General features: G+C 57.5%; 61 protein-coding genes and 9 pseudogenes (2 of these 70 only partly in view). 30 read left to right on the top strand and 40 right to left on the bottom strand.

Translation table 11 applies throughout. From position 1 onward, the window contains the following. From MUBE_RS07135 to MUBE_RS07125, 3 genes and pseudogenes are all read left to right on the top strand, one after another. Positions 1-947, top strand: the 3' portion of a protein-coding gene (locus MUBE_RS07135) for a protoporphyrinogen oxidase (protein ID WP_116540002.1). The gene continues 412 nt to the left of window position 1, outside the view; only the last 947 of its 1,359 coding nucleotides appear in the window; its start codon lies beyond the left edge, outside the window; the stop codon is at positions 945-947. A gap of 5 nt (positions 948-952) precedes the next feature. Further along, positions 953-1,648: a hydrogen peroxide-dependent heme synthase gene (gene hemQ, locus MUBE_RS07130; RefSeq protein ID WP_116540001.1), complete on the top strand. Its 696-nt coding sequence runs from the start codon at positions 953-955 to the stop codon at positions 1,646-1,648. 41 nt (positions 1,649-1,689) lie between these two features. Then, a pseudogene (locus MUBE_RS07125) lies at positions 1,690-2,378 on the top strand (class I SAM-dependent methyltransferase). Between the two features lie 65 nt (positions 2,379-2,443). Here the strand turns inward: MUBE_RS07125 and msrB are convergent. Genes msrB through MUBE_RS07105 form a run of 4 tightly spaced genes read right to left on the bottom strand, consistent with a single transcriptional unit; the run spans position 2,444 to position 6,602 of the window. Beyond that, a complete protein-coding gene (gene msrB / locus MUBE_RS07120) occupies positions 2,444-2,854 on the bottom strand; it encodes a peptide-methionine (R)-S-oxide reductase MsrB (protein WP_116540000.1) in 411 nt (136 codons plus the stop codon). After that, entirely contained in the window at positions 2,851-4,161 is a 1,311-nt protein-coding gene (aftC, locus tag MUBE_RS07115; RefSeq protein WP_116539999.1) for an arabinofuranan 3-O-arabinosyltransferase, read from the bottom strand. Before aftC ends, msrB begins: the two co-directional genes overlap by 4 nt. A gap of 43 nt (positions 4,162-4,204) precedes the next feature. Beyond that, on the bottom strand, positions 4,205-5,764 hold the full coding sequence (locus MUBE_RS07110; RefSeq protein WP_165849754.1) for an alpha/beta hydrolase: 1,560 nt from the start codon (positions 5,762-5,764) through the stop codon (positions 4,205-4,207). Between the two features lie 31 nt (positions 5,765-5,795). Next, positions 5,796-6,602, bottom strand: coding sequence for a pyrimidine reductase family protein (locus MUBE_RS07105; RefSeq protein WP_116540021.1), 807 nt, complete (start codon positions 6,600-6,602; stop codon positions 5,796-5,798). Here MUBE_RS07105 and zapE point away from each other — a divergent pair. Further along, the gene (gene zapE, locus MUBE_RS07100) at positions 6,601-7,737 is read left to right on the top strand and encodes a cell division protein ZapE (RefSeq protein ID WP_116540020.1); all 1,137 of its coding nucleotides are present in this window, start codon (positions 6,601-6,603) and stop codon (positions 7,735-7,737) included. The genes MUBE_RS07105 and zapE overlap by 2 nt on opposite strands. A 119-nt stretch (positions 7,738-7,856) precedes the next feature. Here zapE and MUBE_RS07095 read toward each other — a convergent pair whose 3' ends face one another. The 4 genes from MUBE_RS07095 to MUBE_RS20130 all read right to left on the bottom strand — a co-directional run bounded on the left by MUBE_RS07095 (position 7,857) and on the right by MUBE_RS20130 (position 9,071). Then, positions 7,857-8,366 (bottom strand): hypothetical protein, encoded by a 510-nt coding sequence (locus MUBE_RS07095; RefSeq protein ID WP_116539997.1) that lies wholly within the window; start codon positions 8,364-8,366, stop codon positions 7,857-7,859. A gap of 156 nt (positions 8,367-8,522) precedes the next feature. Continuing rightward, complete coding sequence (locus MUBE_RS15150; RefSeq protein WP_133297073.1) at positions 8,523-8,717, bottom strand: hypothetical protein; 195 nt, start codon at positions 8,715-8,717, stop codon at positions 8,523-8,525. Positions 8,718-8,724: 7 nt separating this feature from the next. Then, a complete protein-coding gene (locus MUBE_RS07090) occupies positions 8,725-8,913 on the bottom strand; it encodes a hypothetical protein (RefSeq protein WP_116539996.1) in 189 nt (62 codons plus the stop codon). 5 nt (positions 8,914-8,918) lie between these two features. Further along, the gene (locus MUBE_RS20130; protein ID WP_424399057.1) at positions 8,919-9,071 is read right to left on the bottom strand and encodes a hypothetical protein; all 153 of its coding nucleotides are present in this window, start codon (positions 9,069-9,071) and stop codon (positions 8,919-8,921) included. A 161-nt stretch (positions 9,072-9,232) separates the two neighbouring features. Between MUBE_RS20130 and MUBE_RS07085 the strand changes: the two genes are divergently transcribed. Then, on the top strand, positions 9,233-9,448 hold the full coding sequence (locus MUBE_RS07085) for a hypothetical protein (RefSeq protein WP_116539995.1): 216 nt from the start codon (positions 9,233-9,235) through the stop codon (positions 9,446-9,448). A 731-nt stretch (positions 9,449-10,179) separates the two neighbouring features. On the opposite strand, the gene MUBE_RS15145 is transcribed toward MUBE_RS07085, so the two are convergent. Further along, a complete protein-coding gene (locus MUBE_RS15145; RefSeq protein WP_133297072.1) occupies positions 10,180-10,494 on the bottom strand; it encodes a hypothetical protein in 315 nt (104 codons plus the stop codon). A 158-nt stretch (positions 10,495-10,652) separates the two neighbouring features. Then, positions 10,653-10,778, bottom strand: a complete 126-nt coding sequence (locus tag MUBE_RS18950) for a hypothetical protein (RefSeq protein WP_279386686.1) — start codon at positions 10,776-10,778, stop codon at positions 10,653-10,655. A gap of 339 nt (positions 10,779-11,117) precedes the next feature. On the opposite strand from MUBE_RS18950, the pseudogene MUBE_RS07075 reads away from it, so the two are divergent. After that, positions 11,118-12,180: pseudogene (locus tag MUBE_RS07075) on the top strand (transposase). Between the two features lie 224 nt (positions 12,181-12,404). On the opposite strand, the gene MUBE_RS20125 reads toward MUBE_RS07075, so the two are convergent. From MUBE_RS20125 to MUBE_RS07050, 6 genes and pseudogenes are all read right to left on the bottom strand, one after another. After that, a complete protein-coding gene (locus tag MUBE_RS20125; protein ID WP_424399055.1) occupies positions 12,405-12,668 on the bottom strand; it encodes a hypothetical protein in 264 nt (87 codons plus the stop codon). Between the two features lie 231 nt (positions 12,669-12,899). Then, positions 12,900-13,040 (bottom strand): hypothetical protein, encoded by a 141-nt coding sequence (locus MUBE_RS20120; RefSeq protein WP_424399054.1) that lies wholly within the window; start codon positions 13,038-13,040, stop codon positions 12,900-12,902. 9 nt (positions 13,041-13,049) lie between these two features. After that, positions 13,050-14,150, bottom strand: a pseudogene (locus MUBE_RS07065) (YbdK family carboxylate-amine ligase). Next, positions 14,131-14,853: a superoxide dismutase[Cu-Zn] gene (gene sodC, locus MUBE_RS07060; RefSeq protein WP_116539993.1), complete on the bottom strand. Its 723-nt coding sequence runs from the start codon at positions 14,851-14,853 to the stop codon at positions 14,131-14,133. Before sodC ends, MUBE_RS07065 begins: the two are co-directional and overlap by 20 nt. Positions 14,854-14,919: 66 nt before the next feature. Next, a complete protein-coding gene (locus MUBE_RS07055) occupies positions 14,920-15,402 on the bottom strand; it encodes a LytR C-terminal domain-containing protein (protein ID WP_116540019.1) in 483 nt (160 codons plus the stop codon). A 51-nt stretch (positions 15,403-15,453) separates the two neighbouring features. Beyond that, positions 15,454-15,762: a nucleoid-associated protein NapA gene (locus tag MUBE_RS07050; protein ID WP_116540018.1), complete on the bottom strand. Its 309-nt coding sequence runs from the start codon at positions 15,760-15,762 to the stop codon at positions 15,454-15,456. A 245-nt stretch (positions 15,763-16,007) separates the two neighbouring features. Here MUBE_RS07050 and MUBE_RS07045 point away from each other — a divergent pair, with 245 nt between their 5' ends. The 4 genes and pseudogenes from MUBE_RS07045 (at position 16,008) to MUBE_RS07030 (ending at position 18,893) form a co-directional block, all read left to right on the top strand. Then, the gene (locus tag MUBE_RS07045) at positions 16,008-16,601 is read left to right on the top strand and encodes a peptide deformylase (RefSeq protein ID WP_116539992.1); all 594 of its coding nucleotides are present in this window, start codon (positions 16,008-16,010) and stop codon (positions 16,599-16,601) included. A 428-nt stretch (positions 16,602-17,029) separates the two neighbouring features. Beyond that, a complete protein-coding gene (locus tag MUBE_RS07040) occupies positions 17,030-17,392 on the top strand; it encodes a GNAT family N-acetyltransferase, cg3035/Rv0428c family (protein ID WP_424399056.1) in 363 nt (120 codons plus the stop codon). A gap of 24 nt (positions 17,393-17,416) precedes the next feature. Further along, positions 17,417-18,220, top strand: a pseudogene (locus MUBE_RS07035) (exodeoxyribonuclease III). Positions 18,221-18,449: 229 nt separating this feature from the next. Beyond that, positions 18,450-18,893 carry a hypothetical protein gene (locus MUBE_RS07030; protein WP_116540017.1) on the top strand — a complete coding sequence of 148 codons (444 nt, stop codon included), beginning with the start codon at positions 18,450-18,452 and terminating at the stop codon, positions 18,891-18,893. 141 nt (positions 18,894-19,034) lie between these two features. Here the strand turns inward: MUBE_RS07030 and MUBE_RS07025 are convergent, their stop codons facing one another. Continuing rightward, positions 19,035-19,262: a hypothetical protein gene (locus MUBE_RS07025; protein ID WP_116539990.1), complete on the bottom strand. Its 228-nt coding sequence runs from the start codon at positions 19,260-19,262 to the stop codon at positions 19,035-19,037. Positions 19,263-19,273: 11 nt separating this feature from the next. Between MUBE_RS07025 and MUBE_RS07020 the strand changes: the two genes are divergently transcribed. Both MUBE_RS07020 and MUBE_RS07015 read left to right on the top strand, forming a co-directional pair. Continuing rightward, entirely contained in the window at positions 19,274-19,447 is a 174-nt protein-coding gene (locus MUBE_RS07020; protein WP_165849749.1) for a hypothetical protein, read from the top strand. 3 nt (positions 19,448-19,450) lie between these two features. After that, positions 19,451-19,651, top strand: coding sequence for a hypothetical protein (locus tag MUBE_RS07015; RefSeq protein WP_116539988.1), 201 nt, complete (start codon positions 19,451-19,453; stop codon positions 19,649-19,651). A 180-nt stretch (positions 19,652-19,831) separates the two neighbouring features. Here MUBE_RS07015 and MUBE_RS07010 read toward each other — a convergent pair whose 3' ends face one another. Further along, on the bottom strand, positions 19,832-20,026 hold the full coding sequence (locus MUBE_RS07010; protein WP_116539987.1) for a hypothetical protein: 195 nt from the start codon (positions 20,024-20,026) through the stop codon (positions 19,832-19,834). Between the two features lie 499 nt (positions 20,027-20,525). Between MUBE_RS07010 and MUBE_RS07005 the strand changes: the two genes are divergently transcribed. Next, positions 20,526-20,771 carry a hypothetical protein gene (locus MUBE_RS07005; RefSeq protein ID WP_133297071.1) on the top strand — a complete coding sequence of 82 codons (246 nt, stop codon included), beginning with the start codon at positions 20,526-20,528 and terminating at the stop codon, positions 20,769-20,771. A 109-nt stretch (positions 20,772-20,880) separates the two neighbouring features. On the opposite strand, the gene MUBE_RS07000 is transcribed toward MUBE_RS07005, so the two are convergent. Both MUBE_RS07000 and MUBE_RS06995 read right to left on the bottom strand, forming a co-directional pair. Next, on the bottom strand, positions 20,881-21,159 hold the full coding sequence (locus tag MUBE_RS07000) for a hypothetical protein (RefSeq protein ID WP_133297070.1): 279 nt from the start codon (positions 21,157-21,159) through the stop codon (positions 20,881-20,883). A gap of 28 nt (positions 21,160-21,187) precedes the next feature. Next, the gene (locus tag MUBE_RS06995; RefSeq protein ID WP_116539984.1) at positions 21,188-21,541 is read right to left on the bottom strand and encodes a hypothetical protein; all 354 of its coding nucleotides are present in this window, start codon (positions 21,539-21,541) and stop codon (positions 21,188-21,190) included. Positions 21,542-21,591: 50 nt separating this feature from the next. Here MUBE_RS06995 and MUBE_RS06990 point away from each other — a divergent pair, with 50 nt between their 5' ends. After that, positions 21,592-21,867, top strand: coding sequence for a hypothetical protein (locus MUBE_RS06990; protein WP_116539983.1), 276 nt, complete (start codon positions 21,592-21,594; stop codon positions 21,865-21,867). 167 nt (positions 21,868-22,034) lie between these two features. Here MUBE_RS06990 and MUBE_RS06985 read toward each other — a convergent pair whose 3' ends face one another. Beyond that, positions 22,035-22,265 (bottom strand): hypothetical protein, encoded by a 231-nt coding sequence (locus MUBE_RS06985; protein ID WP_133297069.1) that lies wholly within the window; start codon positions 22,263-22,265, stop codon positions 22,035-22,037. A 203-nt stretch (positions 22,266-22,468) separates the two neighbouring features. On the opposite strand from MUBE_RS06985, the gene MUBE_RS06980 reads away from it, so the two are divergent. The 6 genes and pseudogenes from MUBE_RS06980 (at position 22,469) to MUBE_RS17655 (ending at position 28,122) form a co-directional block, all read left to right on the top strand. Continuing rightward, complete coding sequence (locus MUBE_RS06980; protein ID WP_116539981.1) at positions 22,469-22,681, top strand: hypothetical protein; 213 nt, start codon at positions 22,469-22,471, stop codon at positions 22,679-22,681. A 233-nt stretch (positions 22,682-22,914) separates the two neighbouring features. Further along, positions 22,915-23,193, top strand: coding sequence for a hypothetical protein (locus MUBE_RS06975; protein ID WP_243632916.1), 279 nt, complete (start codon positions 22,915-22,917; stop codon positions 23,191-23,193). Positions 23,194-23,719: 526 nt separating this feature from the next. Then, positions 23,720-24,058 (top strand): hypothetical protein, encoded by a 339-nt coding sequence (locus MUBE_RS06970; RefSeq protein WP_116539980.1) that lies wholly within the window; start codon positions 23,720-23,722, stop codon positions 24,056-24,058. 914 nt (positions 24,059-24,972) lie between these two features. After that, positions 24,973-26,628 carry a phosphomethylpyrimidine synthase ThiC gene (gene thiC, locus MUBE_RS06965; protein WP_116539979.1) on the top strand — a complete coding sequence of 552 codons (1,656 nt, stop codon included), beginning with the start codon at positions 24,973-24,975 and terminating at the stop codon, positions 26,626-26,628. Next, entirely contained in the window at positions 26,625-27,464 is an 840-nt protein-coding gene (gene thiD, locus MUBE_RS06960; protein WP_116539978.1) for a bifunctional hydroxymethylpyrimidine kinase/phosphomethylpyrimidine kinase, read from the top strand. The genes thiC and thiD overlap by 4 nt, the downstream gene beginning before the upstream one ends. After that, positions 27,461-28,122 (top strand): annotated as a pseudogene (locus MUBE_RS17655) (alpha/beta family hydrolase). The gene thiD and the pseudogene MUBE_RS17655 overlap by 4 nt, the downstream one beginning before the upstream one ends. Positions 28,123-29,292: 1,170 nt before the next feature. Here MUBE_RS17655 and MUBE_RS15695 read toward each other — a convergent pair. The 10 genes and pseudogenes from MUBE_RS15695 to thiO all read right to left on the bottom strand — a co-directional run bounded on the left by MUBE_RS15695 (position 29,293) and on the right by thiO (position 35,682). After that, the gene (locus tag MUBE_RS15695) at positions 29,293-29,445 is read right to left on the bottom strand and encodes a hypothetical protein (RefSeq protein ID WP_165849748.1); all 153 of its coding nucleotides are present in this window, start codon (positions 29,443-29,445) and stop codon (positions 29,293-29,295) included. Between the two features lie 46 nt (positions 29,446-29,491). After that, positions 29,492-29,791, bottom strand: coding sequence for a M28 family peptidase (locus MUBE_RS06945; RefSeq protein WP_116539976.1), 300 nt, complete (start codon positions 29,789-29,791; stop codon positions 29,492-29,494). Positions 29,792-29,856: 65 nt separating this feature from the next. Beyond that, a complete protein-coding gene (locus MUBE_RS15140; RefSeq protein WP_133297068.1) occupies positions 29,857-30,111 on the bottom strand; it encodes a hypothetical protein in 255 nt (84 codons plus the stop codon). Positions 30,112-30,236: 125 nt separating this feature from the next. After that, positions 30,237-30,401 (bottom strand): hypothetical protein, encoded by a 165-nt coding sequence (locus tag MUBE_RS15690; protein ID WP_165849747.1) that lies wholly within the window; start codon positions 30,399-30,401, stop codon positions 30,237-30,239. A gap of 57 nt (positions 30,402-30,458) precedes the next feature. Beyond that, complete coding sequence (locus MUBE_RS06940) at positions 30,459-31,964, bottom strand: M28 family metallopeptidase (RefSeq protein ID WP_116539975.1); 1,506 nt, start codon at positions 31,962-31,964, stop codon at positions 30,459-30,461. Between the two features lie 153 nt (positions 31,965-32,117). Next, the gene (locus MUBE_RS20115; RefSeq protein ID WP_243632920.1) at positions 32,118-32,456 is read right to left on the bottom strand and encodes a hypothetical protein; all 339 of its coding nucleotides are present in this window, start codon (positions 32,454-32,456) and stop codon (positions 32,118-32,120) included. 31 nt (positions 32,457-32,487) lie between these two features. After that, a pseudogene (locus MUBE_RS20110) lies at positions 32,488-32,559 on the bottom strand (hypothetical protein); the annotation flags it as partial. Positions 32,560-33,676: 1,117 nt separating this feature from the next. Next, entirely contained in the window at positions 33,677-34,435 is a 759-nt protein-coding gene (gene thiG, locus MUBE_RS06925; protein WP_116539973.1) for a thiazole synthase, read from the bottom strand. Beyond that, positions 34,428-34,652 carry a sulfur carrier protein ThiS gene (thiS, locus tag MUBE_RS06920; RefSeq protein ID WP_116539972.1) on the bottom strand — a complete coding sequence of 75 codons (225 nt, stop codon included), beginning with the start codon at positions 34,650-34,652 and terminating at the stop codon, positions 34,428-34,430. The genes thiG and thiS overlap by 8 nt, the downstream gene beginning before the upstream one ends. Before the next feature lie 7 nt (positions 34,653-34,659). Beyond that, positions 34,660-35,682, bottom strand: coding sequence for a glycine oxidase ThiO (thiO, locus tag MUBE_RS06915; protein WP_116539971.1), 1,023 nt, complete (start codon positions 35,680-35,682; stop codon positions 34,660-34,662). A gap of 168 nt (positions 35,683-35,850) precedes the next feature. Between thiO and thiE the strand changes: the two genes are divergently transcribed. Then, positions 35,851-36,558 carry a thiamine phosphate synthase gene (thiE, locus tag MUBE_RS06910; protein WP_424399053.1) on the top strand — a complete coding sequence of 236 codons (708 nt, stop codon included), beginning with the start codon at positions 35,851-35,853 and terminating at the stop codon, positions 36,556-36,558. Here thiE and MUBE_RS06905 read toward each other — a convergent pair. Beyond that, positions 36,530-37,162 (bottom strand): NUDIX hydrolase, encoded by a 633-nt coding sequence (locus MUBE_RS06905; protein ID WP_207801673.1) that lies wholly within the window; start codon positions 37,160-37,162, stop codon positions 36,530-36,532. The two genes, thiE and MUBE_RS06905, sit on opposite strands and share 29 nt — an antisense overlap. 193 nt (positions 37,163-37,355) lie before the next feature. Here MUBE_RS06905 and glnX point away from each other — a divergent pair, with 193 nt between their 5' ends. From glnX to MUBE_RS17645, 4 genes are all read left to right on the top strand, one after another. Next, the gene (glnX, locus tag MUBE_RS06900) at positions 37,356-38,675 is read left to right on the top strand and encodes a protein kinase G-activating protein GlnX (protein ID WP_116539970.1); all 1,320 of its coding nucleotides are present in this window, start codon (positions 37,356-37,358) and stop codon (positions 38,673-38,675) included. Beyond that, the gene (locus MUBE_RS06895) at positions 38,672-39,652 is read left to right on the top strand and encodes a glutamate ABC transporter substrate-binding protein (RefSeq protein WP_116539969.1); all 981 of its coding nucleotides are present in this window, start codon (positions 38,672-38,674) and stop codon (positions 39,650-39,652) included. The genes glnX and MUBE_RS06895 overlap by 4 nt, the downstream gene beginning before the upstream one ends. Beyond that, positions 39,652-41,937 (top strand): serine/threonine-protein kinase PknG, encoded by a 2,286-nt coding sequence (locus MUBE_RS06890; RefSeq protein WP_116539968.1) that lies wholly within the window; start codon positions 39,652-39,654, stop codon positions 41,935-41,937. Before MUBE_RS06895 ends, MUBE_RS06890 begins: the two co-directional genes overlap by 1 nt. Positions 41,938-42,280: 343 nt before the next feature. Beyond that, positions 42,281-42,424 (top strand): hypothetical protein, encoded by a 144-nt coding sequence (locus MUBE_RS17645; RefSeq protein ID WP_243632914.1) that lies wholly within the window; start codon positions 42,281-42,283, stop codon positions 42,422-42,424. A gap of 83 nt (positions 42,425-42,507) precedes the next feature. On the opposite strand, the gene MUBE_RS17640 is transcribed toward MUBE_RS17645, so the two are convergent. The 4 genes and pseudogenes from MUBE_RS17640 to fgd all read right to left on the bottom strand — a co-directional run bounded on the left by MUBE_RS17640 (position 42,508) and on the right by fgd (position 47,177). Continuing rightward, a complete protein-coding gene (locus MUBE_RS17640; RefSeq protein WP_243632913.1) occupies positions 42,508-42,774 on the bottom strand; it encodes a hypothetical protein in 267 nt (88 codons plus the stop codon). A 295-nt stretch (positions 42,775-43,069) separates the two neighbouring features. Continuing rightward, positions 43,070-43,915 (bottom strand): annotated as a pseudogene (locus MUBE_RS20105) (acetate kinase). 179 nt (positions 43,916-44,094) lie between these two features. Then, positions 44,095-46,156: pseudogene (gene pta / locus MUBE_RS18945) on the bottom strand (phosphate acetyltransferase). 10 nt (positions 46,157-46,166) lie between these two features. Next, positions 46,167-47,177, bottom strand: a complete 1,011-nt coding sequence (gene fgd / locus MUBE_RS06860) for a glucose-6-phosphate dehydrogenase (coenzyme-F420) (RefSeq protein WP_116539964.1) — start codon at positions 47,175-47,177, stop codon at positions 46,167-46,169. Between the two features lie 85 nt (positions 47,178-47,262). Between fgd and MUBE_RS06855 the strand changes: the two genes are divergently transcribed. Next, positions 47,263-48,018 carry an MBL fold metallo-hydrolase gene (locus MUBE_RS06855; RefSeq protein WP_116539963.1) on the top strand — a complete coding sequence of 252 codons (756 nt, stop codon included), beginning with the start codon at positions 47,263-47,265 and terminating at the stop codon, positions 48,016-48,018. A gap of 81 nt (positions 48,019-48,099) precedes the next feature. Here the strand turns inward: MUBE_RS06855 and MUBE_RS06850 are convergent, their stop codons facing one another. Beyond that, entirely contained in the window at positions 48,100-48,417 is a 318-nt protein-coding gene (locus MUBE_RS06850; protein WP_243632918.1) for a DUF3054 family protein, read from the bottom strand. Positions 48,418-50,479: 2,062 nt separating this feature from the next. On the opposite strand from MUBE_RS06850, the pseudogene MUBE_RS20100 reads away from it, so the two are divergent. Next, a pseudogene (locus MUBE_RS20100) lies at positions 50,480-51,325 on the top strand (NAD(P)/FAD-dependent oxidoreductase); the annotation flags it as partial. A 698-nt stretch (positions 51,326-52,023) separates the two neighbouring features. Here the strand turns inward: MUBE_RS20100 and MUBE_RS06840 are convergent. After that, the gene (locus MUBE_RS06840) at positions 52,024-53,244 is read right to left on the bottom strand and encodes an O-succinylhomoserine sulfhydrylase (protein ID WP_116540013.1); all 1,221 of its coding nucleotides are present in this window, start codon (positions 53,242-53,244) and stop codon (positions 52,024-52,026) included. Positions 53,245-53,300: 56 nt separating this feature from the next. Next, a complete protein-coding gene (locus tag MUBE_RS06835) occupies positions 53,301-53,744 on the bottom strand; it encodes a rhodanese-like domain-containing protein (RefSeq protein ID WP_116539962.1) in 444 nt (147 codons plus the stop codon). Positions 53,745-54,872: 1,128 nt separating this feature from the next. Here MUBE_RS06835 and MUBE_RS17615 point away from each other — a divergent pair. After that, a complete protein-coding gene (locus MUBE_RS17615; RefSeq protein WP_243632909.1) occupies positions 54,873-55,070 on the top strand; it encodes a hypothetical protein in 198 nt (65 codons plus the stop codon). Positions 55,071-55,101: 31 nt separating this feature from the next. Here the strand turns inward: MUBE_RS17615 and MUBE_RS17610 are convergent, their stop codons facing one another. Beyond that, complete coding sequence (locus tag MUBE_RS17610) at positions 55,102-55,710, bottom strand: hypothetical protein (RefSeq protein WP_243632908.1); 609 nt, start codon at positions 55,708-55,710, stop codon at positions 55,102-55,104. 463 nt (positions 55,711-56,173) lie between these two features. Between MUBE_RS17610 and MUBE_RS06825 the strand changes: the two genes are divergently transcribed. Together MUBE_RS06825 and MUBE_RS06820 are read left to right on the top strand one after the other, a co-directional pair. Further along, complete coding sequence (locus MUBE_RS06825; RefSeq protein WP_165849744.1) at positions 56,174-56,314, top strand: PE domain-containing protein; 141 nt, start codon at positions 56,174-56,176, stop codon at positions 56,312-56,314. Between the two features lie 322 nt (positions 56,315-56,636). Further along, positions 56,637-56,857, top strand: the 5' portion of a protein-coding gene (locus MUBE_RS06820) for a hypothetical protein (RefSeq protein ID WP_116539960.1). The gene runs 106 nt beyond the window's last position; the window shows 221 of its 327 coding nt (coding positions 1-221); it begins with the start codon at positions 56,637-56,639; its stop codon lies off the right edge, out of view.

Here is a 56,857-nt window from a genome sequence, read left to right as displayed (position 1 = left end):
GTTGGGAACCCGGAAGCGATCCTGTAGTGGCCGAACTGGTGGCTGACCGGTTTGGCGAGCAGGCCGTGGCTCGGTTGGTGGACCCGCTGCTGGGCGGGGTTTACGCTGGCTCGGCAGCGACAATCGGACTGCGCGCGGGCGCCCCTGGTGCGGCAGTTGCCCTCGACCGGGGCGCTGCCAGTTTGACCGACGCGGTTCGACAGGGCTTGGCGCCTTTTGTGGCCGGGCCGGTATTTGGTGCGCTTGACGGTGGTTACCAGGTGTTGATCGATGAACTTGTCCGCCGCAGCAGGCTACAGTGGGTAGTTGCGACCGTGGTCGGGCTCGATCGTGGGAAGCGCGGTTGGACGCTGGTAGACGACACCGGTGCTCGCTGGTCCGTCGACGCGGTTATCTTGGCTGTTCCGGCTCTACAGCTTGTGCGTCTAGTGCAGCAGATTGCCCCGCGGACCGCCGCCGCCGCAAGCCGGATCGTGAGTGCCTCGTCAGCAGTGGTGGCGCTGGCAGTGCCCCGCGACACCGCATTTCCTCAGAACTCCGGTGTCTTGGTGGCTAGTGGCGAGCGGCTGCGCGCCAAGGCAATAACATTATACTCGCGTAAATGGGGATATCAAGGAGACACGCAGCTGGTGCGTCTGTCGTTCGGGAAGTTCGGTGATCAGGTGGCTGCGACTGCTACCGATGATCAGTTGTTGACCTGGGCGGTGGAGGACCTAGCCACTGTGTTTGGTGTGTCTGTCGAGCCAGTCGATGCCCGAGTCCAGCGCTGGATTAACGCAATGCCGCAGTACGGGCCTGGTCATGCGGAGCTGACCGCCGAGGTGCGTGCCGGCTTGCCCCCGACGCTGGTCGTGGCCGGCAGCTATTTGGACGGTATTGGTGTGCCTGCATGTATCGGCGCGGCCGGACGCGCGATCGAGGCCTTAGGTACGGAAGTGGCACGATAGGTTTCATGGCCAAACTCGACTATGACGCCCTGAACTCGATGCTGCGCTACCTTATGTTCTCGGTGTTCGCGGTACGGCCCGGTGTTCTCGGTAATCGGCGCGACGCAGTGATCGACGATGCCCGCATGTTTTTCAAGCAGCAAGAGGAACGCGGCGTCGTGGTGCGCGGTCTCTATGACGTAGCCGGACTGCGCGCTGACGCCGACTTCATGATCTGGACACACGCCGAACGTGTCGAAGCGTTGCAAGCGACCTACACCGATTTCCGGCGTAGCATCGCGCTCGGACAGGCCTGTTCGCCGTTATGGAGCAGTGTGGCGCTGCATCGACCGGCCGAGTTCAATAAGAGCCATATCCCGGCTTTTCTGGCCGGTGAAGAGCCCGGCGCTTATATCTGCGTGTATCCGTTTGTGCGGTCCTACGATTGGTACCTACTACCTGACGAGGAACGTCGCCACATGCTTGCTGAGCACGGTATGGCCGCTCGCGGCTATAAAGATGTTCGGGCTAACACGGTACCGGCGTTTGCACTTGGCGACTACGAATGGATCCTCGCTTTCGAGGCCCCGGAGTTGGACCGCATTGTCGACCTGATACGTGAATTACGTGCTACCGAAGCTCGACGGCATACACGCGCGGAAACACCGTTCTTCACCGGGCCTCGGGTGTCAGTCGAGCAGCTAGTGAATTCGCTACCGTGACGATCTAGTTCGACCAGACCGATCCTATACAGTTCGAGAAGATGTACTGCGATGTCCGGTTATCGCACGGCTTGCCCGCCGCCACGCCGTGGGGCATCGGTGGTCCAGCAACTGATCATGGTGGGCGTGATTAAAGGTGAGGTGCTCGGTCCGGGAACTGACCTCGGTTACCACGCGATCTACTACGCGTCGGCGGGGTACTTGGCTACCGGCGTCGACGGGTCGACAGGCACCGCCGACCACGCTCGGGACAACGCGCGCAAAGCCGAGATGTCGGTAGACTTCAAAGTGGCTGATGCGACAAAATGGATGGCCGATTTGACACCGTAGTCGACTGTCGTCGTCTATCACCTTCAGCATCGAGCTCGAACTGCAGAAGTCCTATGTGCAGGCGCTGCGGTAGGTAACCAAGCTGGGTGTACGTCTATACATGTATACATGCTCGAGTTCGATGCACACGATGTCAAAGGCTTTTTCATGTCGAGGTCATTATCCCAGAACGATTTCCGCCAGGTGCTTTCCGTCGGTGGTTGGGAGATCATCTACCTGGGAACCACGACCTACCAGTTCACCCCAGCGTCAAGGCTTTTGATGATGGCCAAGCGAAACCTGGATATGGTCGGATCAGGTGCGGTTCGTGCTGGACCGGTTTCGGCTCGTGAAACCGTGGCTCACCGACGGCAGGCTAAACACCTGGCTCAGGGAGGTGCACGCCAGCCGGGTGAACTAAATTGCCGAAGCTGTGTTTAGCGTGTGAAAGCACGAGTGCAAACCGTGCCAATTGTAAGCTTGGCGCTAGATGCCGTCCGGTACCAGGTGTAGTGAGATCGAGTTTATGCAGTAGCGCTGATCCGTCGGTGTGAGATAGCCTTCTCCAGAGAATACGTGGCCCAGGTGGCTGTGGCAATTTGTGCACAGCACCTCAGTGCGGGTCATCCCTAGCGAGTTATCGGAGCGCAGGATCACGGCATCCGGGCTGGACGGGCTGAAGAACGACGGCCAGCCGCAGTGTGACTCGAATTTCTCTGTGCTGCGGAACAACTCAGAGCCGCAGGCTCGACACTGGTAGATGCCCTGGGTCTTGGTGTCGGTGTACTCACCGGTGAATGGCCGCTCGGTGCCGCCGCGCCGAAGTATGTTGAACTCCTGTCGTGTGAGTTTTTTACGCCACTCGTCATCAGACAGCTCAAGTTTCGGACGAGTCATGTTTTCATGCTAACGTGTTCCCGTTCTGCCGTCAGCCACGCTGGATCAATGCCGGCATCCAGCCGATCTTCAGCTTTGGCATCCAGATACCGGAAGTAGAGCACAGTGAATACCACGATCAGCAGCAGTGACCAGCCGTAGGTGATCTTCAGGTATTCCAATGCGCGGCCATAGCGCATCCAATTAAACAATAGCCAGCGGTCCAGCGTCAAAAAGCCGTAGATCCCCAGCCACGCTGGCCAATTGCGAATCGGGGAGTTCGGCAGTACCACCGTCATCAGGAACGGGAACAACATCATCGAGTAGTAGCCCTGGGCCAGCGACAATACCAGCCACGACCACAGTAGCAGTACGCCTGCCGAGCAGGTGAACCAGAACAGTGGATCGCGGGTGCAGTAGTAGCGTTTTAGTAGCCACAAGCTGCCGATGGCCAACGCCGTGAACAGGATCCGCAAGAATATGATTAGCCAGGTGGGCAGGCCAAAGTAGACGCCATTGCCCTCGATTGAGCTGTTGAAGTAGTCACGGGTGCCCAGGATATAGGGCACTGTGCGAGTGAAGAAATCCATAGGGTGGCTCACCAACGGCAGCGCGGCAAGGTTGATGACCACGGGTAGCGTGATCGCAGGCACCAGGGCCTGCCACTGACGATTCAGCAGTGGCAGCAACAACAGGGGGCCGAGCAGCGGTTTGAGCACTAGTGCCAACCCGATCGCGGCGCCAGCCCACCACTGATGGCTGATTGTGTCGTCCAGCAGCCACCGCAAGAACAGCACCTCCAGCAGAAGAGTGCAGCCGTTGATGTTGGTGAACACCAGTGTGTTGGTCACGGTCTCGGTGCAGAACATGGCCAGCAGTAGGGCGGGCGCGGCCACTGAGGCCAACGTGTACTTGAACAAACGCAGCATCAGATACCAGGCGATCAGGATGGCCACGGTGTTGATCAGGATGAACAGATAGCGCGATGGTGCGAAGGGCAGATATCCAAACGGCGCCATCAGCAACGTGCCGCCGGGCGGGTACAGGTAGTGCGGGTCGACGTAGTCGAAGTGCTCGTTGTAGATGTCCCAGCCATGCCGAAAGTTCAGCACCGCCCGGTAGACAGGTTTGAAATCGTCGGTTATGTTACCGTTGGTAGTGATTACGATGCTTCGGTGCAGCACCGAAAGAATGGCCGCTGGCCACAGCGCTGACCGCACGATCGTTGCCGTGCTCGGTGTGTGAGTGGGGGGACGGAATGCGGTCAGCAACCATTCACGCAAGCCGGTTCGGGTCAAGTCAGCTGCCGTCACCAGCGCACCGTACACCGAAGCAGCTGTTGCTTTTTAAAGCCCCCTAACAGCTGAAGTATCAGGCGGGACAGTAGGTGTCGGTTGCGGGCAGCTTGCCGCTGGTCAGATAGCCGATTATGGGTGGGATTGCACAGGCCGAGTAGATACTTGCGCCGTGGCCGATGCCCTGCCACATCACCCGTTTGCTGGCGGCGTTGGCATTGATGATAGTGGCCACCGTCGCAGCGATCTCTTCAGAGCCCACGATCGGGTCGTTTTGTACACCCAGTACCATGACGTCGACCTTGAGGTTCTTTGGTGGTTGTGGCGTCGTGCTTGTGGGCCAGTGCACACATTTGATCAAGTTGAGCGCGCCGACCATGCCGAACTCGGGATATAACTTCCCCCACGCCACGATCAGTTGACGAACGCGGTCGGGGGTCGGGCGGTTGAGCGTGTCGCTGCAGTCATTAACGAACTGACCATCTGAATTCTGTGCGGCGTCGGCGTGGTGGATCAAGTTGGTCAACGGGTTGGCGTCGCCGCTGCGGGCGGCCGTGAGTGCGTTGGCCAGGTTCGTGGTAGTGTCTACCCGGTCGCCGGAAGGGAAGCCCAAAGAGACGGTGATGGCGTTGGCCACGGAGGCCACCGATGCACCGCCGGGCCCATTACCGGCGCGGGTGGCGGCCAGCAGTGCGGTTACCGTGCCTTTCGGATCGGGTCCCAACGTGCAGTGCATCGCAACGCATTGAGCGGCGAACGCATCGAGCGCGGCCTGCTGGCCCTTGACTTGTTGCTCGGCGGCTGCTTCGGCGTTGATCCCCAATGCAATCGGGGAGTCGAGGATCAATCTGGCGATTCGGTCGGGGCGCGATGCGGCGTAGGCCAATGCCACCTGGGCACCGTTGCCGATCCCGACAAGCGCGAGCGCGGGTACCTCCCAGAGGTTGCGCAGTCGCTCGATATCGGAGGCGGCATGTGAGTTGTCGTAGGCGGAGGCTCCTGGCGCGATGGCGTCGATGCAGTTGGTGGTGGCGGTGTTTGATACGTAGGAGAGGTTAGCCACGGGGTCGTCACCGGACTCAAACTGCGCCTGGTCGTGCATCTCTTGGCGGTCATAGTGGTCGCGGCAGTCAATTGGGCTCGACCGGCCCATGCCGCGTCGGTCGACAGCGACGATGGGGTGGGTGCGGACCACGTCGGCGCCGGCGCGGGATAGCCAGACCGGTAGTTGGGCCGACGAAGGCAGGTCGGAGCCGGTGGTGAGAACAAGGGGTCCGGCGTCGCGTGGCGTTTGACTGGAGTGGGCTCGGACCGCGCCAATGGTCAAGGTCCCAGAACCACCGTTGACCGGGTCGAGGTCGGAGTCGTAGTCCGCACACTCCAATTTGATGCTGGGTGCTGCCGCGATCCCGGCGTCCCTAAATAGCCGTAACGTGCAATCGTGCCATGGCAAGTCGTTTTTGGGTACAGCGATCGGCGGTGGACCGGCGGCCGGCGGGGTTGCAGTGGCCGCGCTTTGTGGTCGGGAACCGGAGTTAGTGGCAAATTGTGGGTCTGCGGCAAGGCCAGGGACACAGCCTACCAGCAATGTGGTCACAACCACGAAAATCGTGGCAGAAGCGATGTGCCTACGCATGCCCACCACAGTAGCCACTCCCGTTGCTGGGTCAGGCTTTGACGTAGCGAGTATACAGGTAGCCGGCATCGTCTGTTAGAACGTGGGCACAGCGCATGCGAGTTAGCAGTTGCCCCTGGCCTGTCACGATGCGTTGGGCCAGGCCTCCCACCAGCAAGGGCGCGATGGTTAGACACAGCTCATCGAGCATGCTGCGCTGGATAAACGAGCCGAGGAGCATCGGCCCGCCTTCGGTTAGGATCCGGCGCAGACCGCGAACCTGCAGGGTCGTCAATGCGGTAGCCTCGTCCACTTTGCTGGGATCATCACCAGAGCAGTCGAGTACGTCGGCAAGATCAATCAACCGCGAGCGCAGCTCCTTGGCGGCTGCCGTGCAAGTGAGCACCAGCGGTGTTACCTCGGTATGGGTGAACACCGCCATATCCCGATCCAACCGACCCAACTTAGTGATGATCGCCAGTCGGGGGACTTCGCTTTGGCCACGGGCCTGCCGCTGCTGGCGCTGGGCAACCGGCAGGTGCGCGCCAGAATAGCCCTCGATCCGTACGGTGCCCGCACCGACGACGATCACATCAGCGAGTTCGCGCAATATGTTGAACACAAATTGGTCGCCCGGCCCCGCCATGGCACCGGTCTTGTCGTCCGCGGTGGCACCGCCGTCCACACTGGTGATGAAGTTCGCCCGCACCCAGACGCCGTCGCGTTCGGGTGGATAGCCGTAGAGCTGGGGAAGTTCGTCGTCGTAGAGGTAGCGCCCGGAGTCGAGCATTTGCAGCGGCGTCTGGGCGGCTTTGTCTGCGGTGGTGCTGGCTGTTGGGCTGGTTTCAAAGTCGGGCATCTGTTTGATTGCAGCACGCCGCTACAGTGCTTGCATGCACGGGTCCACCTCCGCGAACCTGCCTGACGCGCCTGGCCGGATAGCTCACCTGGTGGATCGGCAGCCGACGGTGTCCCCGGAGCGGTTGATCGCCCAGCTAGCACCGCCGCCAACGTTCGCCGAGGTGAGTTTCGCGACCTATCACCCCGACCCGGCGGAACCGACCCAGGCCGCAGCGGTCGAGGCCTGTCAGGAATTCTGCCGGCAGGCCGTAACACGCCGGGCGGGCCGCAAGAAATTGCTGGGCAAACGGATGGTGCTGCCCGGTGTTGGGTTGTACCTGGACGGTGGGTTCGGTGTGGGCAAGACCCACCTGCTAGCGTCGACTTACTACCAGTTACCCGGTCTTGGGTCAGCTGGGGTGCCGGATGCCGCGGGAAGTTCCAGGGCATTCGTGACATTTGGGGAACTGACTCAGCTGGCTGGGGTGTTCGGCTTCGCCGAATGTATTGATCTGCTGGCCAATTACACGGCGGTGTGCATTGATGAGTTTGAGCTGGACGATCCGGGCAACACTACGCTGATTTCACGGATGCTTTCGGCATTGGTTGAGCGCGGCGTATCGGTGGCCGCCACTTCCAATACATTGCCGGAGAAACTCGGTGAGGGCCGCTTTGCTGCCCAGGATTTTTTGCGCGAAATCAGTTCTTTGGCAAGGATTTTCACTACAATTCGGATCGAGGGGTCGGACTATCGGCACCGCGATCTGCCGCCTGCGCCCCAGCCGTTGTCGGAAGCGCAAGTTGCCGCGTGTGCCGCACGCATCCAGGGGGCCACCGTCGACGACTTCGACGCGTTGTGTGCGCACCTGGCCACCATGCATCCGTCGCGGTATCTGACCTTGCTTGAGGGTGTGACTGCAGTGTTCTTGACCGGCGTGCACGGTATCGATGACCAGAATGTTGCACTACGGCTGGTGTCGTTGACTGATCGGCTGTATTACGCTGGTATTCCGGTGGTGACTTCCGGGGAGAAGCTCGACGGTATCTTCAGCGAGGAGATGCTGGCCGGTGGTTACCGAAAGAAGTATTTGCGGGCTACGTCACGGCTGTTGGCACTGAGCGCCGCTGGGATCGACGAAGGCGGTGGACCATAATTGTTTATGTCGTACTCAACGACGGAAGTCGACTTGAAAAGACCTGGCTTAGGTTCACTCTATGAGGTAAAAGCGCAGTCGATACCCCGAGTCCGTTGTGGCTAGGTATGCGTCCAGCGTCAGAGGTTCCATTGTGCCAGGTGCTGACCCGTCTGCTTGTCTAGCAGTATGACGTTGGACACCGGATGGCGATAGACGTCCCAATACACTGCGCCACGAGCGATGGCGCCGTTGGGCGCATTCACCAGCACGTTGTCCAGCGCGTCGGGTGCATCAGAGGCCCGCGGCTTGTAGGCGTCGGCGAACGGGGTTACCCCGTCGAAGCTGAAACTGGTTGCCATGATGAACGGATTGGGCGCCCGAATCACGTGCACCGTCACGTCGGCGCGCTCAACGGTGCTGCCAGGAAAGCTTTTGATCGGGACGCCGCTCCGTGTGTACCCGAATCCTGGCGGTGGGTCGCACGGCGTCACGCTGTTGACGGTAACGTCTGCGATATAGACCCCGGTGTATACACGTAGGGTGTCACCGATTTGGCCGATTGGCGCGTCGTCGGCCCACGCACGGGGCGTAGCAAAGCCGGCAGCAGTGACTAGGAGGGTGGTAACGACGATTAGCCAGCGGTGCATTTTTCCAATCTTTGTTTTCCCGTTAGGGACCTTCGCATGATTGCACACGAACTAAGCCGAAGGGGAGGGATCGGACGACATCGCGTTCGTCTCGCTGGCGAGTGATTCAAGCGCGGTGATCAAGTCGGCATTGATGCGAGCCTTGTCGACGCCGGATTAGTGCAGCGGTACAGCGTCGTCTTCGAGTTCTACCAGTGACAACAGCAGGTGTTCGGTACCGAGGGTAAGAATTGTGACTAGCAGCAGGCCATGTTTGCCGGTAAGGCCGACGGCCGCGTCGGATCTCGTGAAGTCATAGGCGTTGACGATGGAGTCGATGGACATCCCCGACCATCCCAGGCATTCCGTCATTGGAGATCTACCTGAACTTCGGTTCGTCGCCCAGGAACTCGAAAAAGCTCTTGCTGCAAAACGTCGCAACCATGGAAGTACTCGTTTTGATCGCCTCCGTCTGTAGGCTCCAATGCTCACGGTGTTGTGGTGCACCGACGAACCGTGTCATCGTGCGCATCGCGGTCAGAACGTCTGTGCGCAACGGGTCGGCCATCGGCGTCAACTCGAGTTGCCGTCACCACATTGGGTGAATATGCTGTTGCTAGTAAAAGTTTGCAACAGCCTAGCCAGCGCGTCAGGATTCGCTCTTACCTTGTAAGCTAATTCATTGGCGGGCAGCGGTTTGCCCGCGAGTGCGGCGGCGACACCCAGGTCTGCGACCGCGGTGGTCCTCTACGATATCCACGCGACGAGAATCAGATCTTGCATTGCTTCCGCCGAAGTAGCTATCTGTCGGTCGAATGAAGTCATCTGTGTCCCTTAAGGCCGGTGGCAAGCTGGAACTCAACGGAGTCTTGTACGGATAGCCGCGTTTGGAATCCTTTTCCTGCTTCTGGTTCTGTCCTGCTGCTCAAGCGGTTCCCGATGTTGAACGACATGTTGGCGACTATGTCGCAAAGGAGCTATATGACGATGAAGGTATCGAGTATGACGGCTGCTTGGCGGTGAACACGTTGATGATTGGTGTGGTGGTTAACGGGTTGTGGGAGAAACAAGTCGTCAAGCCCGTCGCCGTCATCGCGCCATAGGCGCTTGATGCCAACGTGAAGGTATTCCCAAGCTCAGTGTGAAGACGACGCCGACACCGAGCCTATTTGGGAACTACCGGCACTATGGTCGTGGGGTCGTCGGATGGTTCCGAAGCTCAAAGGGATCGTGATGTTCACTGAGGGCAAGATGTTTGCAGTCCTTGAGTTCGAGATCCCGCTGAATGATTCGGTGCAGCCGGACTTCGTTCTTGATCTCGGGTAGAAGCAGAACGCGTCCATCAAGAGCGGATTGCCTAGCTGAGCGGTAATAGGAGTGCTGTGGCTAGAAGGATCTTCCAGCAGATCGGCAACGCGGACAACGCTTTCGGCGGATTTGGTCATCTGGATGGTGATTTCGTGAGTTTGCGCTATTCATTCCGGAGTCAGGATAGAGCACAAGTCCGTGACTAGCGATTCCTCGATCGCTAGTTCAAACTAGCCCTAGTCTAAACATTGCGGTATGCAACGATATTCAAGCCATTGCAGGACAGCTTCTCAGATCGGCTGATCGTCGAGCCTAAGCCATAGGATCAACGTTGGAAGATCCGCTTGCATGCCTGCGGTGGTGCCATTGTCGCCATGGTGGACGACCGCACGACAAGCTGGAAAGACGGCTGCTTGATTGACCGCGTGCACAATCTTTACTTGGTCAAATTACGGAATCCGGGTGAAGCCACTGGACCCAGAGCAAATCAACGTCCGTTTAACCAATTGCGTGCAGAAGACACTAATCACGGCGACCGTTGTTGCCGGGTCGGTGAGCTGGACGCCGCTGCTGAAGCCGAAGTAGATCGATGGGGTTCGCGCGGGGATCCAATGACAAGACTTCGCCATCGGCTTTCGTTGGAGTCGACAGCGTCAGGGTACTGACGAAGGGCCGACGCCCAGTCTGTTCTCCCTATTGGACTGCCTAGCTCTGGAAAGCAAAGCTCGTCGTAGGCTTGGACCTTGAGCGGCGTTGGGGGTGCGGCCGCCTCCGGCAGGCCTAGCGCGTGGCGTGGGGTGTCTTTAGCTTCTTTTGTTACTTGCTCGATCCAGCCACCCATGTGTGTATCAGTCGCCGGGAAGAAGTCCAGTGCAAAGTGCGAAATGTTTTAGTATTCCGCAGCATTGATGGACAAGCCTTGTTCGTCCTTTGATCGTCAATAGCAGGTCTACCTCCCTTGATCAACTTGGTCAGCGTTGTGCTCCAGTGCGCCGAGGCTTAGGTGACATGCTTGACAATCTCACCCATCGTGGTGATCGGATTCCGAATCATGCTTAAGGCATCGTCGGGTAGCGTCTGCGGGTATGGCTCGGAAGAGACCGCGGCACGCCCCGCCAACTCCACGAAGTCAAGCCATTTAGATATCGTGACCTTTGCGTAGTAGCTCTACATTCGACGGTGGCGAACGGCTCAACATTGCCGCGACTATTATTGCCCTAGCTCGCCAACACAAATTTTCATTAGCGGAATATGACTCGCGGTGATTCCTCCCATGCAGGCAGCGGTCGTGTCGACACTGCTGAAATACGAGTCGTTTCCGTTTATCTCTAACTATTGTATCTGTCCTTATTTCGTTCCCACACAAGGATTTTTACCATGTCTGGGGTCTTAGCCTGGCAAGGTTGTTTAAGGGATTGTCGCAGTTGCGGGTGTGGTGCAGGTCGGTATGACGTTACCGGTGGTGTGAGCTTAGTCTGCGTTTATCTGGCCATTTTCTGCCTCTTTGATGAGTTCGAGTTGGAGGTGACAGCTCAGTGCATGGATTCCGATCGTGCGGTATTGGCCTGTAACGTCACCGCCAAGGACCGCTGGTGTTGCTGCTGTGGAGCGCAAGACGCTGTGTGTGACACTGCGCCCGGCAACTTGCCTATGAGCCGTTTGGGTAGCGGCCCATCATCTTGGCGGTCTCTGTCCGTCGCTATCGGTGTGCCAGCTGCGCTCATGTGTGGTGTCAAGACACATGTAAGGCCGCCGAACCGCTGGACGGGTTGTCCCGCTGAAGGTTGCGCCGGGTACTAGGTCGGCGCGGCTGCTCTATATCATCGAAGGATACCCCAAACAGGCCTTCCAACAGTGGTTGGCTTGCCGGCCACAAAAGTCGAGCTATGGTGCGGAAGTTGTTGCCAGGGAAGGATTTAGCTGGTTCAAAACTGCTATTGCTGAAGAGCTACCCGAGTTGGTGGCGGTGATGGACTCGTTCCATGTGGTCAGTTTGGCCGGCAACGCCTTCGATGAGTGCCGACGTCGCGTGTAGCTGGACATCTGCGGGCATCGGGGCCGCAAGATTGATTCGCTCTACGTCTCGCGGCAGACTCTACATACTGGAGCCGATCTGCTTACCGACAAGTAAGCGAGTCAGTTTCACGCTCTGTTCACCAGCAATGCCCATGTTGAGGTCGAGGTCGTCTGGTCGATCTCTTAGCGAACCGTCGCTGTCTACCACGAACCCAACCAAGCGCAAGGCCGCACAATGATATTGGCGCTGATCAACACGCTCAGCAATAGCGTCCTAAACGCTCTGCAGGAAGAGATCACCCTCGAGTTGACCTGGATAGAAACGAGTAGCCGATATCCTGGCCTGTTTCGATCATCCTGGCACCTACAACGGCCCTACCGAAGCGATCAACGGCCACCTCGAATACCTACACCGCTCCGCCCTCGGCTTGCGCAATCTCACTCACTACATCGCGCCCGATCACTACTGAAAACCGGCGGATTCAGACCTCAACGCCACCCTCAATCATGAAGAACCAGATTCAGAGCAACAGTCGTCAATCCGAGTTCCCTAGAGTTGATCGCTTGTGTTGTCCACGTCCGTGTTTCAAGTTCGAGCGCTATGAAAATTTTCTACCGACGTCATCTAGTTCGGCGAAATATATTCTCCCAAATCCACGTCTCACCGCGTACGTACAGATCTACGCCTAACACAACCAATCGACAAAACTGTACGCTTACTCGGACAACCGAAACTCAACCACCGCCGTAACGGAGTCGATAGCGCTCGTTGAGTGCGTCACAACATTGAGCCGCGGACGACACCACAAACACAGTATAGCGGTCAGGCGAACCCATCGACAGTCCAAACACCAAAGCGTACAACCAATGACCGGCGTCACCAACGTCGCGGTGGGAAAGATCCAGTAGCGCCCCGCGGCTTGACAGTACCGCGCCGCGAGCGGTGGCGACCCGTTCAAATAACGTCGTCGCCAGGTCTTCGATGTTACTGATCTGCACATCGGTGGTTAGGTTGCCCGGCTCATCGGGTCAGGTTCGCACGATTGCTCGCGGGTAGGAATCAACGGGCAACCAGTCGCATACCTAGACTTACTCACCCGTCCGGCACCGCATTCTGTACAGGCCCGCACTAAGATCGGTGCATTCCACAATTTTAACCAGAAAGCCGACATCACAGCGTGTTTTGCCGACGCCGACCTAACGACCATGAAAGATCAGCACCACACAGAACTAGGGATCATCGCTGCGCATGCAACCGGTAACCAACGCGATGTAGCGGGGATCGAAAATACGCAGCAGTAGATCTTCGCTTGACAGCAGCGCCGACTTGAGTGTCACCATCGCCAGCTCGATGGCTTCAGGATCCATCATGACCTGAACTTAAATGTTCAGCTCGCCAACCAACACATCGATGACTGCACGGAGATCGCCTCGATGTTCTTCGGCGACCTGATGCTGTCGCTGATATGAGGCACCTTCGCGGCATATGTCGGACACCGCACCCAGCTCCTCGGCGCAATACAGCGACTTGGCCACCTGCTCTAGCCGGGTCAGAACATCAGCAAGATCTTCAGTCACCAGCCTCTCGTTACTATCAAGCGTTCATGATCCCAACGTCTAACCCATAGCGGACAACACACCACTTGTTTTCCTGGACATGCCGGGGCCGTGGTCGACAGTGCTTCGCCGGCATCTAGCCGACAGTCCATGTCGACAACCAGGCAATGCGTCGACGCAACCAGTGCATCCCAGCTCACGCAGGCTGGAAACACCGTCGAAGATTCACTCTTCCAGAGTGCCTAAATACAGGTAATCTCTTATATCACAAAGAATTTCGTCGACATGGTCGATAATTCCGGTATTCTTCTGGTCGTAGACCAAAGCCTTCGAACTCCGCCCACTTCTGAAAGTAAAACGGCAGCCCAGTGGTGGGCAGCTGCTGAAACATCATCGCCCGATCACTGGCATACCCGATGTCCCCGGCGCTCCACCAAGGTGAGGACACCGACAGACAACGCCAGCAAGTGCAGATCGTAGTTAAGCAGTGCCGTCATGATTGACATGACTTTATTGGCCGACGAGATACCAGCCGTGTACGTGAACCCTCAGATCAGCATCTGCTCGCTCCACCACTGAGTACGCTCGATTAGTTTCAGCATAGCGCGGCGTATCGGTGAGCTTCTGAGTGGATCACTGGGCTAAAGGGTGGCCCACAAAAGTCCGCGGCTATAGGATCGTCACCCAAGACACATTCACAGATACTGCCGACAACTTCGACGGCGTTGCCCAGCAATCCCTTGTGCACGCGTGGGTTTCGCCAATCTCGACGATGACCGCCGTGGCTTCGTTGCTTAAGTACCGGATCTGCGCGGCGACGAGCGCGAACTTCCACTCCACGACAATGGTCGACCGTGGTGAACGGACGAATCCGGCATAGGCGTGCGCCCTGCTGACTGGTGAGCTAACCGGCGCCAATGACACCACACGCTACCCGTTTACCGGCATCACCGGTACTCATCGTCGTCGCGTCGGGACCCGGTGTGCCGTTAACCTGACTGTAGCGCTCAGGCGGAATGTTGCCGAAGTTGTCGGCACCGGCGTGAATGATGATGGCAGTCTTCTGGTCGGCTAGTAGATCATTTATGGTGAACGCATCCGTAGTGGTTACCAGCGCCCCAGTACCGTCTTTACGCACCTGAAGTGAGGTGAGGTGGCCACTGGCAGGTTCGACGGTATGTCCGGCCACCTGAAAATGGCCGCCGGCGGATAAAAAGTCACCGGATGCACCACCGGTTGGTGCGACCGAGTTAGGCTCACACTTTCCCACTTTGTGGATGTGCACTCCGTGGAAGCCGGGCACCAGCTGACCTGTACCGGTCGTCACGATCGTGATCGTGACGAAACGGTTGTTGAACTCAAACTTCGCCGTTGCAACCTGGGTACCATCGGGCGCATTCAGATGAGTGGTCATGCTCTGCATCCCCACCGACTCGGATTCGGCACCCAACACTCCTGACGGCGCGAACAAGCCGGTCCAAACCGGCGGAGTAGTACCGTTCGAAGTGGTTGGGTCTTGATTCGGGCTACACGCGCTCAGCAGCGCAACGCAAGTCACCGCAAACAACAAGGACAATGCTGGCCTGGCGACGGCAGAGACATTGCGGTTACCGGCAAGTTTAGGCATAGCGAGAGCCTAGCTTGACGTTCCCGAAATTTGGCAGCGGGCTGCAAGGGCCCTGAAGTTAGAGCTTCAGCCCGTTACCAGGACGATGACGCCCGGCGGCTGGTTGGTGATTGCAGCGATGCGCGGCTCGACGGGCGTTCCTAATTTCTGACCCACTGCGTCCGCGGTGGCACGTTCTCCTTCGGCGTCCGAGTAGTACACCGTGGTAGCCGAGACATCAGACACCACCAGGTTGCCGACCTCAGTGACTTTAAAACCAGCGGTGGCGAGCTGGTCACGGGTGCGTGCAGCTATGCCTTCTTTCGAAGAGATGTTGTATACACGGACTTCAGCCTGGTTCGTCGCGGGTTTGTTACTTATCGAAGTAGACGCCGTGATGGTGACAGTACTGGTCATACTCGACATCGGCGACGTCGAGTAATCGTCAGAATTTCCAGATGAACCCAGGGCCTGCCACCCGAGTAACAAGAATATAACGCCGAGGAACAGCAGCACCATCACCATGGCTCGCAGGGGAAGCCCCGAAGAGTCGGGGATGCGCCTATTCATCAAGCCCACTTTATCCAGAAATGGGCCAGAGCCTACAAAACCACAGGGTGGTCAGGTTACTTCGAAACCTAGGCGACGCGCCGCACGCGCTTTCTGACGGCTAGCGCGCAATCGCCGCAGTCGCTTCACCAGCATCGGATCAGCAGCCAACGCCTCCGGGCGATCGACCAGAGCATTGAGCAACCGATAGTAGCGCGTCGCCGACATAGAGAACAACTCTTTGATGGCTTCTTCTTTGACACCAGCAAACTTCCACCACTGACGTTCAAACGCCAGGATGTCATGTTCACGACGAGTAAGCCCATCAGCGATCCCAGCATCGTCCTCCGCTTGATGTGCCCACGGCATGGCGCCGTCCATATCGATTTCCCTGGACCCTTCCCGCGGATTCTCAAATTGCTCGATTACTTGACTTACATCAAGGCACGCCTCGTGCGCATATTGAACCATGCCGGCAAGCATCAGCCACGTAACCCAGAACCGCGAGTCGGCCCACTTGCCTCAAGTGCGTTAACCAATCGTCCCCTCGCCGCTGCACGGCTGGGAAGTACCTCCACCTCAGGCTGTTCCGCCCCGCTTGGTCGGCGGGCTTAAGCTAGCCGACCATGACAATCGTACCCATTCGCATTGTGGGCGATCCGGTGCTACACACGTCGACGGCACCGGTGCAGGTCGCCGCCGACGGTTCGCTGCCAGCTGAGTTGAACGGATTGATCTCCACTATGTATGACACGATGGACGCCGCCCACGGGGTCGGCCTAGCTGCTAACCAGATCGGGTACGGACTGCGGGTATTCGTCTACGATTGCGCCGAAGATCGGGGACAGACCGCCCGCCGTCGCGGTGTAGTCATCAACCCGATCTTGGAAACCTCCGAGATACCCGAAACAATGCCCGACCCGGATACCGACGACGAAGGTTGCTTATCGGTTCCCGGCGAGTCATTCCCTACCGGGCGTGCGCAGTGGGCACGTGTCACTGGCCTGGGCGCCGATGGCAGTCCGGTCGCTATCGAAGGCACTGACCTGTTCGCACGGATGCTGCAGCACGAAACCGGACACCTAGATGGCTTGCTGTATCTAGACTGCCTCATTGGCCGACACGCCCGCAGTGCGAAACGGGCCATCAAGTCACACCACTGGGGTGTTCCCGGACTGTCGTGGATGCCAGGCGAGGCGCGCGATCCGTTCGGTCACTAATGGTCTGGTGACCGGATCTCAGAACCCTGGTCACGGTGCGGTACCAGCTTCCTGCCGGTTTGATCCCACCGCTGACCGGCACCGTAGGACCACTTAGAGGTCGATCCGATGGTACCGGTGCGGACCAAGACAGGCACAGGCATCGAACAGACTTGGCTCGACAGCTGGCTGCTACGGGGTCAGGCATGGAGCCGTACTCGATGCCAAATCGACAGTGCCACCGAGTATTTCTGTTCACACAGCTGCCATTCCAGCAATTCTCGGTTAGTACCTCCGCTGCAGCCTGACACCACTACAGCTATCCTTGACTGCTTGCACCAATGCCACCCTGACCAACCAACACACCGAGCGGGTCGTCGTGCAGAACGGGTCCATCCGCACAGTGCACCGGGCCATACACCTTGTCGACCCACCCCGACGATGCCTGACTGCAACTGTTCCACCAGTGCGTGTCCGTTGACGTACTCACCACAATCATCGACGGCGAGCTGATGTTGAGCACCCACCCGGATGCCACGGCCGTGCGGGCAGCCGTGACCAACGCACCCGACGACACCCAGTGGGTGGGCCTTTCAACACTGTGCGGCGCAGACGACCCGAACGTGACCGGCCACGTGGGGCGGCTGTGCAGGGAACTGTTGGCCCGGAGCGCGCGGCGCGACACGACACGTGGTTACCTGTGTGTTGATGAGGACACGACCGCTACCGCCATCGGCGCCTTGTCCAAGCCTTTGGGGTGCCGGGCTCCACCATCGCAGTCACTACTTCACCGCACAGTCATACAGTCATAATGTCTAGCCATGCCCGACAGCACCCTGCGCCTGGCCACCTGGAACATAAATTCGATTAGCGCCCGTCTAGATTATGTCGTCGACTGGTTGGTGCACGCCGACGTCGACGCGCTGGCCATGCAGGAGACCAAGTGCTCCGATAGCCAGTTCCCCACCCTGCTGCTGTACGAACTCGGCTGTCAGACCGCCCACGTCAGCTTTCAACCAGTGGAACGGCGTCGCGATAGCCTCCCGCACCGACCTCGAGGACGTACAGAACGGTTGCTACGGCCAGCCCTACTGGAGTAGCAAGCCAACCGTGGCCGCTACCCTAGAAGCCCGCGCTGTGGGCGCCACGTGCTGCAGCGTACGGGTGTAGAGTCTATATGTGCCTAACGGCCGCGCAATAGACGACCCTCATTACACCTAACAAGCTAGATTGGCTTGCTGCGCGTAACAGGGACGAAGACTGGCTACGCGACGACCTTACTGCACAAATCGCATTGGTCGGTTACTGGAATATCACCCTAACCGACAAAGACGTGTGGAGCACCAAATTCTTTACCGGTTGCACCCACATCTCCGAGCCGGAATGTAAAGCGTTCAATGCCATCGTCGATACGCGATTCACCGACATGGCACGGCCCTTCACCCCGGGACTCGGCGTCTACACCGACTGAAACTACACCCAGCTACGGTTCCCCAAGAAGCAGAGTATACGCATCGACTTTATCCTCACCTCGCCAGCGGTTAGCCAGCCGGGTGACTGACGCGCAGATCGTCCGCGATGAGCGCAAAAGCAAGGCTCACAGTGACCACGCGCTAGTTCTCGGCAATCTAAAGCATTGACTAGCAAACGTACACCGCGGTTCGCCGGGCGCAACGTTGACCGTGCGCAAAGTAACTGTCAGAAATTGGCACCCAACTGCTCGTTGTATGCGCGTTTGCAACATGGCAGGCTTTCGATTGTCCGATGTTGGAGAATAATTTTCGTTGTTGCTGTTAATTTTGCGCTCAGCGAGCATACAACCGTCGCCACGGGGTTTGCAACGAGAGCGACTAAGACCAGGGAGTGATCATGAGCGTCGTCGGCGGGGCAGTCCGCGGCGTGGGTAGAGGTCTCGGTAAAACGGTAAGTCAGGTGGCCACGGCAACCAAAGCCGCCGCGGGCGCAGTGGGTGGCGCTGCGGTGAATGGTGTTGTCGGCGGCGTGGTGGGAGCCGCGGACGGTGTTAGACGCGGAATCAAGACAGGCAGTCACTCGACGCCAGCAGCCGCGTTGGCGTTGGGAGCGCTTGGTGCTGCTGGCCTGGTCGAGTGGCCGGTGCTGTTGGCGGTCGGCGGCAGCGCGTTGTTGCTGCACAAAATAAACCAAAAACCGGACGCTGCTGCGCCGGCGGAGAAAGCGAAATTCGAGCCGGTGCCCCACAAGACCCCGCCACGCAAAGCCACCAGCAAACCGGCTGCCAAGAAAACGACTAGCCGTCGCACGATCACTACCGAACTGCGGAGCACCAATTGATCGGCGCCTCCATCTAGCTCTGAGCAACAATTGAGCATCGGCGCATCGATACGACGACGTTGGCGGTGCGCACTGTAGCGATCGGCTTCTCGATCACTAAAGCCGGTGTTGAGTCTAGCGTCAAAGTCACCTCAAATTCCGCTACGCAAAAAAGCCAGGGGCGCTTTTCGCTAGGTATTTGGCCGGCGTTGTTGACGCGGTGAGAGCCACGCCGGGATCTAAGTGGGTGGCCTGGACAACACTGGCGACGATGAACCGAACCGTGTCGTACTCGACGCAGCGCGGACCCAGTCTAGTGTCACGTCGGCTAGCTTGAGCTACCCGCTTCCACGTATCGTCGTCAGTATCGGCGATCCCACCCGCCGGCACATCCAGTGTCTTTGCCTCGGAGCCCGCTCGAATGCGCGGCCGATAGGTTCGCGGTCATCCAAACCTTCGCCGGGTTGATTAGCGCCGCTATCGGCAACGTGGAGCTGGCCAGCACCGCGTCGTTGGCGGCCACGCCTAAGGCTTGCCGAAAGTGGCGTGAGGCACTCGCCGCCACGCTGGAGTAGGGCTTGGCCGACCAACACTCGGTACTGCTCTTGCGGCCGGAGAGTCCAGATCGGCTGAGCCAGGTCGATGCGATCGTCACCGATCCGCAGGTGTTGTGCACCGACTCGCTACGCGTGGCACAGGTCCGTAGTGTCGACGACGAACTATCCGTAACGTGGAACCGTGCCCAGATAAGGCTGGCTAACGACAGCTGTCCGCGCTGACACCGCGTGTAGAGGACATCAGATCAGTCAGTCAACCAAATTCGGAAGTGGAGGGTGCTGTTCCTCCCACCCTCCATCCGTTGGTCACTACAGTAATTGCCTAAGCGTGGTGTACGGACGTGGATCTGGTTTCTGTCGACGTCAGGAGCTCCGCTCAGCGTTCGACGACATCTAGCCCCCTTAATGACGAAGCAGATAGCTCCATAGCTCCATCAATGAAGCCCTCGCCAGCGCAGCAATCACCCTGCAGAAGGTGGATCTCACGGTGGCGGTGTTGTCCATGGCGGGCACCCAAGAAATGACGTCAGCCAACGTAGTGTCCAGCATGATGTCAACGCCCGGATCAGGCTCAACGCCCTTGGGTGCCGATGGCATACTAACTGATCTCACAGGCGCCTGGCGGATGCTGCACGCACTTCCTGCGGTTCGTTCCGCAAGCCAGCGATAAATCGAAATTTTCATCATTGCAACATCTTTAGGTGAAATCTTGATGTTTCCGGATATCCTCGTCCGATGCCAAGAACCGTCACCGCCGGCGCGGTAGCCAGTGTGTTATCGCGCTATATGCTGACCGCAGGGTCGTTGGCGCAGCCGCCCCACGGCCAGCGCGCGTATACGAGTCGCACGCGATGTCGGTAGAAACAGGTCCGCAAGATTTTACCTCCGAACACCGAACCAGAAGAGCTAGAACAGTGTCCGCTTGGTACCCGCACACTTGGTGAACGCTTAAGCGTAGCGCGCAGCGGAACAAGCCACCCAGGCATACGGCCTGACAACTTCTACGAGCTGTCCGTACCGAGGTGTCGGATCCGTTGCCCCCATACCGAACCTTGGCTCAGCGGCCAACGTGATGCTTGGTTAACCGGTCGATGCAGTGATGGCCCGTTCGGTGCTAACCGGAAACTCCATACTCGCGACCAATCAGTGGCTGCGTTCCGAAAACCGGATCAACTGCTTGCTGGCTGTCCAGACTCCGCCAGCGAGAAAAGCGTTGACTATTCCCGACAGTCAGCCGGCGTATACCGATGTCATCGAAGTCCAGGCTCACAAGACGGCATCCGCCGATACTCGGGTGATCCAGAAGATCGACGAATCCTCACTTAACAACGAGTCGCAGTAAGTGACCAAACAAGCTTAAGCCACTCCGGTCGCCGACCTAGCTGAGCGTAGCTTTATGTTGTTCGCCTGGAACACCTTCGTAGCGTTAACCGCGGTCGGAGTGGTGACCGCTATCGGGGCCGACACTCATAGAGCGCCGCGCCGCCGAACTCGTATCGAACGAGCTGTCCGATGTCGGCCTGCAACACCAACTCAGCCAGCTCACCAACCAGGCCTGGCCGGTAAGTTACGACCGGCGGCACACTGGTCACCAGACTAGGATTGTTGCGTAGCCAGGACTTACACCAAGCTGTTACCAGCAACATCGCTGTCACAGTGGCCGCTATCCTGGAAAGGAGACCGGTGGTAGCGGCGTTGACGCAGCAAGCATCGACGTGTCGGCTGACCAAATCCGGAGCCTTAGTCCGTGTCCTGCACTCAATGGAGACGCTCGGCCGTATCAACGCCGTCTGTTTCGACAAGACCGGAACGCTCAGCGAAAATCAGCTGCGAGTGATGCAGGTGCACCCCGCACCGAGGATCGTGCACGAGGAGGTACTGTGCGGCCCACGCCGCGCCGCCAGCGAACGGCATCCCGCAGGTCCACATCACCAATGTAGCCATCGTCGAAGCCGCTGCGGTCGTTAACACAGAACCTGCCGCACACCTTCCGTCCAGTTCCGGCAGGTCGTTTTCCGCCTCGGTGTCCTGCACAGAACTCACCATTAAGGATACGCCGGAAGTGGCGGTGGCCCGCTTCACGGACGCGGTGTCGAACTCGCACCACAGCATAGAGCACACAGTCGCCAAGTTGGCCGCCGGCGTCTTGCAGGTGAATCGCAGTGGCGCAGCGTCGCCTGAGCCCGCAGCAAGCCCAGGTGGTCCTGGACTACGCCCGACGACATCACCGATTTCTGCAACAACAGACTTTCCTTAGTGGAGCTACTCGGGCTTCCGATACCCCACGCGCGGTAGTGACCGAGTTGCTGCCGAACTTGGGTAACCACGAGTTAGATGTGCGGCTACTCACCGGCGATCATCCGATTGCCACGGCGACCACGGCTTCAAAACTCGGCATGGCAGTGAACGCCGACCAAATCACCAGCAATGCTGAGTAGTACGTTTCGTCGCGCAATTACCAAAGAGTTAAGCTGTGAGTGAGTGCATAATTGCAGCTCAGCTAACACCGGAGCGCAAAGTGTAGATCATGCAGAGGCTGGAACGCAGAGGGCGGATGTGCACGATAGTCAGCAACGGCTCCAACGGCGCTGCTGCTATCCAAGCATTAACCGTCGGTATCGGTGTCGTCGCGCACGACCGCGACCAAACCCGGGGTCACGGCCGGCATGCTGTTGGTCGACGGCGGGATCGAGTCGCTTCTGTCGTCAATCCAGGGGAATGTCAATTCTGGCAGCGGGTACAAGCCACGGTGTAGGTGCTGTTGAGAGACAACGCCGGCGAGGTGGCCATCACCATTATCGGCAGCCCTAATTATCGGGATTTCGCCGCTGAACACCCGGCAGTTGCTACTGGTTAAAACACTGACCGACATGCTGGCCGCTACCGCCTCGCAGTCAGCAAACCCAGCGACCTGGCTACGTTCCGACGCCCGCAGACCGGATCGACGCGCCTTGCTGACGTGCTGTCGCCATACGCGGAGCGACCACTGCGATACGGACCATAAACAACTTTACCAGGTTGCAGCGCCGAGCATCTACGGTGACGTTAATCACGTTGACGACTGCCCAGTTGAATCAAACACTGCCGGACTCACATACCTGGCTAACTGTGCTGACCGACCTGAGATCGCTTGCGACAACAGTGGCGTTGATCAGTATTCGGCCAATCAACCAGCCACTCAACTACACCCCGCTGGGTGGACGCATGCTCTGGGAACCACTGCTGCCGCTACGGTTGTCACGACTGTTCTAAACAGTGTGCTTATGGATCCGGACAAATCCCCAAAGAGCCGCGTCTGATCGATCATACACAATCTGGATCATCTCAACTCACCACAACAGTGTATACGGTTGCAGCAAAGGCACTTTCAGCACACAAGCTACCGACAAAACTAACGGGTCGTCCCAGCCGTTCGTCGATGACGTATGTGAAACGTTAACTGTAAGATCACGCAAGGCGGCAAACCCTTCGTTACGAAAAGACAAATGATGGCGGAAAACAAGTCTCGCCGGGTGGTGTCCCAACGTGAAGCAGTAGAAAAAATCCGTGAAAACCAAGCCTGGGTCATGAATTTCCTGTTGCTGGGCCAAACCGATATACCGCAGCCCGAGCAGTTGGCCTACTACGGCAGTCTAGCCGCACTTGCCGCATTCGAACTCATCGACTGGCCGGTCGCATTGGTCATTGCTGCCGGACACCTGTTGGCGAGCAACCACCACAACCGGGCTCTCAAAGAACTTGACGAGACAACGAAGGAACTCTAATCAGCCTGTACTTCGCTTGCCTGCCCGAAACAATCGGCGACGAAACTCGAGGCACTGTTTCTGACTTCCATATAAATACTATGCATGTAAGTACTGTTGTACAATCTAGAGTCTGGTGTCATCGTGGGGGCACCAGTTTCATTTGACCGCGATAGCAAGGATTTGAGATACGGGCTATGAGCCAAGAATTTTACGACACCGTGATCCGCGGCGAGTAGGGGCAGTTTTAACGTTTAAAACCCACATCGAGCGAGAACAAGCTGATCGGTACCGTTTCTATCAAATTCGAGACATGACAATACCGGTCGATAAGTCGAAGAACCCCGAAGCGTCTCGAACGGGTACTGCTGACGTTGGGCACGATACACATCCACACAGCTGAATACGCCACCAACGACAACCCACAGCTTCTCTTCGTCGATCCGGTGGATCACACGATGAAGCTATGTGTATAAACACCACGGCCCCAACGACACAAGATGACGCGGAACACATCGCTTTGCGTCTAGGGTAGCCATCTGGTGTCATGCCCAAAGCAGTAGCCGTTCGCCTCCATGAGACTGGCTACATCGCCCTGCGTTGGCAGGCCGAGCGGTTGCGGTTACGACCCGGCATCTTGGCCTTCATGTTGGTGCATGCTGGACTCAGCGAAAGCGCACCCAGCCCGGAACGTTCCAAAACCCACGCTGCATTCGATCAGCTGGTGCAACACTCCCGCCAGCTAGCGTCAGTTGGGAGCGTCCCTCCACGAACGGGAGGTATCCCCACCCGCTTGCAGAGGAACACGGTAAAGCTGGTGAACGAATTCCGGGTTGACCTCGGCACCACACGGTTAATGTCGTCCTCCACGCCAACATGCTGGTAGCCCTGCTGGTACCAACCAGCAGCACAAGCACACCTCAAGAGCTGGTTAGACGCCTACGAGGAACTATATGCTCCTGGCACGTCGCCCTACGAGGTCACCAATGTACTAGCTCGAATAGTCTTTGAGGGTGCACTCAATGTCAACCAGGTAACCGAAATCTGGCAGCGCCTTGCTGCTGTCGACCTACAGCTGTACCCGTTCGACATAGCCAACGAAGGATTCGGGATCGCCGTTCGACTCCGACACCGACACACCACCAACTTATCCTAATATAAGCCTCGCTCAACGACTTAAAACAACACTATGTAGCCTCGGTGGCGCCCTCACTCGTAACGGCGTCGATATTGAACTTCCGGTCAAACTCGTGGCCTGACTCAACATACAGATGACCCGCCACATCGACCACGTGGACGCCGAGTCATCTTCCAGATCAACGGAACCTACGACTGGTCCCAGGGGAACCATGCTTCACCATGATGATCACGAGACAGCATCGCTGCGAATGTGCTGGCTTCGGTTCGATATGGTCACTCAAACGCCATCAAGCGGGAAGCGCAGTGGAGCAGTTGAACTCGATCAAGTAATGCAGGCGCGTCGATCAATCCGACTCTTCCACCCTTACAAGGCAGTGCCATGTTTCCGGTCTTCGGCGTGGGGGACCCGCAGGGGTTTCGCTGCGCCGGTTCGCTCGGGCTGGCCTAATGTTGGGACTATCCCACTTGGCAGCTGTTATAATGATGGCTAGCCCGGGTCTATCTATCCCTGCCAGGCATACCGACCGTCGGTGTATTGCGCTAGCGTGAGCGGATACAACAAAGCCACGCGGGAGTGCACGCCAAGTGCGCTGAGAGGGCGGCTTGGGGCCGTCGACCGTACGAACCTGACCGGGTAACGCCGGCGTAGGGAGACGACAAATGACCGAGACCTTGTCGAAAACCACTGCACCATCCGTGACCACCGGCCCGATCGTGGGCAGCAGCAAGGCTTACCGCGAAGTAGCGAACCCGGGTGGCGGGCCTAGCCTACGAGTGCCATTCCGCCGGGTGCATTTGTCCACCGGAGCCCATTTCGACCTTTACGACACTTCCGGGCCCTACACAGATCCCGACGCAGTGGTCGACTTGACGGCCGGGTTGCCGGCACGGCCCGGCGTGATCCGTGACCGCGGCACACAGCTACAGCGTGCCCGTGCTGGCGAGATCACTGCGGAGATGGCGTTCATCGCCGATCGCGAGGACATGCCCGCCGAGTTGGTGCGCAACGAGGTCGCCTGTGGCCGCGCGGTGATCCCGGCCAACCACAACCACCCCGAGATCGAGCCGATGATCATCGGTAAGGCGTTTGCGGTCAAGGTCAACGCGAACATTGGCAACTCGGCGGTGACGAGCTCGATCGCCGAGGAGGTCGAGAAGATGGTGTGGGCCACCCGCTGGGGTGCCGACACCATCATGGACCTATCTACCGGCCAGAACATCCACGAAACGCGCGAGTGGATCCTGCGCAATTCGCCGGTGCCGGTCGGCACCGTGCCAATCTATCAGGCGCTAGAAAAGGTCGACGGTGATCCGACCAAGCTGACGTGGGCAATCTACCGCGACACAGTGATCGAGCAGTGCGAACAAGGTGTGGATTACATGACCGTACACGCCGGCGTGCTGCTGCGATATGTACCGCTGACCGCCAGGCGAGTCACCGGCATCGTATCCCGCGGCGGATCAATCATGGCAGCCTGGTGCCTGGCCCATCATCGGGAGTCTTTCCTATACACTAACTTTACGGAACTCTGCGAGATCTTCGCACACTACGACGTCACCTTCTCGCTCGGTGACGGACTGCGTCCCGGCTCTATCGCCGACGCCAACGACGCTGCACAGTTCGCCGAACTGCACACCCTGGGAGAACTAACCAAGATCGCAAAAGCCCATGGTGCACAGGTAATGATAGAGGGTCCTGGGCATATACCGATGCACAAAATCGTCGAGAATGTACGGCTAGAAGAAGAGCTGTGTGAGGAGGCTCCATTTTACACACTGGGTCCGTTAGCTACCGACATCGCACCAGCCTACGACCACATAACGTCGGCGATCGGCGCGGCCATTATCGCGCAAGCCAGTACCGCGATGCTGTGCTATGTGACCCCGAAAGAGCATCTGGGGCTGCCAGGCCGTAAGGACGTCAAAGACGGAGTGATCGCCTACAAGATCGCCGCGCACGCAGCGGACCTAGCCAAGGGACATCCCCGTGCACAAGAACGTGACGATGCACTGTCCACGGCACGTTTCGAGTTCCGTTGGAATGACCAATTCGCACTGTCGCTGGATCCTGATACTGCCCGAGAATTCCACGATGAGACACTGCCGGCCGAGCCAGCGAAGACCGCGCACTTCTGTTCGATGTGTGGGCCGAAGTTCTGCTCGATGCGAATCACCGCTGATGTGAGGGCATACGCGGCCGAGAACGGACTCGACACCGAGGAAGCCGTCGAAGCAGCACTCGAGATTGGGATGGCGGAGAAATCAGCCGAGTTCGCCGAACATGGCAACCGGGTGTATCTGCCGATCACACAGTGAACTACCTGCCACTGGCACCCCCGGGCACGACACCACTACGGGTGCTGTCCATCGCCGGATCGGACTCCGGGGGCGGTGCGGGCATCCAAGCCGATATGCGCACCATGGCGCTGCTGGGTGTGCACGCATGCACTGCGGTTACCGCGGTTACCGTACAGAACACACTGGGAGTAAAGGACTTTCATGAAGTCCCCGGCGATGTCGTGGCCAGCCAGATTGAGGCCGTGGTCACCGACATCGGTATTCAGTCTGCCAAAACCGGGATGTTAGCGTCGTCAAGCATCATCACCACGGTGGCCGCGACCTGGCGCCGACTCGAATTGCCAGCGCCGCTGATCGTCGACCCTGTATGCGCATCTATGCACGGAGATGCGCTGCTAGCGGACGAAGCCGTGAATTCGCTGCGCGATCAACTTTTTCCGCTGGCCACTGTAGTGACGCCTAACCTCGACGAAGTGCGTCTGCTGGTGGGTATCGACGTGGTGGACGCCGAATCGCAACGTATGGCCGCGAAGGCCTTGCATGCCCTGGGCCCACAGTGGGCGCTGGTCAAGGGGGGACACCTGCGGTCGTCGGACCGTAGTTACGATCTGCTCTACGGTGGCTCTTCCGAAGGCGCAGCCTTCCACGAGTTTGACGCACCGCGAGTGCATACCGGAAACGACCACGGCAGTGGTGACACGCTGGCGGCCGCGGTAGCCTGCGCGCTGGCACACGGATACACCGTGCCGGACGCGATCGGCTTCGGGAAGCGCTGGGTTACCGGATGCCTTTATGGTGCCTATCCGCTGGGCTGTGGCCACGGCCCGGTCTCCCCCCTGTTTCGGCTGACATGATCCTCGAGCAAATCGTCGCCACCGCGCACGAACCAACCAGCGCCCCTGATGGCATCGTAGTTCTCACCTACGGTGTCAGTGGAAGAATAGAATCACCACTGCTACAATATTTTTCGGAGAGTAGGCGCAAAGAGGTTAGCGGGCGGTGGAGGGCAATCTGCTTCTTTGTCGACGCCAACCCAAGAGCCCGCCATCCGGGTTAGGGGAAGGCGATCGCGCCGGGATCATCAAAGCGATTACGTACTGCCACGACCCTGTCGAAGGTCCATTGATCGCCGGCGGGTATTCTTATGGCGGTCGGCAAAACCTCAATGGTGACTACCCAGACGCGAGACCACGATAGACCTGCTTACGCTGTTCTACTATCCCGTTCACCCACCGGGCAAGACACACCGCACCCGCACCGAAAACTTGCCGGAGATCGCGGTACCCAAAGGTTTTCACCCATGGCACTTCGTATCCCTTCGGCACACTGACCGAGGTACACGATGTGGTGACGATGCTAGCAACGCTGACCGAGGTTGTCGAGAGTACCTGTGCGCACCACAACTTGGACTCGAAGACCCTCGACGTACCCGCTCTCGCAGTCGAGGCGATGCTGCGATTGCTGGAGCTGCCAAACACGCGACCCATATATAATATTGCAATGTTTTGGTAAATAAGTGAATACGCTAGTATTACTGCGATATCAATCGGCTACTACCGATATCACTACGAAGGCATTGCACGGCCGAAGCCTTCCTCGAAAAAGTTGAAAAATTGTCATTTTGCAATCTGTTACGAGCTACACGAGCTTTTCGGATCTCTATTTCGGTACAGCAATGGTGCCGACTATTATGCCTGCTGCGGACCGTTGAACCACGGGGAGCGACAGGAACCGATCGACGGAGGAATTGATGCGGTGTATGCAACATGCTTCCGTGGTGATGTCAACTATTTGTTTCGAACCTGGCACCCGTGGTACATGGCCTGTCGATATCGCCGTTGACCCAGGCATCACCTAGACTGGTTGAGAGGTGACCGACACTCTCGCTGGCGACCCAGACGATGGTCGGAAGAAGTGAAGTTTATCGCCCGATTCGAGTAGGAAGGCCATAGTGGCAAAATGCATGAAGGCAGCCGCTTCGAGCAGCACACCAGCCGATGGCTTTACCTCAATAGCTCACCAAAGAACCATCATCCACCTAGAGCTACACCCTACCCCGGATGCCGGGTATAGCACGTGTCCACATTGAGATCCACCCCGGCGCGAAAAGCCGCAATTCGCCTGAAACAGGCCGGCCACAGTATTGCCGGCAGCCTTGCTGGTGCACAGGTGTTTAGTAAGCGGCCCGGAAACAGCTCTGCCTGAGATCACCAGCACTCAGTAACAGCTCCTTAACAGTCGAGGGTATCGCTAGGCTCAACTTGCGGTGCACATAAACCCAGTCAAGCATGCAGTTTGCAGGGCCATCCACAGGCCTCGCACCGACAGGCCGCGTCCTGCTGCACCGCCAGTGTGTATTGTAACATCAACGATACACAGTGCGGTGTCATAGTCTTGCGGCAGTGTCTATAATCATTTACGTTGGAGACCCTTCTGGTCATAACCAACACGGACCGATCGACTGCAATGTTGTTGCTAACTGGGCAGTGGGATACCTGGGGAGTGGGCCTCGTGCCAGAACAAACGTCGGGCTGGCAGGACAACGTGAGCTGCTGCTTGGAAGAAAAGGTTTGCCCTATAACAGCCATGAGCTTCGACGGTGTCGCGAACGACTTGATAGTCAGGGTAAAATCAAACAGCGGTACGGCTATCCTAAATTCATTCCTGTAAATTGATTTTGTGCTACAAAGCACCGGACTTCATACCCTCAATCAGAACACCTACGGCCATGAACGGGTAATCATCAGTTTCGGAGGCTAACGGTATGTCAGAGGGCTGCTTCCCGGCCAAGTGCAAGTAACTGACCAGCGTACGCTCAATGACGACAGAAACCACAGGTACACCTCTGGATGCTACACCGGGCCCCGGTAAACCCAATTATTCACCGTTGACGATGAATGAAGCCAGCATCTGATAACCCCAGCACGTTGAAGGCCAGGTGTAGTGCGATGTCTTTGAGTTGATCGCGGCTCAACTCAAAGACGTAATCGCGGGAAACATTGACCCCCTTCTCTTCAGCCCACCAGAACGCAAACCGCACCACATTGGCCATCGTCGCCAACAGACACAGCTGCAGTGCCGTTTTCAGCACCGCAGCTATCCCAGACCCGCTGTCGTTTATGCCAGGACCCGCCGACCCACGGTCGAAACACCCACCATCATCACGTCGCGGGTCAAACAGTCCTTACTTTACACTAAATCATATTTCGCGATGTAATCTTCACAGTGGCAATGTCTTAGAGTGAGCTAGACTGCCGCGGTGGCGCGCCTCAAATTGGCCGCTCCGGCGTTTCCAGGCTCGCTGACGATGAACCAGTGCGGTAGCCCGCTTAACCATCGCGGCGTTTTGCTGACCAATAGCGGTGCAGCCGCTATCGTCGACGACGGTGATCGCGTCCCATGGCACGACAGACCGGACAGTCGGTGACGGAACACCCGGCCGTTTTGGCGAGCCAAACCGGCCAACTGGCCGATTATACCTCCGGACGAGGTACACACCAACAACGCAGCCTGGGTCGACTACATTAGGTAAGGCCGCTGAACACCACCTCCTGCCTGCCACGCGACGAGGTTTATAACCGGTCGAACGGCCACTTAGACACCTCGAAGCCCTTGCTTATAGAGAGCTACCAAGACATGATCCACCCTGGCTTCGTAGCCAGCTGCTCAATTTCCTTAGCGTTGATGATCTCTTGCAACGCGTGCAGGTGGGCGAATACCTGGTCCGCGGTGACGTCTCCTGCTGACCTACGGTCCAGGTCCGGCACCGCAGCCGCCGGTTCCGACCGCATCCACAATGCATCCCACCAGCCGTCCAGTCAGCAGCAACGTCGCGCACAGCCGAACCATCATGGCTTGCTGAGCACGTGTCGCGTGCGGTCAGCCATGATCGGAACCCCGTTGTAACCGATCAGGTCCTGCACATACAACCCCACCACGTAGGCGACGCCGCTGCCGTTGATATCCAATGCAGTACGGTCGATGTGATCGATGGTGTCCGTTTTCTGGTGATAGTTCGGGTCGAACGGCTCGTTAGCGGTCCCTCCCCACAGCTTGGCCTGCTCGTCGGACTTCTTGACCTCCGCTCCGGAGAACAACCCGCCCGCCGGGATGCCCGCCGAGGTGAATCCGTCGTAGTCAGAGCGCCCGTCAAACGAAGTGTCCTGTACGGCCTTGCCAACCGACTTTAGATAGGAGACCAGCGTACGCTTGATACCGGCCGAACCTTCAGGAACCACCGGCCGACCGCGGACATCCAGCGGCAGCGATTGGTCCCCATCATAGACAAAATAACCTGGGTTGGGCGACGCAAGCATATCGAAATTCAGGTACAACGCAATGCCTTTAAGCGCGTTGACATCCAGCGAAGCTACGTAATTCCGCGATCCGATCAGCCCAAGCTCCTCCGCACCCCAGAAGCCGAATCGTACCGCGTTGTGCACTTGCGGCGAGCTACCAAGCTGCACCGCGGTTTCTAGAACCGCAGCCACCCCGGAGCCGTCGTCGTTGATGCCTGGCCCCTCGGGCACGCTGTCCAGATGCGCACCGACCATTACCACATCGGTGGTAGACCCCGTCTTGGTCTGCGCAATGACGTTACGGGCCTTAATATTCTGGGTACTGGCATTGAGTTTGACAGTGATTGGTTCGGGAGTCGACCGGAGTTGAGCTCGCAGCTGCAAACCCACGGACTTGGTGACGCTTACCACCGGAATCTTTACATCGGTGTTGGCTCCCAGGGTTCCACCCATCTGCTCCTCGTCGACGTTGTCAATGACGATCATGGCCACCGCACCACGCTGTGCTATGACATCTTCCTTCTGGGCAAATGGACAGTTGCCCCGGTCCACTAGCACTACGGCTCCCTGCGCCGGCACCCTGTCGTAGTTGGACGCCGTACAGCCAGTACTGTTGTCGGCCGACGCGGCCACCAGCGGTCCCGTCACCCCGTCCGGCGGAGTGCCAAGACTGTACTCCAAAGCATGGGCCGGCACATTTTTACCGGCTACCGTCACAGACCCAGTGTCAGCATGAAACACTCGAGCCGCAAACTCCGGAGTCTCCACATTGAAACCACTGTGACGCAAAGTATTTACGACGTAGTCGACGCTGGCTTCATAGCCAGGGGTGGCCACCGCCCGGGTACCGTTGTTAGCATTGGCAATGGCTTGCAACTTCGACAGGTGCACCATCATCGCGTCGATGCTGACCCGGTTACGCAACATAGTAGCAAACTCTGCCGCCGCAGTGGCACTTATCGCCTGGTGCGACTTAGCCGGCCAGCAGCTAGCTGAACATGCAGTTAGTGCGGCTACCGCCAGCACTACTGAGATTGTCTTTGATTTATTCCCCATCGCGACCAGGCTAGACGGCCGCCCATTTGCCGGACTAATGGGCCACGGCGAATGACTGCACCCCGCGCCCCAGAGTGTCTACGATGAGCGCTGGGTGAGAACTAAACATGTCAGACCATATCGACATTGAGATGCACGGCCCGCCGACACCTCTCACAACAAATATGGTATGGGTTGCTGTGCATAAGCTAAGACAACATTCGTAAACCACCCCACCCGGGACCGTCGATATCCAACAGTGCCTTTATGGAACGCACCGGCAAAGGACCTTTCAGCATGTTCGGACCACTTAAACCTATACAGTGGCGCACCCAATATCGGCATCACCGCCTCTTGCCTGCTCACCACGACGGCAACCCCAGCGTAGAACATCGCTGTCAACACTGCCGCGTTCGCGCTTGTAGTCAGGGCACACACCGCCATCAACATCCCATAGATGACGAACACGACCACGCCAATAAGGCCAGAGCCAAAGTTTCTTAGTGCTGTCAACGGTTACCTGTGCCTCAGCGCAACTGCCAGACGCCCATAAATCTTTGACCTGGCGAGACTTCACAGTCGCAACGATCACCAAGGTAAGGCAGCAGAACAACATCACCAGAATAGACCACATCAGGTAGTTGTTCGGTGCTTGCCCGGCTGACTGCTGCGGCGGGGTAACCAGGCGATGATGGCTGTGCAGTCATCCGATTCTCCACTCAAGAATAAGGTAACTGGCGTCAAGCAACTATTTACCCCTACTCGAGCGACGTCGCAACGGCAGGACCAACAGAAAAACTCTCTGTGTACACGGTCACGGCATCATTCACTGCGCAACAGCCATGCACGGGGTTGCAGTCTCATAACAGCAGAAATGCCTTTGTTGCTTTCGGATTTCTAACACCGCAGCTCCCAGAACCCGCCAAGTGGCGTGCTGGCTAAACTCCAGTGTAGACAAAACGCTGGCACCGACCGGTCAGTCAAGACCAGGTACCTGCTTTTCAGCTACGCCGCTGACATCAACAACGTGTTGGATGTTATCAATGCGGCGGACCGCAACATTCCGAATATCTATGCCTGTTGGCAGAAAACGGCTAACTTCCGTGATTGGGCTATGCCTGGGTTATACACTGGTCTAGCATGAGCTCTGCCACCGCACACCCCGACAGCGTTAAGGTCCAACGGTACTGACCGACCCAGATCTACCTCCGCTTCCGAAAACTGCAGAGCCAGCGCGCCCGCAGGCGGCAACAGTGTCAAGTAGCCCGACGAATGAAGACCCGGACATGTGGGGTGGGATAACGCATCACCCGAACAACCCTGCACAATGAGACGAACACCTCATTCAGTTCTCGACTACACGGGTCGTGGTCCAGCAGCTCACAGATACGGCCACCGACCATCTGGAGACTGCATGCTACCCACGGCAGCGTGGCAGCCGTCCGCAACGGGACGTATCTAACATCGTTGCCCCCGAATAATTATGGTGACCAAGGTCTCCAAGCCGTTCAATACAATGGTTTGGAGCTGAGTGCTACACTGATAATCGGCCAATACGTGGCCGGTGGTGGCGTCAGAAAAGGAGAAGTCGATCAACTGTAGGTTGCAGTCGCTCGGCAACCAAAGACAGGTAATTGCGAGCTGATCAACCTGACCCTATGGAACGCCAGCGGCATGAGAACGGATACTGGGGCCGGCCGCCATCGAACTGCTCAATGCAACGTACCTGCTCATTATCGAACTGGGCTAGAAGCCTGGGCCCAAAAGCGTTTTGGGATCCGACCGGCACGGCGCGCCAGATAGCCAGCGGTAACGGCGGAGGCCATCGCGGTGGCCATTGCCGGCGGGTCGACGGCCCGGGTCACCGCAGAAGCCAATAACACAGCTTCGCAGCCCAATTCAATCGCTAAGGCAGCATCGCTCGCAGTACCGATGCCAGCATCGAGCACTACTGGGACACCAGCCTGCGCGACGATCATCTCGATATTGTGTGGATTGTTGATGCCAAGGCCAGTGCCAATCGGCGAGCCTAGCGGCATCACCGCCGCGCATCCGGCGCTCTCTAACCGTTGGGCCAACGCCGGGTCGTCATTGGTATATGGCAGAACCACGAACCCGTCTTCGACCAGTTGTTCTGCTGCCCTTACTAATTCAACACCATCCGGTAACAGAGTGCGTTCATCGGCGACTACCTCGAGTTTGATCCAGTTAGTGTTCAACGCCTCGCGAGCCAGCTGCGCGGTCAGCACCGCCTCTGCAGCGCTGCGACACCCAGCTGTATTGGGCAACGGCATGATGCCAAGCTGGTTGAGCAGGTCGAGCAGTCCCGTTCCCCCCTCGGCATCGACCCGGCGGATAGCGACGGTTGTCAGCTCGGTGCCTGAAGCGATCAACGCCTCCTTCAATACTGCCAAGTTGACAGCTCCCCCGGTACCCATGATAAGCCGCGAAGCGAAGCTGCGGTCCCCTATAGTGAGTTTTGGTTCAACCACCTTGCACCGCCGTAACCACCTCGAGTCGAACCGGCTCAGACCGCCCAGAAAAAGCGGAAAGCTCAGAAACTTTTGTTGACCAGGAAGATCGAGGCAACACTGAACAGTCTACAGCCACGGCAATACCACCAGTCGGGAAACCCAGTGACTTCAACAGCGTAGCGACGGTGGTCTGCTCATCAACCTCGACCTGTCGCTCGTTGACTACGACAATCATAAGATGATCACACTTGCGCTCCGACCGCGGTAAGTTCAGACATGATCTGTTCAGCTGTCCACGGTGCCAACAAAAATCCCGATCGGCCGTGGCCGGCGGCTACCAGCGTCCGGTTATCCAGGCGGTGCACAAGCGGCAGGTTGTCCGGTGTCGTTGGGCGCAGCCCAGCAGCGCACTCAGTCAATTCATACTCGCCCAACGCCGGCAGCACAGTACACGCATCGTCAAGCAGGTCACGCACTCCCGACACGACCGGAGCGTCGTCGCGGCCGTGTTCATACTGGGTGGCACCAACGACCACTCCGTCCGCACGCGGAACCAGGTAGATCTGCCGGCCATGAACCCGTGCTCGAATTATCCTGTGCAACAACGGCATACAACCATTTCTCCAGCGCAAGCGCAGCACTTCCCCCTTGACCGGACGGACCTGTAAGCCGGGCCACAACGCGGGAGCATCAATACCGTTGGCAATCACCACCGCATCTGCGTTGACACAGGACAGGTCGTTCACCGGCGCGGCCCACCGCACCCCTAGACGCTCGCAGTCTAAGTACAAGGCGTCAAGCAAAGCCCGGTTGTCCACCGCCAGCTCGGTCGATGTCCTAAAGCCATAGCGAATGCCTTGTGCCAGCAGGGGTTCGACGGCGCGAACAACTGACTCCCAGATCACCGGATGGCCTTGCACGGACAACCAGTCCGCAACCATGCGCAGGTCAGCGACATCGGCCTGGTCGACGGCCACCACCAGCGACTCACGTGCGGTAATCACCTCCGGCGCCAGCCCGTCGGTAAACGGTCCTTGGCGCCACAGCCGCAATGACTCGCACCCCAACTGTAACAACCGTTCCTCACCTGGCCAGCCTTCGCTGTACGGGGCCAGCATGCCCCCGGCAACCCAGGACGCGCCTTGCTCGCGGGTTCGGTGCACCAGCACAGACCATCCGGCCTGCGCTGCACGGCGTGCCACCGATACCCCGATAACACCACCGCCAATAACGGCCAGCGACCCCGCGGGTGGACCGGACGGCATCTTTCGGCCTCCCTTCGCCGGCATGATCCGGATCAAGTATGCAAGTATGACGGTAAGGCAGGCGTAGTCGCTCTCACTGTGCCCACTCTCAGCCCCGCATGTTCGAACTGCCCAGGACTCCCGTATCTGAATTCTTCAGTTCCCACGCTAGCGCGCTAGCGTCGCGGTGTGTACGAACCTCATGGACAGTCCGCAATCCGTCGAGTCACCCGTCTCGCCAAGGCGAGGCTGTACTTATGCACCGACGCGCGGCGTGAGCGCGGCGACTTAGCCCAATTTACCGACGCCGCCCTGGCCGGCGGAGTGGACATCGTCCAGCTACGCGACAAGGGTTCGGTCGGTGAACAACAGTTTGGCCCGTTGGAGGCACGCGACGAGCTGGCTGCGTACGATATCCTCGCCAACGCGGCGCAACGGCACAGTGCCCTGTTAGCGGTCAACGACCGCGCCGATATTGCCCGCGCGGCGGGCGCCGACGTGCTGCACCTGGGGCAGGGCGACCTGCCGCCCGCCGTGGCGCGGCAGATCGTGGGTCACCAAACGCTGATCGGCCTGTCCACCCATGACCGAGAGCAGGTTGCCGCGGCTGCAACCGCCTTAGATGCCGGAACGGTTGACTATTTCTGCGTCGGGCCTTGTTGGCCTACCCCGACTAAACCGGGCCGCCCGGCTGCGGGTCTTGAGTTGGTGCGAACCGCCACCGAACTCGCGGGCGACAAACCGTGGTTCGCTATCGGCGGTATCGACGCGCAACGGCTTCCCGACGTGCTCCATGCCGGTGCCCGCAGGATCGTGGTGGTGCGGGCAATCACCGCGGCCGCCGACCCGCGGGCCGCGGCCGAACAGCTCATGTCGACGCTGATAGCAACGAGCTAATCCGGTGACTTAGCTGCGACAGTGCCTGACCCGAGTCACCCGGCATGCACCAGACGAAGACTCCCGTCTCGATCTCCATCGTGCGAGGCAGACCCTGCCAACATTGATGGCCGTGATCTAGCGGCACAATGACTGGAGTGGTGCGCAGCCGCTGCCAGCTGGCGGCTAACCCGGGATGCAGCGGCAGGTCGGCCACCTCGAACTCAGCGATCCAGCGCAATTCGACACTTTCCTGGTTGGGTACGGTGGGCAACAACTCGCGAGCATCGGCGACAACCGTAGTGTAGGTCCACATACTGTCCCTGAGCGCGGAGATCTCGGCCGTCACCACCGTCGCGCGCACAGCGAATCGCTCTGCAGTTAGACCAGCCTCTTCGCGAGCTTCGCGGACCGCGGTCTCCTCGGGGGTCTCATAGCTATCCCGAGCGCCACCAAGCAAACCCCAGGTGCCGCCTTGATGACTCCACAACGCCCGATGTTGCAGTAACACCGCGGGGGTGCCGTCGGGCCGCGGTGCCCGGAGGAGCAGGCCGGCTGCGCCATACCGACCCCAGTAGTGGACGCCACTGTCGGATACCACCCATCCATCACCGTCACCCTGCACGTGTTTCAGGATATGCAGGCAATAAACCGCTCGGCGTACGGATCCACCTGACAACCTACAGAGCGACCACAGAGTTAATACCGACCAATTGGGTCCGGCATCCCACATCCGCGGCAACATTCTCTTAAAATTCGCTTATAGCGGTTCAAGACGGCCAACACAAAGATGCCGAAAGAATGAGGTCGGAGCAGACGTGACGGTTGAGCTGGCACACCCGTCGACCGAGCCGCTAGGGTCTCGGTCGACGGCCGAGCCGGCCCATCCACGCTGGTGGTTCGTCTCGACCACACCGGGCCGTATCTTGGCTATAGGCATCGTTTTGGCCACTCTCGGCGGCCTCAGCGCGTTCGCCACCTCGACGACCATCAACCACCGGCAGCAAGTATTGACCACCGTGCTTAGCCACACTGAGCCGCTGTCAGTCGCCGCTGGACGCCTTTACACCACGTTGTCAGTTGCCGACGCCGCGGCGGCCACCGCATTCATCGCTCAAGCTGAACCGCGCACCGTTCGGCTGCGTTACGAAGAAGCCATCACCGACGCCGCGGCTGCAGTGACCCGCGCGTCGAGCGGACTGACCGACGTCAGGCTAGTGGAATTGTTGAGCCGGATCAACGCCGAACTTGCCGTCTATACCGGGTTGATCGAGATTGCCCGAACAAATAACCGGGAAGGCAACCCGGTCGGATCGTCATACCTGTCGGAAGCGTCGGGGCTGATGCAATCGACAATCCTTCCTGCAGCACAAGAGCTCTACCGGGAGACATCAAACCGGGTGGATGGCGAAACTACCGCGTCCACTCAAATTCCACTCCCGGTGATTCTCATCGTCTCCACTACTGTGGTCTTCGGTGTGTTATCCCACCGCTGGCTGGCCCGGCGTACCAGGCGCCGGATCAACCCCGGTCTTGTGGTGGGCGCGCTTTGCATTCTCGTCATGGTGATATGGGTCGGAACCGCATTGACGATTTCCACGACCGCCAGCCGCAGTGCCAAAGACACCGCAGCCGAGTCGCTGAGAACCGTTACCGACGTCGAAATCACCGCTCAGCAAGCACGAGCTGACGAGACACTGTCGCTAATTCGACACGGCGATGATGAGAGCCGAAAAGAGTCGTTTTACACCCGCATCAACGCCATGCACCAAGAGATCGGACAATACTTGTCCCGCAACGACGCCGTCGACAAGGAAGACTTGCAAGGAGTCGACCAACTGTTGGTCCGCTGGCGACAGGCGAATGATCGTATGAACTCCTACATCTCAGTAGGTAACTATCGGGCTGCCACCAAGGTCGCGCTGGGTAGCGGTGAGAACGACTCCACCCCCGCATTCGACGAGCTCGACAACGAGTTAGTCAAGGCGATGGACCAAAGCCGGACCCGCTTGCGCCAGGATGTCCTTAGTGCGCGCAGTGGGTTATCCGGCGCCCAGGTCGGTGGCATGGTGCTCAGCCTGGGCGCCGCCATTGCGGTCGCCCTCGGCCTGTGGCCACGGCTAAAGGAGTATAGGTGACGACACACCAACCCAAGATCCAGCGAGCCTGCAGTGTGCTCGGGACGGCGATAGTGCTGACTGCTTGCGGCCATACGGAACCCCTGACGGTGGCCACCGTGCCAACGCTGCCGCCGCCCACACCGATCGGCATGGAGCAAGTGTCGCCGGAGCCCTCACTGCTGCCCGACAACACCGAACCAGACTGCGACCCGACCGCCAGCCTGCGCCCCTTCCCCACCAAAGCGGAAGCCGACGCTGCGGTGGCAGAGATCCGTGCCCGCGGCCGGCTGATCGTCGGGCTCGACATCGGCAGCAACCTGTTCAGTTTCCGCGACCCGATCACCGGCGAAATCACCGGGTTCGACGTCGACATCGCTGGCGAGGTGGCGCGCGACATCTTCGGCACCCCATCACATATCGAATACCGCATCCTGTCGACCGCAGAGCGCATCACTGCGCTGCAGAAATCAGAGGTCGACATTGTCGTCAAGACGATGACGATCACCTGCGAACGACGCAAGCTGGTGAACTTCTCCACCGTCTACCTCGACGCCAACCAGCGTATCCTCGCCCCGCGTGACTCACCAATCACGAAGCCTTCCGACCTGTCCAACAAACGCGTCTGCGTTACACGGGGCACCACCTCACTGCACCAGGTTCGCGAGATCACACCACCGCCGGTCATCGTATCGGCGGAGAACTGGGCTGACTGCCTAGTGGCGATGCAGCAGCGGGAGATCGACGCCATCAGCACCGATGACTCGATCCTAGCCGGGCTGGTCGAGGAAGACCCCTACTTGCACATCGCCGGGCCGAATATGGCTACCCAGTCTTACGGCATCGGGATTAACTTGGGCAATACCGCGCTAGTTCGGTTCGTCAACGGAACACTCGAACGCATCCGCAAGGACGGCACCTGGAACACACTGTACCGCAAGTGGTTGACAGTTCTAGGGCCAGCACCGGCCCCACCCACACCGAGGTATGTGGATTGATGGCCAAGTCCATGAAGAAAGAACACATCGCCCCCGATACAGAAGACGTGGGCCCAGCCACCCAGCGAACAGACCCGCCGTCCGGCGCAACGGAAGGGCGACCGCATGCCACCCAGGCGGTATTCCGGCCCGATTTCGACGACGACGATGATCCTCCGCATATCTCAGTGGACACCGAACCTCAAGAGCGGATAACGCCGGCGACTAGGGTGCTACCGCCGATTAGACAACTCGGCGGTGGACTCGTGGAGATCCGCCGGGTGCGAGATATTGATCCGCTTGAGGCCCTGATGACCAACCCGGTGGTGCCGGAATCCAAGCGGTTCTGCTGGAACTGCGGAGAGCCGGTCGGCCGGTCCGAGTCAGAGGACAAAAGGGCTCAAGGAGCTAAGGAGGGTTGGTGTCCCTACTGCGGCAGCCCGTATTCGTTCCTACCCCAACTGGGTCCTGGAGATACCATCGCCGGGCAATACGAGGTCAAGGGCTGCATTGCGCACGGTGGGTTGGGCTGGGTTTACCTGGCACTTGACCACAACGTCAACGACCGGCCGGTAGTACTCAAGGGCCTGGTGCACTCCGGTGACGCCGAGGCGCAGGCAATCGCGATGGCCGAACGGCAATTCCTCGCCGAGGTGGTACACCCGCAGATCGTTCAGATCTTCAACTTTGTCCAACACAAAGACACACATGGGGATCCCGTCGGCTACATCGTCATGGAATACATCGGCGGACAATCGCTGAAACGGGTTGCAAAAAAAGGCAAAACCGAGAAACTACCCGTCGCCGAAGCGATCGCCTACCTGCTGGAAATCCTGCCCGCCCTGAGCTATCTGCATTCCATCGGCTTGGTGTACAATGACCTGAAGCCAGAGAACATCATGCTCACCGAAGAGCAACTCAAGCTGATTGACCTAGGCGCGGTGTCGAGGATCAACTCATTTGGCTACCTCTACGGCACACCCGGCTATCAGGCGCCAGAGATCGTCCGAACCGGTCCGACGGTGGCCACCGACATCTACACCGTGGGCCGCACGCTCGCGGCGCTCACATTGAACCTGCGCACCCGCAACGGCCGCTACGTGGACGGGCTACCCGAAGACGATCCGGTATTGACCACCTACGACTCATTTGCCCGGTTGCTGCGCCGCGCCATCGACCCCGATCCACGGCACCGCTTCAGCTCCGCCGAGGAGATATCCGCGCAGCTGATGGGTGTGCTGCGAGAAGTGGTTGCCCAAGACACCGGGGTGCCACGGGCCGGCCTGTCGACTATCTTCAGCCCAAGCCGCTCAACATTCGGCGTGGACCTACTGGTCGCCCACACCGATGTGTATCTGGACGGCCGGGTGCATTCAGAGAAACTCACCGCCAAAGAGATCGTGACGGCACTGCAGGTTCCGCTGGTTGATCCGACCGATGCAGCAGCACCGGTGCTACAGGCGACGGTGCTCTCCCAGCCGGTGCAGACACTAGACTCCCTGCGCGCAGCCCGGCACGGTGCTCTAGATGCGCAGGGTATCGACTTATCCGAGTCGGTTGAGCTGCCGCTGATGGAAGTCCGTGCGTTATTGGACCTAGGCGATGTAACCAAGGCCACTCGGAAACTCGACGATCTGGCCGATCGGGTCGGCTGGCAGTGGCGGCTGGTCTGGTATCGCGCCGTCGCTGAGCTACTCACCGGCGACTACGACTCGGCCACCAAAGATTTCACCGAAGTGCTAGACACCTTTCCCGGTGAGCTAGCACCCAAGCTCGCACTGGCCGCCACCGCCGAGCTGGCCGGCGAGGCTGATGAGCACAAATTCTACCGGACGGTGTGGCGCACCAATGACGGTGTGATCTCAGCAGCTTTTGGGCTGGCTAGATTCCAGTCGGCGGAGGGCGATCGAACTGGCGCAGTGCGCACCCTTGATGAAGTGCCGCCTACCTCGCGCCATTTCACCACCGCGCGACTCACTAGTGCGGTGACCCTGCTGTCCGGCCGGTCAATGAACGAAATCACCGAGCAGCAGATCCGCGACGCCGCCCGGCGAGTGGAAGCGCTGCCACCCACCGAACCACGTGTGCTGCAGATCCGCGCGCTGGTATTGGGGGGGGCGATGGATTGGCTAGTCGATAACGAGGCCAGCACCAATCACATCCTCGGTTTCCCGTTCACGAAACACGGATTGCGGCTAGGTGTCGAGGCGTCGCTGCGCAATCTGGCCCGGGTCGCACCCACCCAACGGCACCGCTACACCCTGGTGGACATGGCCAACAAAGTGCGACCCACCAGTACGTTCTAGTAATCTTGGCTTCATCGAATGCGCGTCCAGCGCTTCGGCCGTGCATGCCAGGGCGCAGATTTCGCGGATTTACCTCCCCTAACGCATCCTGGACACCCTCAAGACACACTCGAACACCGAGTTGCCAGCGCGCGCCGCGCGATATCTGCGGGACGATCCTCCGCGACAACCCAGGCGATTATCCACCTATTCTGCTCGAGTATCTCGATCCGGCGGATGTATTTGACGTACTGCCGTCGGTCTGACCGATGTTGGTCACCGTCGCATTCGACTGCGACCAGGTACTCCTCCCAACCCGAATCCAAGTAAACAACCAGAATACTTTACAATAATCTAAAATTCGGTGTCTGCCTCCAAAGCATGGGAAACCGACGTCGATGAAAAGCAGTGGCAGGTAACTCTCCTAGTACGACTGCGTACCCAGGGCTACCAGCCCGAGTACGGTCTTCTAATTGCCGCAGGCCGCGTGCACCGCGGTGGTGCCTAGTGATACGCGTAATGTCTTTGATCTTGAAGCCCGCTACGCGGGCAAGCGCACCCAACCGTGTAACAGCCAAGCGGACTGTCCCCTCACTGGCCGATGCCGAAGGCGGTGTGCTCCGGTGTAGTAACCGCGAAACCAGCCACAGCCTGCGTCTCACCATCGAGCAATACATCACCTCGGATCAGCACACCTCGCAGTCCGCGCAGCTTGGTATGGATGAGCTCCACGGCGATGTCGCTGTTGATCCATTTGACACCGTGCAACGCCGCCACCAACTCGGTGACCGTTGGCCTCGCGGTTCGACACAGAGCCAGGCGGCGAAAATGCACTGCTGCAGAGAAAGCTCGACGCACTTCGACACGTAGATTTTGGGAAATACCGCACGGTACTGCGTCCGAAATTGGTTCCTACTCAATACCACGTCCGCCAATACCTCACTGCCGATAGATAGCCCCTACTCTCTCATGCTGTGAAGAATCACACGTCCGCCACGGATAGCTATTCACGTTGTCCACAGCACCGCCCCCGTGTTACAGCAACTTTGGCTTCACTATACGCTTTCCACCGTATCGGAAAGCACACTTACGCAGTCGCGAGCAATGGCCAGTTCTTCATTGGATTGGCATCGCCAGCAAAGCAATCCACGAATCATCCACAGAAATCTGCTATACACTTCTTCCAGGCACTGAAATTGCGGTACTTATCAAGTATCATAACCACTTCCCCAATACTGGTCAGTACATCACGGCGTACCTTCGTGTCATTTTCACCGACCCCTGTGGTGAAGCTCAGCACATCGGCGTATCCCAGTACCACCCGGTAGGCTCCCATACACTTACGTACTCGATGAATGAACACGCCATATGCAGATTGTGCTGAGCTATCGCATGATTCGATCATCGCGTGTAGCCGCCGAAAATCGTTCTCCCCTACTAGACCTACCAGCCCTGACCGGTGATTGAACATAGAATGGATCTCGCCGACACCTAATCTGGAAGCGGCGCCATAGGTAGCTGACAACATTAGAGTCTACATCACTACTGCGGGTGCCCATCACGCCAAACCCTCCAGCGACGTCAAGCCCATGGACGTGTTGGGTGGCCGACCGTCGGTAATCGCCGAAGCCGAGACACCGTTAACCAGGCGCAGCACAATCTGATTCAGACTATGGTCTGGCAGGTACAAAAGGGTGGCTTCCTGCTCACTAACATACCAACGCAACGTGCCATGAAATCCGTAGCGGCCAATCTGCCATTGTTCGGCCTGGCGACGATCAATCGTTTAGGTCGCAGCCGCTGATGGTAAGTCATAGAAGAAAGCGGTGTCGAACACCGTGATATACGGAATTTCTGACAGTCACTTCCGTACTATTTCGATTCCTTTCACCACGGGCTGATTATGCAGCGAAGCCAGTTCGGACAGCTGCTTAAGCCCAGCGGCGAGCGCATTATCCAGCAGTGTCGGATATTGGAACTCGTTGCCGCCGTGCGCCATCCGATGGACTAATCGCCATAAAACCACAGGCTTGCAGGTTGACGCCTTAGTCAAATAGCACATAGAATGTGCAGCACCGCGTCGTGGTCGGTAACCGAAAACCATTCCTCTCCTATCAGCTCGATTTGACCAGACGTGCGAGCCAGAGTTAAGCACCAGCACTAAGGCGGGACCGGATCTCAGTGGTCATGTATACCCTGCGTATAGATCACGGTGGTGGCCACGATGTCGACAATGTCTTCGACCAGCGCACCCCGAGAAAGATCATTGACCGGCCTATGCAAACTTTGCAGCACCGGACCAATCGCGATCGTCCTAGGCGTTTCGCTGCACTGCCTTGCAAGTGTTGTTGCCGGTGTTTAGATTGGGAAAGATCAGCACCGTCCGCGTTACCGGCCACCGGCGAATCAAACGTCTTAGTAGCCGGGGCGGCGTATTGGATGGGCCCCTCAACCGCCAACTGCGAATCCCGAATACGTACCAACTTCGTTGCTGCCCTGACCGTATCGCCATCAACTCCACTGCCAGAATCACCGATCGAGTAGGACAACATTGCTACTCGCGGATCAATGCCAAACTGTGCTGCAGTGCGCGCTGAGCATATCGCGATATCGGTCAATTGTTCGGATGTAGGTTTTGAAACGATTGCACAGTCACCGTATACAAGCACCCAATCAGACAGGCACATCAAGAAAAGACTGGACACCGTGGAGATGTCGGGTACCGTTCTGATACTCCCAGACCCTGGGCAAACAATTTGCCCGGTAGTGTGCGCAGCGCCAGATATCATGCCGGCGGCCATTGCGGTTGAACACCAGCATAGTGCCGAAATACGAGAGTTCTTGCACAATCTCGTGAGCACGTTCGACGATTATTCCTGACGCCTTGTGCAACTGGGCGAACTGATGGCGCAATTCACTGACGTGCGAATTGAGCATCTGCACGCCGTCCAAGTCGAATCCAAGTTCTGCTGATAGCAAGCGGATTTGGGCCTCATCACCTAAGATGGTTAGGTCGGCGACATGGCGCTAAAAGAGAAGGCCAGCAAATTTGAGAATGCAATCGTCTTCGCCTTCATGAAAAAGGATGTACTTGCTATCCGAACGAGCCTGCTGCAGACGATAAAGGAACATCTGTGATGTTATAACAGTTGGGATCAGGATAGCAAGCCGGGTCAACAGGTCTACGACATCAACATGGCGGCCTATCAGCGCCAATGCCGTGTCGATCTTACGCTGCACGGTTGCCGTGAATCGACCGCGAGCCGAGGCTGTCGCGTTGGCCGTCTCATAGGTACCCAATGTGGTGGCGATGATCGGCAATCTCAGACACAGCCCTGAGACCAGCGTCGTGATCGACGGATGTAGTTCGAACCCGTCGTTGAGGATGATGCACGAAAACGCCGGAAACCCTTCCGCAGCATGAGCACTGGTGATGGCAAGCATCACACCAGAGTGGTCGCTGGGAATAGTGACCGCCATCCCGCCGCGCAGCCGTTCTAGCACATGCTCGGCAGTCATCCCGGCGATCAACACGTCGGTGACCTCGCGGTCCCACAGCGGGGTGTCACCGCTAATCGGCGTCCCGGTCACGGCCATCGTCAGTTCAGTCACAGTCGGCGCCGACATCAATGGCTCGTCGAGCAGCACATAGCTGTGCGGGGTGAATGTGTGCAGTGCCTCACACACATTTTCGAGTTGTGCCTGGTAGCACCTATTGACCACCATCGCCGCGGCGTAGGCGCGCTGGGCGGCCAACTCTCCTAGGTACACACGGACAACATCGACAAGGTCGTCGGGGCTGCGCCCCTCAGCGTTCACCGCGAACAGCACGTGCGCGCCCAGATTGACTGCGATGCGCGCGTTTACCAAAAGTTCGGTGGGAGTAACCCCCACGCCCACGCCCAGGTCAGTGTAGTCGCTACTAACGATCACAACGGCGTCACATGCCTCGGCCATCGCGTGATATGCATCAACGATGTCAACGATGGCCGTGTCGGTGCCGGTGTGCAACTGTCGATAGGTCACGCCAATGCACTGCTGGCAGGGCAAACCCGCGGTGGTGTGAGCCAGCAGCAAGTTCCAGGATGTAATCGCGTGCGTCATCGACGCGAGTGATCGGCCGGAACACACCGACTTTGGCAACCGTAGCGGCAAGTCCGGGCAGGATCCCCAACGCGATCGTCGCCTTCCTGGACGTCAGTTCAGGCGTGGCAATATAGATCGCAAATTTGGCGACCACCCGCCCGTTTTCAGCCCAGCCGCCGCAGCTTGGGCGCCAGATCCGTCTCAAATAACTCAAGGAAACGGCGCTGGTCAGGACCAGGCGCATGAAACGTCAGATGGCTGAAGCCCCACGTCACGTATTGACCAATCTTTTCTACGACTTCGTCGGGGTCCGATGCCACGATCCAGCGCTTGGCAACTTGCTCGATCGGCAGTGCGTTGGCGGCTTTCTCCATCTCGATCGGGTCAGCAATGCTGTGCTTCTGCTTGGCTGTCAACGATAGCGGCGCCCAGAACCGAATGTTAGACAAAGCTAGCTCGGGGTCGGGGTCGTAGGATATTTTGATTTCGATCATCTTGTCGATGTCGTCAGCATCTCTATCAGCCGCTACCGCCCCTTCTCGGACAGCGGGAATTAACTTTTGAGTGTACAGCTCCTCGCCTTTGCCGGAGGTGCAGATTAAGCCATCGCCGGAGCAGCCAGCATATTTGGCCACCGCTGGGCCACCCGCGCCGATGTATATCGGCACGCCGCCTTCGGGTACGTCGTAAATCGAGGCTCCTCTGAGCTGGTAGTAATCGCCATCGAAGTCGACGCGGTCACCGCGCCACAGTTCCCGCATAAGTCGCACGGATTCGCGCAGACGGGCGAACCGCTCCTTGAACTCCGGCCAGGAACCCTTATACCCGGTAGCGATCTCGTTTAGCGCCTCACCGGTGCCGACTCCGAGAAAGACCCGATTCGGGTAGAGACAGCCCATGGTAGCGAAGGCCTGCGCGATAACAGCAGGGTTGTAACGAAACGTCGGAGTGAGCACCGAGGTGCCCAGCAGAATCCGCTTAGTGCGTTCGCCGACTGCAGTTATCCACGACAGTGAGAATGGGGCATGCCCGCCTTGGTGGCGCCATGGTTGGAAATGGTCACTGACAGTGGCGCTGTCCATCCCGTGAGTTTCGGCGGCAACCGCGAATTCGACCAATTCACGAGGTGCGAATTGTTCAGCTGACACTTTATAGCCAAGTCTCAGTTCAGCCACTCGTCCTTTCTACTCCTCGTGGCGATCGTAAGTGCGACCGAACCGGGCTCAGGAGACCGCAGACATCAGGCTTAAACTCTTTAGCATGGCAGCGGCGACTCTCTTCCAGGTCACCGACTCGGTGCATTTTGCGCGCGGTGACACGGTGAATTGGGCGTTGGTTGCCGATAACACCGGCGTCATATTAATAGACGCCGGCTATCCCGGCGACCGGGAAGACGTGCTGACCTCACTGAGCCAGCTTGGCTATGAGGCCTGTGACGTGCGCGCCATTCTGTTGACCCACGGGCACATCGACCATATGGGTTCGGCGATCTGGTTCGCCAACGTACACCGCACGCCGGTGTACTGCCATGCCGACGAGGTAGGCCACACCAAGCGAGAGTACTTCGAACAAGCCTCGCTGCTCGATATCGCGATGCGCATGTGGCAGCCTCGGTGGGCGATCTGGTCCATTCACGTGCTTTGTAGCGGCGGCCTGGTCCGCGACGGTATACCGGCCGCCCAACCACTGACCGCGGAGATAGCCGCCGGGCTACCGGGTCACCCGATGGCTATTTTCACTCCAGGGCACACCGGCGGGCATTGTTCGTACGTCGTCGACGAAGCGCTGATCAGCGGTGACGCACTGATCACCGGCCACCCGCTGCTGCGTCACCGTGGACCACAGCTACTGCCGGCAGTGTTCAATCATAGTCAGCAACAGTGTCTGCACAGCCTGAGTGCGCTAGGCATGTTGGAAACCCACATCCTGGCGCCAGGTCACGGTGAACTATGGCGCGGCTCCATCCGTGAGGCGACGGAAACGGCGTTAAAACGAGGCGCTGTCCTGACATGTTGAGTGACGCTGGAAATTAAAACATTAATTCTCTAAAATATTAATTTCCAGCGTCACTCAACATGTCAGGACAGCGCCCCAAAATCAACCCCACAACCAAAATAACAACACTACAGTAACTAACGCAGCTACCATCACAAAACTCACTACTGCACCCGTGAAACCAACTTCACGCAACACCATGCCAACCACCACAGTGCATAACCAAAAAACAACACCAGTAGGAACGACAAATACAAACCGCCACCAGCCATCCGATAACCATTCCGATAAGAAACGGCCACGATGTACCCGCAACACCAGTAACGGCAAGTCCTTCGACAGAACTGCAGCACCCAACAATGCAAAAACCAACACCGCAACGATATCGATACTAGCCACGCCAGCCCACACCACGATCACATACAACGAAACTACGCGACTCCTTAACCCTGCAACGACCACAAATCTAAATTCGTCAAAAATAAGCACAGATTCACACGAACAATCGGCCTACGATGACCAGAATCTAAATCAAATATCGGCACAGCAACAACACCAGTATTCACCAGGTAAGACAGCCAAATCGTGACCGTTGACCTAGACAGAGCCCCATAATCAACAACCTGAGCTAATCACCATACCAACAATAAACGTCACCAACCTAAATATTGATATTTATTTAAACCTACCGATTCATCAACACCACAACAAAAGCTAAGTCTAGTAACATCGCACGCATCATTTATTACCAACCAGAGAATAAATTTCAACAATAACTTTACGCTAACAAGCTGACCCTATAAGCAGACAAATACTACCCACTGTGAACCTACATCACCCACTCAACCCAGACATATCCCTATTCAATTACATGATCAGAATTTTTACATAGAGAAAATCGCCCCATACACGGATATAACAGTACATAAGCCATGCGCTACAACCTGGCTCACATCGAACTAAAAACCGCCGAATCCAGCATCAGATCAATAGTCTTGATGCAAAACTCGCTAGCAATTTTTGTGATCTAAAAAAGAAAATCCGAAAAGCACAAGCAACGCTAACTGCCACTGATGACCTGTTCGACTACTTCGAATTGACCGAGCCCAACGTCGGATCCCGTCCTGTCATAATGACAGCTCAGGTGCCATACAGCAGCTCGAATTAAGCAGTCAAGAGTCGCAAAATATGGACCATCAATAACTCGGTCACCGATGTTGCAATCATATAGACTGCTACCAACAAGGAAGACATCCCAAAGATCCAAAGTTTCATTAATACACTCCGAACGTCGATCACTAACAAACTAATGATCGACACTCGCCTACTCATCGAAGCAACATTACCCAAAACACGGGATCTCAAAGGACCGTTATTCTGCTCATCGGAGACACGCTCCGCTATTACTCTGAGGGACGATAAGAGCGACGCGGCCAGCCTGACAATCAGCGCTCAACTAATGTAATACAGCGCACCCAGTGCGATCGTAGAATCGCCGGATTTCGACTAAACCAAGCCAAACTCGTCAACATGACACTAGAACGACACAGAAATCAGCTGCTATCACTGCACCCCAGTCTCCTCAAAGAAGACATCGAGCTGCATTCCGAGCAAGTCAACTTCGACAAACTCAACAACACACATGAGGCGATCAAAATCCATCGGTCTACTTGAACAATATTAGGTGACAAAAATATATCGCTTAATTACCAGATTAAACAGCATATGGTCAATCTGGCATCAGAGTCTATCTACGAAAACACACCCGATATACATCAATTAATGCTGATCCAGATTTTACACGAATAATGATGTCTCTCGGCTGACAATTGTAATCGATAACAGAACATCGCCAGTTCCGTTCCCGTCGACAATTTTCACATCCAGCTGCACTACTCGACACACTTTACACAAACGATAATTACACCTATAGGTTAATAATCGTAATCACCAGCAGCTTGGCCGACGAAATTCACCAATAACAGCACCAATCACCGGTGATGGAAGTACCACAGCAAAGCGGCAGATGTCACAAAAGCTGAAAACCGTTGTCCAAGAGATCAGTAACTTGAACTCAACTCAATTAATCATGACTGCAACAAATGTCACCAACCCTGACCTTACCTCCCCTTCATATCATTGCAACGAACATCGGGATGCCAACAGAACAACACCGAGTCCGGCACACGTACCTATCGACAGGCAATGGGAAGCGCGATGCTGGTCATCACCAAGATTCTCATTCCCAGACGTCGACACGCTGACAGCTTGCGCCAAGTCCAGTTGACGTCTAGCCACAATGAGCAGGCTCAATTCGATATGCAACAGGAGCTGAATCTACTCCCGCCAACACTAAAATAACCACAGCGCCAAGACCTATTACATTTTGTTCACCGGCATCGCTTCAAACGCTCCACAGTGAACACAAACAGACTTATCGAAACAATGCGTCTGGATGGCTACAACTTAGCATATCAAGAGTATGCAGCACCAGCACAGTGCAATTCGATCCACGGAAACCGAGGTGAGTGCCAGCAAGCTCCTGGCCACCACTAGTCGCCATCGCGTCATAACCGTCCGAAACATATTCGGCTGCCTAAATTCGGCTAAGGCACTCAAACGAGCTGACGTTTACATACCCCCATCCCGAAGGCGACATTGCCCCGACCATTCGGTTGATTCTGCGTAAACAAAAGAACGTCCGGCTGTTGCTGGGTGAGGTCCAAACAATCAACCTGAACACAAAAACAGTCACGTTGAAATTGATCGATCTATAAATGATAATACCCTACGACAGCCTCATCCTGGCCGCCGGCACGCAGCAATCATGTTTCGGCAACGACAAGTTTGCTACCTTCGGGCCCGACATGAAGACCATCGACGATGCCCTGAAGTTGCGCGGTCATATCCTCAACGCGTTCGAGACCGCCGAAGTCACAACCAATCCGGCCAAGCGGGAACACTAGCTTGACGTTTTTCATCGTCGGTACCGTACCAACGGACGTTGAGACGGCCGGATAGATCCCCGAACTTATCAAACGAACCATAGCGGAAGCATTTCGAACCATTACGCCCAGTCAGTGCCGGGTGATCCTGCCCGACGCCGCTGGCGTCGAAACCAGCCCGCTAAGTAAGATGATCGCCGAACAATCCGACGACACCGAAATCGACTACGCAGGAAGGAAAATCGTGAAACCTGACCTCACTATCAAAGGACACCCGCACGTCTTTATGATCGGCGATCACATGTTAGTGCCCAGTGTGCCGAGGATAGCTTAAGAAGCTCTTTATGGAGAGCACACACTACGCCACCACAGTTATCAAACACTATAGTGAAAGGCCATTTCGAGCCGCCCAATCACAACCCCTTCAAGTACTTAAGCTCGAGTAGCATGGCAATAATTTCCCAGTACAGCACGGTCACACAGGTAGCAAGTATTAGAGTTTCGCCGGCTTCAATCACTTGGTTTGTTGGTGCTGCACCTATATTGCCTGGTCAGCCATCAGAATAGGGTCGCCGCCATATTCGATTGGAGATCTCCTTACTTAGGTAGCACTCGCAGACAGATCACCATTGCCGACTAGATAATCTATACCACACTGGTCATGAAATGGATGAAGCAACATACGCAGTCGCAAGAAGTTCTTGCCGCCGCTGGAAAAGTCGAACATACCGAACAATCGACCGCAGGCTAGCAATCGCGGGACCTTGGCGACGAAACGAATAGTTTTGTTCAGCAAGAGTAATCCCGACGTTACTCGGCTACTATCTCGACCAATAGCATGCCGGGTGGGCACCTCGTAGGCGCTCTTTCTTGAGTCAACGCCAACAAAACATATCATGACAGTATCCCGATACGATGCGGATTGCTCGTCAATGATCAACGACAGCCGCCCCAGCCTTACGTGAAACAACGTAGGGTCGTGACAGTCCTTGTTTGCTGACGCCCCATCGCGGGCGTGAAATCACTTTTGCCTCGGATGGCCCCCATCAATGACAGCACCACCGAACTTTGTCTGGCGCAACTAACTCAGAGCTTGATCGATATCAGCGATCAGATCGTCGGCGTCCTCGAGACCGACGGAGATGCGGACCACGCCGTCTCCGAGCCCGATCGCAGCACGGCCCTCCGGGCCCATCGCCCGGTGAGTAGTGGTAGCTGGGTGGGTTATAAGCGATTTGACGTCGCCAAGGTTGTTGGAAATATCAACCAGCCGCAGCTTGTCCAGTACCTCAAAAGCCCGGTGCTTGGCGGAGTCCTCCGGAGAATTGAGCGCAAAGGTAACCACCGTCCCGCCGCCCGACATCTGACGCTTCGCCAGGTCGTACTGCGGGTGCGATACTAGAAAAGGGTAGCGCACCCAACTCACCGCCGGATGCCGCTGCAAGAATTCAGCAATCCGGTGCGCCGAAGAATTACAGTGTTTAATTCTAATAGCAAGCGTTTCAAGTCCTTTCAATAATATCCAGGCATTAAAAGCACTCATAGCTGGGCCGGTATGGCGCATCAGTTTTTGCACAGGACCCTCAATGTACTCCTTGTCACCTAAGATGGCACCACCCAACACCCGCCCCTGACCGTCGATGTGCTTGGTACCGGAGTAGACCACCACATCAACCCCGAGCGGAAAACCTTGCTGCAGCAGTGGTGTAGAAAAAACGTTGTCCAGCACGACTTTTGCTCCCGAAGCGTGGGCCAGCTCAGCCACTGCGGCGATATCTACCAGCGACTGCATCGGATTCGACGGCGTCTCAAAAAACACAGCTTGAGTTGGCACCGAGAGCGCCTGCTCCCATTGCATGAGGTCGTCGCCGTCGACAAAGACAGTCTCGACACCCCAGCGTGGCAAAATCTCATTGCACACCACGAAACATGATCCAAACAAACTACGTGCGGCGACCAACCGATCACCGGCGGCCAACAACGCACCTAACGAAGTGAACACCGCGGCCATGCCGCTCGCGGTGGCGAACGCCGCCGAAGCCCCCTCTATCAGACGCAACCGTTCCTCGAACATCGCTACGGTAGGGTTGCCGTAACGAGAGTACACAAAGTGGTCCAGCTCGCCTGTGAAAGATTGCTCCGCAACTGCCGCCGATTCGTAGATGTAGCCAGACGTCAAATACATAGCCTCGGCAGTTTCTTCGAACTGAGACCGTAGAAGGCCCCCGCGCACGCCCATGGTTACCTGGCTGACGCCGTCCGGCAGCGTCTTAGGGTTGCGAACAGAACGGTCGCCGGTCATCTGCGCCACTCTACCCCCACGCGCGAGAGATGCCCCCACCTCATTACTGCCACGGGTTATAGCTTCTTCCACGGCAATCCAACTGCCTGCCAACCTGTTTCACCGCGGCTACCTTCCACATTGAGATGACCCTCGAAGCCATCTAACACGCTGTAAGATGGAGTGATCCCCGCCTCAGTCGCGACCTGCGCGGCACCAATAGAGCGGTTCCCCGAACGACACAAGAACACCACCGGGCGCTCTCCCTGCTCGACGTTTCCAGGCGGTATCTGCTCCTGCAGTTCAGCGAGAAAATTCTTGTTTGGCTGCCCGTCAGATGTGTTCCACTCGATGTACACCACCTCACGGCCCAAGCTCGACACGTCGGGTACCCCAACAAATCGCCACTCAGCATCACTGCGTACGTCGACCAACACCGCGTGCGGGTTATCGCTGAGCGTTTTCCATGCCTGCAAGGGCGTGATATCTCCTGCATAGGGACGATTCATATCTGTGCTCATAAGTGCTTACCTGGTACTTTCCACCCACTCCGGTTCCTGATATCAACACCTGAGAGCCATCCCCAGGGATCCCGAAAGAGCAAACCCGTCAATAAGCATATCCACGAGTGTGCCACGTCGTCCTGCCTGGTAACGGTTCCTCCGGTAATCAGCCGAGAGGACAGGCGATGTCCGAGGTGTACGCCCCGATTGTTTAGTTCGACGGGCCGCGAGCTCGTCACGTAGCGCGGCTATCACAGTCGAGGTTACGGCAGCGATGCGCTGTTATGAAAACAGGTGGTATTCCGGCGAGTGGGTGTGTTGCAGCAATACGAGCGTACTCATCAGGGTGAGTATTGCAACGGGCTGTTGATGGAACTGCTTACATGTGACTTCGACACGGAAATAGTTGAATGCCAACGTATATAGGTAATATCAGGCGATCCGTTATGTCGTGTTGAACTCTTCGAAGTAGCAATTTGGCTACTTGGAAATCGAATTGGACATAGTCGGCTTCATCAGGGCAGAACAGACTACGGACACCCATAGCGGGCTGCGATGCGTCTTCCGTTCCAGCCGAAGTAGTTTCGCCTCACTGATGCGTCGAGTGTTTCTCCACTGACATTTAAGACTTTAACAGCTGAGTGAGACAACCTCCCGGGTAACTCACCCGCATGTTCGACTGTGCCACGACAAACTCACGGCTGGCAACGTCTGCACAGCACATTCGCCACCTTGCGAACTCAATCACATGCGATCGCCAGATCTGATGCCGTGGCCAGTGCAACTGCCAGCATACGCGTGCCCTCGGTGGGTCACCTGGATGGATCAAGCATCTAGAGATCGTTTTCTGGTACATCAAGCGCACCAGTTAACGTATCGGTGCTCAGCGATCCACCCACTGCCACCGACCCCACTTCGTTGTCCGCTCTTATTACGCGAGCGATATCCGGTGAAGCCATCATGACGTCCACCGGAACACCCAAAATGACCCGGGCCTACAACTCAAAAACCGGCAACGACTAAATAAATTACAGTACAATTCAGGCGCTCTCGTTAGAGTATGCTGTCACGTCAGCGAAGTACACTTCATCGCCGTTGATAATTAACTCGACGCTGAAGACACTGCGTCCACTGAGCGCCTGAACGATGCGCACACTGATCGACTTGGCCGCGCTGGCAGTGGCAGGACTCATTTGCCTGCAGTTGCCAGAATTCCAACACGTCAGCTTCGGCGCTGCGACGACATATAGGCGTGCAGAACTCGATGACCGCACCCGGCTGGCTCTCTATACACACGACGAGCAGGCTGACGTGAAGCTCGATCTCGACCATCTTTTCCGCTAACACACAAGGCCGTACTCCCCCGTCTCACGCCCTACAGCACACCACCAGCCGAGCTCGAGACCGTCGGGCCCCGAGACACCGCCAAGTGTCCCTGGCCGACCACTCCTGCAACCAGTCTCATCAGCAACGGATACCCAACGCGTCCGACCACCGCCTTGAGTGCACCGATTGATCCAACGAACCAGAACGGTGCGGTGGGCAAGCCGAGCTGGCCGGCAGCCAGCTGGCGCAGCCCCTCCCGGTCGGCGGTGAGCCGGACGCTGCGATCGCTGGGCACCAGCTCGGTGAAGTCATTTTCAGTTTGAACACTGATCGCATCGAGGACATCCAGCGAGATCGCGTCGGATGCTGTCACCACGAAGTCTGGTTGCAGCCGTTCGACCGCCGCCGCGACCTCGTCGACATCAATCCTCATGATCACCAGCGACTGGTCGGCCACCTCGTGCGCAAGCGCACCGGCATACCCTTCGACAGCAATCACCCGCACGTCAAGTCGTCGCAGAGTGATTGTCAGCTCCCGGCTGCACTCACCCGAACCCAGCAACATCATCCAGGGCCTGTCGTCAAAGCTGGGTTGGACTTCATCACCAGGTGCATCGTCATCGGCGGCGGGCTCCTTGTTGCGCTGACAGACGACCACAACTGTCGTCGTTTTGTCCGCTGCGGGAATCGACAGGTGCTCGTATGAGTTAAGTGGGATCGTGTAGCCCGTCAGTCAACCCATCAGTCACCAGCTCACTCTCTCGCTCCGTCGGTTGGCTCCACAGCCAAGGGCAAACATGCATGTTGTTCACGAGTAGGGGCGCTTGGCGCGGAACTAGCGACATCCCCAGCGGACACTATCGAAGCAGCCCTCATAAGATAAAATTCTGTTTCGGATGAATTTTTTGTATTTTTGTGCAACTCTGTTGAAGTCGCCCTCTTTCTGTGTCAGCGAGGAGTGGCAGGCCAGTGAGTGCCTAGTAATGACTCAGCCACGCCTGTCGCCGATTTAGCGGATACCTGGCACCAGCAGCCAGGAATCCGAGCACCTAAAGCTCCTCTAACCGACAAGAAGCCCGTTACGGATCTGAAAGTTCGTTAAGAAGAAGTCCATGTACGTCGTGACGATACAACCGGAAATGCCAAATATGGCCTCAAGCAATTTGTACAGCACCAGCCAGGCGATGAACCCTCTCAAGGCTGCCGCGGCCGGTCTTACAACCGAGGTGATATCCGCCGCCTACGACGAGCTTCGGCACTAACAACGCTACTGTTTACTCTCTACAGCTAAAACTATCAAACTGCTGCGATTCACAACCAGTCTGCGGCTATGCTGGCCATGCAATACAGGCTCATATGCGGACACCGAGACCGCTAACGCGGTCGCCACGATTCTGGGAGGAAGCTAGCATTGGTGGATTCGGTGCACTGCACCCGGAAATCAACTTCGCCAGAATTTACTCCGACCACGGCTCGAGGCCGCTGATAGCCGCAGCAACAACCTAGCAGTCTATTCGACACCAGTGCCCCTAGCGGCAATCGCAATCAACTGCAGCATGGTGATCCCTCTGATCACAGACCAACATCCTGAGCCAAAACACCCCGACAATCGCAACCATCGAAACTCAATACGGCGAAATACGCTATCAGGACATCGCCGCAATGGAAAGCTACGCAGGCTCCTTGATAGTTGCATTGGAGTTGACGCCGTTAACCTGCGCCACCGCAGACCTTCGACACGGAGGCGCTAACGAGTCAAACGATGACAACGGCGGCGCGGCCAGCGAAACCGAACACACCCGCTG

It is taken from the genome of Mycobacterium uberis (assembly GCF_003408705.1).
Taxonomy (GTDB): Bacteria; Actinomycetota; Actinomycetes; order Mycobacteriales; family Mycobacteriaceae; genus Mycobacterium; species Mycobacterium uberis.
The sequence above is the reverse complement of the archived record's forward strand: the minus strand, read 5'-3'. Positions and strand labels throughout refer to the sequence as shown.

What these genes read in the sequence shown, in the direction of transcription:
- MUBE_RS07110 (WP_165849754.1), bottom strand. Translation starts at nt 5,764, where the DNA reads ATGCGTAGGCACATCGCTTCTGCCACGATTTTCGTGGTTGTGACCACA.
- MUBE_RS07090 (WP_116539996.1), bottom strand. Translation starts at nt 8,913, where the DNA reads ATGGCCGACCCGTTGCGCACAGACGTTCTGACCGCGATGCGCACGATG.
- MUBE_RS06840 (WP_116540013.1), bottom strand. Translation starts at nt 53,244, where the DNA reads ATGACCGGCGACCGTTCTGTTCGCAACCCTAAGACGCTGCCGGACGGC.
- MUBE_RS06890 (WP_116539968.1), top strand. Translation starts at nt 39,652, where the DNA reads ATGGCCAAGTCCATGAAGAAAGAACACATCGCCCCCGATACAGAAGAC.
- sodC (WP_116539993.1), bottom strand. Translation starts at nt 14,853, where the DNA reads ATGCCTAAACTTGCCGGTAACCGCAATGTCTCTGCCGTCGCCAGGCCA.
- MUBE_RS06835 (WP_116539962.1), bottom strand. Translation starts at nt 53,744, where the DNA reads ATGAGCACAGATATGAATCGTCCCTATGCAGGAGATATCACGCCCTTG.
- thiC (WP_116539979.1), top strand. Translation starts at nt 24,973, where the DNA reads ATGACCGAGACCTTGTCGAAAACCACTGCACCATCCGTGACCACCGGC.
- MUBE_RS15145 (WP_133297072.1), bottom strand. Translation starts at nt 10,494, where the DNA reads ATGGGTGGCTGGATCGAGCAAGTAACAAAAGAAGCTAAAGACACCCCA.
- MUBE_RS07095 (WP_116539997.1), bottom strand. Translation starts at nt 8,366, where the DNA reads ATGCACCGCTGGCTAATCGTCGTTACCACCCTCCTAGTCACTGCTGCC.
- MUBE_RS20120 (WP_424399054.1), bottom strand. Translation starts at nt 13,040, where the DNA reads ATGATGGATCCTGAAGCCATCGAGCTGGCGATGGTGACACTCAAGTCG.
- MUBE_RS07030 (WP_116540017.1), top strand. Translation starts at nt 18,450, where the DNA reads ATGAGCGTCGTCGGCGGGGCAGTCCGCGGCGTGGGTAGAGGTCTCGGT.
- MUBE_RS15150 (WP_133297073.1), bottom strand. Translation starts at nt 8,717, where the DNA reads ATGACGGAATGCCTGGGATGGTCGGGGATGTCCATCGACTCCATCGTC.
- MUBE_RS07050 (WP_116540018.1), bottom strand. Translation starts at nt 15,762, where the DNA reads ATGGACGGCGCCATGCCGTGGGCACATCAAGCGGAGGACGATGCTGGG.
- MUBE_RS17615 (WP_243632909.1), top strand. Translation starts at nt 54,873, where the DNA reads ATGCGCACACTGATCGACTTGGCCGCGCTGGCAGTGGCAGGACTCATT.
- msrB (WP_116540000.1), bottom strand. Translation starts at nt 2,854, where the DNA reads ATGACTCGTCCGAAACTTGAGCTGTCTGATGACGAGTGGCGTAAAAAA.
- hemQ (WP_116540001.1), top strand. Translation starts at nt 953, where the DNA reads ATGGCCAAACTCGACTATGACGCCCTGAACTCGATGCTGCGCTACCTT.
- MUBE_RS06995 (WP_116539984.1), bottom strand. Translation starts at nt 21,541, where the DNA reads ATGCTGTGGTGCGAGTTCGACACCGCGTCCGTGAAGCGGGCCACCGCC.
- MUBE_RS15690 (WP_165849747.1), bottom strand. Translation starts at nt 30,401, where the DNA reads ATGCGGTCGGAACCGGCGGCTGCGGTGCCGGACCTGGACCGTAGGTCA.
- MUBE_RS07055 (WP_116540019.1), bottom strand. Translation starts at nt 15,402, where the DNA reads ATGAATAGGCGCATCCCCGACTCTTCGGGGCTTCCCCTGCGAGCCATG.
- MUBE_RS06970 (WP_116539980.1), top strand. Translation starts at nt 23,720, where the DNA reads ATGCCCAAAGCAGTAGCCGTTCGCCTCCATGAGACTGGCTACATCGCC.
- thiS (WP_116539972.1), bottom strand. Translation starts at nt 34,652, where the DNA reads ATGATTGTCGTAGTCAACGAGCGACAGGTCGAGGTTGATGAGCAGACC.
- MUBE_RS06855 (WP_116539963.1), top strand. Translation starts at nt 47,263, where the DNA reads ATGGCAGCGGCGACTCTCTTCCAGGTCACCGACTCGGTGCATTTTGCG.
- MUBE_RS07045 (WP_116539992.1), top strand. Translation starts at nt 16,008, where the DNA reads ATGACAATCGTACCCATTCGCATTGTGGGCGATCCGGTGCTACACACG.
- MUBE_RS07010 (WP_116539987.1), bottom strand. Translation starts at nt 20,026, where the DNA reads ATGCCATCGGCACCCAAGGGCGTTGAGCCTGATCCGGGCGTTGACATC.
- thiO (WP_116539971.1), bottom strand. Translation starts at nt 35,682, where the DNA reads ATGCCGTCCGGTCCACCCGCGGGGTCGCTGGCCGTTATTGGCGGTGGT.
- MUBE_RS07105 (WP_116540021.1), bottom strand. Translation starts at nt 6,602, where the DNA reads ATGCCCGACTTTGAAACCAGCCCAACAGCCAGCACCACCGCAGACAAA.
- MUBE_RS06940 (WP_116539975.1), bottom strand. Translation starts at nt 31,964, where the DNA reads ATGGGGAATAAATCAAAGACAATCTCAGTAGTGCTGGCGGTAGCCGCA.
- MUBE_RS06975 (WP_243632916.1), top strand. Translation starts at nt 22,915, where the DNA reads ATGATGGCGGAAAACAAGTCTCGCCGGGTGGTGTCCCAACGTGAAGCA.